This window comes from Microbacterium sp. BH-3-3-3 (assembly GCF_007679045.1).
Taxonomy (GTDB): domain Bacteria; phylum Actinomycetota; class Actinomycetes; order Actinomycetales; family Microbacteriaceae; genus Microbacterium; species Microbacterium algihabitans.
Window position 1 is genome coordinate 1,106,329 of the sequence record NZ_VEFS01000001.1, and the last position, 57,126, is coordinate 1,163,454.

The window sequence follows — 57,126 nt, forward strand, 5'->3', positions numbered from 1 at the left end:
CCCTGGCCGTGCCGAGGTCACCGCGCGTCCCGGTCCCTTCGACAGGCTCAGGGACCTCCCCGTGCGCTCGGGCACCCGTGCGTCTTGGTCCCTTGGACAGGCTTAGGGACCTTTCCGTCCGTGCCGAGGTCACCGCGCGTCCCGGTCCCTTCGACAGGCTCAGGGACCTTTCCCTCCGTGCCGAGGTCACCGCGCGCCCCGGTCCCTTCGACAGGCTCAGGGACCTCCCTGGCCGTGCCGAGGTCACCGCGCGCGCCGGTCCCTTCGACAGGCTCAGGGACCTCCCTGGCCGTGCCGAGGTCACCGCGCGTCCCGGTCCCTTCGACAGGCTCAGGGACCTCCCCGTGCGCTCGGGCACCCGCGCGTCCCGGTCCCTTCGACAGGCTCAGGGACCTCCCCGTGCGCTCGGGCACCCGCGCGTCCCGGTCCCTTCGACAGGCTCAGGGACCTCGCTGTCGGCGACCTCACAGCCCACTCATCCGTGGCGGGGGTTGACGCACTCGCGATATATCGCGATACTCAACTTGACGCGATATATCGCGAGTGAGGAGCATCAACCATGGAGAAGTGGATCGTCCACCCCGGCGAGACCCGCGTCATCGACGTCGGCGCGCTGCGGGAGCTCAAGATCGGACTCGTCGGCGGCCAGGTCGACGTCATCGCCCACGACGAACCCGAGGCGCGCATCGAAGTGCACGGCGTCACGGTGAAAGACCTGCGGATCGAGATGGTCGACGGCCGCCTCGAGATCGACCACCCGCAGCTGCGGTGGGACAACTTCCTCGAGGTGTTCCGCAACTTCGGCGCCGGCGGCCCCAAGGCCGAGGTCAGCGTCGCGGTCCCCCGCAACGTCGCCCTGACCCTCGGCGTGGTCAGCGCGAGCGCACTGGTCTCGGGGCTGCGCACCGACGTGCGCCTGAACACCGTCTCGGGCGACATCATCGTCGACGGCCTCGTCGGCGACGTCGACCTCAACGCCGTCTCCGGCGACGTGCAGGTGCGCGAGCTCGACGGTGCCCTCAGCGCCAACAGCGTCTCGGGTGACGTCGCCGCGACCGGCCGCATCACCAAGGCCTCGATCGACACGGTCTCGGGTGCCATGCTCGTCGACTCGACGGGACCGACGCGGTCCATCTCGCTCAACTCGGTGAGCGGCACCGGCACAATCCGCCTCGACCGCTCGCTGCCCGCCAACTACGTGTCGCGGTCGGTCAGCGGCCGCGTGCAGATCGACGGCCAGGTGCGCTCGGGCAAGGGCCCGACCAACTACACCGGGTCGACCGGCGCCCTCGCGGGTCAGTTCGTCGACGTCCGTGCCAACACCGTCTCGGGCGAGATCACCGTGCTGCGCCGCGGCATCTCCGGTCTTCGCCCCGAGGAACTCGCCGGAGAGGAGGAGTGGTGATGAGCCCCGTCTTCTCGCACGGCGATCTTCGCCTGTACATCCTGAGCCTGCTCGATGAGGCCCCGCGCCACGGCTACGACCTCATGCAGGCGTTGTCCGAGCGCACGGGCGGCACCTACTCCCCCTCGGCCGGCACCATCTACCCCCGCTTGTCGAAGCTGGAGGAAGAGGGCCTGGTCACCAAGTCGGTCGACGGTCGCAAGACCGTGTACGAGATCACGGATGCCGGTCGCGCCGAGGTCGCATCGCGTTCGGGCGATCTCGAGGGCATCCAGGCCGGCCTCGCCGACAGCGTGCGGCTCATCGCCGACGAGGTGCGCGGAAGCGTCCGCGACGCCATGCGCAGCCTGCGCGCCGATCTCGCCGCGGCATCCCGCGAGGAGCGCGAGCAGGCGCAGTCGGTGCCCGCCGACGATCCCCGCTCCCGCAGTCGCGAGCAGCTCTCGCGCGCCGACGCGGCGATCAACGAGTTCCGCGGACGCGTGCGCAGCGAACTGCGCGCCCACGTCGCGCGGGGCGGCGAGCTCGCGGCATCCGGAGTCGACGAGATCGAGTCGGCACTGCGCGACGCGTCCGAGGCCGTGACCCGCGCGATGCGCGGCTGACGCCTCACTCCCAGGGCAGCTCCTCATCGGCGGCGGCCGGTTCTCCGAGCGGAACGACGAGAACCGGCCGGCGCTGGCGATGACTGAGCCGCGCGGCGACCGAACCGGTGAGGAACTCCCGGAACGACTCGCCGATCCCGCGCTTGCGAGTGCCCACCACGAGCAGTCCGGCGTCGACCTCGTCAGCGAGCTGGATGAGGGCGAGGGCGGGGTCGCCGATCACCTGCCGGACGCTCCAGTCGAGGTCGCGGCCGGCCAACGCTTCGCCCGCCGCGCGACGCACCTCGTCGAGCGCGGCCTTGGCGGCGGCGCCCGCGACGTCGACGGTCGAGGAGTGCACGTAGCCGTCGGGGTCTTCGAACGCGACGAAGCGCGTGGTGTCGACGTGCGCCACGATCAGCGGCGCCTTCGACAGTGCGGCGTACCGGGCCGCTTCGCGCACGACCCGCGGCGACTGCCCGGGGACGACACCGGCGATGACCGCGCCGGTCGCGGTCTCGGGGCGGGGCTGATCGGTCATGACGGCTCCTGTCGCGACGGGGCGCTCCCCCGCGAGCCCACGACGGCTCGGCCGGAATGCGCCGTGATATCCTGGCTGTTACTCTTACCGGCTCGGTCCGGAACCGCAATACGCAGGGCTCTCAAGCGGCCCTCGACGTCGATCGTGAGGGGGTCTCGCATGGGGCGTGGCCGTCAGAAGGCGAAGAACACCAAGATCGCCCGTGAGCTGAAGTACGACACCTATTCGGTGAACTACTCGGCTCTCGAGCGCGAACTGGGTGCACCCGCTCCGGGTGAAGACGCGTACGTCGACAAGTGGGCCGACCAGTACAGCGACGAGTACGACAACGAGAAGGCCTGACGCCTTCGCGTTCGTCTTTCCCCTCGCGAGGCCGTATCGGTCCCGAGCGGTGATCGTCGTACCCCGATGAACAGATACGCCGAAGGGCGGTGACGTTTCTCGTCACCGCCCTTCGTTCGTGTGCGTCGAACGGCTCACCACGTGCGGCCGGTGCGGCGCTCCCACGCGTCTTCGACGCTCTCGCTGCGCGCCATGATGATCCCCGCGGGGGCCGCGCACGCGATGACCGCGCCGAGCACGATCAAGCCGGTGGTCCAGCCCCCGGTGATCTCGTGCGTGAGGCCGAGCGCGAGGGGCATGAGGGCCGCGATGGCGTATCCCACGCTCTGCACGAACCCGCTCAGCGCCACGGTCGTCTCGTGCTGGCGCGTCCGCAGGCCGAACAGCACGAGGGTGAGCGGGAAGAGCAGCGGCGGGATGCCGATGAGCACGACCCACAGCACGGTCGCGGCACCGGGGGCGACGAGCAATCCGGTCACTCCGACGACGCCGGTCACCACCGCGACGACGTAGAACGGGGTCGTGCGCCCGAGGCGCGCCACCAACAGGGGGACGAGCAGCGACACGGGCAGACCCATGAACGAGAAGAGCGCGAGCAGTCCGCCGGCCTCCGCGGCCTCCACTCCCGCCACATCGATCAGCAGCGGCGGAAGCCACGCGAACATGCCGTACGCCACCGAGGAGTTGACGGCGAACGTGACCACCAGCGCCCACGTCTGCGGCACGCGCACGAGGCGCGAGAGCACCGCCGTCCGCGGCTCGTCGACGGCGTCGATGCGCGACGCGCGGGCACGCAGGCTCAACGCCACCCACGGCAGCACCGCCGCGACCGCGACCACCGCCCACACCACGAACGACCCGCGCCATCCCACGGCTCCCGCCAGCGGCACCGCGACCAGCGGCGGCGTGAAGGTCGCCACCGCCATCGTCGTGCTGTAGACGGTCGTCATCAGGCCGATGCGCTCGGGGAAGTACTTCTTCACCACGGTGGGGATGAGCACGTTCGCCACCCCGACGGCCGCGAACACCCCGGCCGTCGCCGCCAGCAGCGTCAACGCGTTGCCCGCGGCCGCCCGCGCGGCGAGCATCGCGGCCGCCACGATCGCCGCGATCAGCACCGTGCGCTCGAGCCCGACCCGTCGCTCGATCGCGGGCGTCACCATGCCCGACAGCGCGAACGCGACCGGGGGCGCCATGCCGATCAGACCGACCACCGCCGTGGGCAGCGCGAAGTCGCGACCGATCGCATCGAGCAGAGGAGACAACGACGCCACCGCGATGCGCAGCGTCAACGCCAGCAGCACGATCGCCGTGGCGGCGAGGGCGATGGTTCCCGCGCTGCGGCGGGTCAAGACTCCTGGCTGCCCTCGACCCAGGCGAGGTACTCCTCCGACACGGTCCCCGTCACGTAGCGACCGTCGAAGCAGCTCATGTCGAGGTCGGTGAGGTCGGTGCCCTCCATGATGGCCGCCTTGAGGTCGTCGACCTCCTGGTAGACCAGGTAGTCGCAGCCGAGCTCTTCGGCGATCTCGGGGATCGTCCGGCCGTGGGCGACGAGCTCGTGACGCGAGGGCATGTTGATGCCGTACACATGGGGGTAGCGCACCGGCGGTGCCGCCGAGGCGAACGTCACGCTCTTGGCCCCGGCATCCCGCGCCATCTGAATGATCTCGCGGCTCGTCGTGCCGCGCACGATCGAGTCGTCGACGAGAAGGACGTTCTTGCCCTGGAACTCGGTCGACATGGCGTTGAGCTTCTGGCGCACGCTCTTCTTGCGCACCGCCTGCCCCGGCATGATGAAGGTGCGGCCGACGTAGCGGTTCTTGTAGAAGCCCTCGCGGTACTCGATACCGAGTTTGCGGGCCACCTGCATCGCGGCCGGACGCGCGGAGTCGGGAATCGGCATGACCACGTCGATGGTCCCGGCCGGGGTGTACTTCGCCACCGTGTCGGCCAGGCGCTCGCCCATCCGCAGGCGCGTTTCGTACACCGAGATGCCGTTCATGACCGAGTCGGGGCGGGCGAGGTAGACGTACTCGAACGAGCACGGCGCGAGCGTGGGGTTCTCGGCGCACTGCTGGGAATGCAGCGTCCCGTCGAGGGTGATGAACACCGCCTCGCCGGGCAGCAGGTCGCGCACGACCTCGAAGCCGGCGTTCTCGAGCACCAGCGACTCCGACGCCACGATGTACTCGTCGCGCGGCTCGCCGCCCGGCACCTGGGCTGCGGGACGCTTGCCGAGGATGAGGGGGCGGATGCCGAAGGGGTCGCGGAACGCGAGCAGGCCGTAGCCGGCGATGAGGGCGATCGAGGCGTACGACCCCTCGACCCGCTCGTGCACGCGCGCCACCGCGCGGAACACCTGGGCGGGGTCGAGGTCGGGGCCGGTGATCTCGGACTGCAGTTCGGAGCCGAGGATGTTCACGAGCAGCTCGGTGTCGCTGCTGGTGTTCAGGTGCCGGCGGTCCTTGTGGAACAGCTCGCCCGTGAGCTCGCGCGTGTTCGTCAGGTTGCCGTTGTGCACCAGCACGATGCCGTAGGGCGCGTTGACGTAGAAGGGCTGAGCCTCTTCTTCGTTCGACGCGGTGCCCTTGGTGGCGTAGCGCACGTGTCCGAGACCGATGTCGCCGAGCAGGGCGCGCATGTCGCGGGTGCGGAACGCCTCGCGCACCTGGCCGCGGGCCTTGTGGATGTGGAACACGCCGCTGGACTCGGCCGTGGCCATGCCCGTGGAATCCTGTCCCCGGTGCTGGAGCAGGAGGAGCGCGTCGTAGATCTCCTGGTTGACCGGGCCCTGCCCGGCCATGCCGACGATGCCGCACATGAGGTGTTAGCTGGCTCCGTTCGCCGGCGTGCCGGCATCCGCATACGTTCCGACCAGGCGCACGGCGCCGCCGTCGACGCCCTTGGCGCCCTGTTCGTACTCGCCCTCGGGGCGGGCGCCGTCGCGCACGACGCCGACCTGCCACGTGGCGATGCCCTCGGCCTGCAGTGCCGCGATCGCGGCCTCGGCCACCTCGGGGGCGACGACCGCGAGGAAGCCGATGCCGAGGTTCCAGGTGCCCTCGGTGGCCGTGAGCTCGAGGCCGCCCATGTCGGCGAGCACGCGGAACACCGGCGACGGGCTCCACGTCGAGCGGTCGACGTCGACCCAGCTGTCCTGCGGCAGCACGCGCGCGAGGTTGGCGGCGATGCCGCCGCCCGTGACGTGGCTGAGGGAGTGGATGCCGGTGCCCACCGCGCCGTCGTCGAGCAGGCGCAGCAGCGGCGAGGTGTACAGGCGCGTGGGCTCGAGCAGTGCCTCGCCCCAGGTGCCGCCGAGCTCGGCCGAGGCCGAGCCGTACGCGATGCCCGCGCCCGTGATGATGTGACGCACGAGCGAGTAGCCGTTGGAGTGCAGGCCGCTGGAGGCCAGCGCGAGCACGACGTCACCGCTGCGCACGCGGTCGGCGCCGAGGATGCGGTCGGCCTCGACCACACCGGTCGCCGCTCCCGCGACGTCGTAGTCGTCGATGCCCAGCAGGCCGGGGTGCTCGGCGGTCTCGCCGCCCACCAGCGCGGTGCCGGTCATCGCGCAGCCGCGCGCGATGCCCGCGACGATGTCGGCGATGCGCTGAGGCACGACCTTGCCGCACGCGATGTAGTCGGTCATGAACAGCGGACGCGCACCGACCACGACGATGTCGTCGACGACCATGCCGACGAGGTCTTCGCCGATCGTGTCGTGCTTGTCGATGGCCTGCGCGATCGCGACCTTGGTGCCGACGCCGTCGGTGCTGGTCGCGAGCAGGGGCCGCGCGTAGTCGCGCAGGGCGGAGGCGTCGAAGAGACCGGCGAATCCGCCGACCCCGCCGAGCACCTCGGGCCCGTGCGTGCGGCGCACGGCCGACTTCATCAGTTCGACGGCGAGATCTCCGGCGGCGGTATCGACGCCTGCGGCGGAGTATGGGTTTTCGTGGGGAGCGGAAGCCACCGCAACAGACTACCCGGGCTCGACACGCGCGGGTGTCCGCGCGTCGACGCAAGGCCCGGTCGCACAGGCGGTGCGAATCCCTACAATGACGCCATGACGGGCGGGCAGCCGGAGTGGGTGATCCGCGAAGACGCGGCGCAATCGGTGCTCGTCGCGCTCTATCTGCGTCAGGTCATCGGCATCCGGGCCCCCGAAGAGCTCCCGGCGCTGCGCCGCGTGCCCACGCCTCTCACGGTGTCGAGGTCGGACGACGCGCAGGCCCGGCTCGAACGCGAGTGGCGGGAGTACTGGGCCATGACCGTCGAACCGCAGGCGCACCCCTCCCCCGTCCCCCTCGAGCTCATCGACGGCTTCGACACTCTCGTGACCCTCCCCGAGGGGCGAGCCGAGGCACTGCGGGCGGCGATCGACGACCACGCCGACGACGCCGTCGAGTTCGCGCGCCTGTCGCACGACCGCTACTCCCGCGAGGCGGCGGCGCGCCCCGGGGTGTCGTACCGCGCCTACGCCAGCGCGATCGCGGCGCACGAGCGCATCGTGGGGCGACGCGCGCACTCGTTCGAACTCAACGTGCAGGTGCTCCCGCTCGCCCAGCGGGGCGTGTGGTGGATCGGCTCGCTCACGGTCGCGGTGACCGACGGCCTGCGCGGCGACGTCGCCGCGTTCGACACGGCGATCCACCCGATCATCGCCGAACTGGCGTGACGCGGGTCAGACCTCGTACTGTTCGTGGTCGACCATCACCTGGCGGGTGCGGCCGCCGAGCGTGCGCTCGAAGATGAGGGCGACGATCGCGGCGAGCACGACACCGACGACGACGCAGATCAACGCGGTGAAGCCGAAGACCTGCAGCTCGGAGTACACGACCTGCGTGTAGGGGCTGAGGTTGGAGCCGTCGATCGCGAACGTGAGGATGAGGGCGGCCAGGATGCCGAGGAAGGCACCCGCGGCCAGGAAGACGCCGTACTTCGGCGCGCGGCGGACGGTCACGGTCTCGATGTCGTCGCGGACGTACACCGGTCGTTCGGGGGCGGGCTGCTCGGCCATAGGCCCATTGTCCCACCGCCGGGCGCGCAGCGGGTCGTGGGTTCGCGCGGGGGCGGATGCCGAGGACGCACCCCTTCGCCGAGACCGCATTCGCGCGGCGTCGGCGATTCGGCGGTTCCGCCCGGCGAGGGACGCCGCCGCGGATCAGCGCGCGGCGGAGGGCGGGGCCGTCGAGCCGCGCACGATGAGCTGCGAGGGCAGCACGGTCTCGCCGATCGACGCCGCGCCCGACATCGCCTGCAGCAGCAGGTCGACGGCGAGGGCCCCGGCGCGGGCGATCGGCATCCGCACCGTGGTGAGGCTCGGCGTGACGGCTCCGGCGAGCTCGATGTCGTCGATGCCCACGAGGCTGACGTCGTCGGGGCACACGCGCCCGAGCTCGGCCATGCCGGCTTCGAGCCCGAGGGCGACGAGGTCGTTGTAGGCGATGACCGCGGTGGCGCCGCTGGCGACGGCCGCCGCGGCTCCCGCTCGCCCGCCCTGGATCGAGGCAGCGTGGTTGCTCAGACGGGTGAGGCGGATGCCGAAGCGCTCGCACGCGCGCGCCACGGCGTCGGCACGCTGTTCGTCGGCCCACGATCCGTGCGGGCCGGAGGCGTACGCGACGTGATGGTGGCCGAGGGCGGAGAGGTGCTCGACCGCCTGGGTCGGCCCGCGCTCGGCGTCCATCACGACGCACACGGCGCCGTCGATCACGCGGTTGACGATGACGTGGGGGGTGTCGGCCACGAGCGAGAGCACTTCGCGCTCGGGAAGGCGCGGGGAGCACAGCAGCAGTCCGTCGGTGCGGCATCCGAGCTCGATCGCCTCGCGCTCGCGGCGCAGGTCTTCGTCCGCGTCGAACAGCACGATGCGATGCCGGCCGTGCCACGCCTGCCCCTGGATCGCCTTGAGCAGGGTCGCGTAGACGGGGTTCGCGGCATCCGGCACCACCACCGCGATCGTTCGGGTGCCGACGGCCGCCTGCGGCGTGGCGTAGCCGAGCTCGGCCGCGGCGCGGCGCACTCGCTCGAGGGTCGCGGGGGCGAGGCGGTCGGGCTCGCCGAAGGCGCGCGACGCCGTGGCGATCGACACACCCGCGTGCCGTGCCACCTCGGTCAGGTTCGCCGCCATCACCACCGTCTCTCTGCCGTCGTTCCATCATCGTGCATGCCGACCTGAAAACTGTTGACAAGTTTGTACAAACACTGCACACTGCTTTCATGCCGATCATCGACGATCTCACCCGGTCGAGCCCCGCCGCCCCGGCGGGAGCCCGCGCATGAGCGCGATCCTGCGCCGCGGCGCGAGCCTCCCCACGGCAATCCCCTCCGCCCCCTCGGGCGCCGGCATCCTGCACCTCGGACTCGGCAGCTTCCACCGCGCCCACCAGGCCGTCTACACCGCGGCCGCGATGCGCGCCGAGGGCGGCGACTGGGGCATCGTCGGCGTCGCCTCGCGCTCGCGCCGGGTCGTCGACGCCCTGCACGCGCAGGACCACCTCTACTCCGTCGCGACGGTCTCGCCCGCGGGCACGACCCTCGACATCCCCGGGGTGCACACCGACTCGTACGTCGCCGCCGACGACCCGGCCCGCGTGGTCGCCGACCTCGCCGACCCGCGCATCCGCATCGCGACGCTCACGGTGACCGAGAACGGCTACAGCTACTCCAACGCCACCCAGCGCCTCGACGTCGCCGACCCGATCGTCGCCGCCGACCTGCGCGGGGGCGCCCCCCGCTCGACCATCGGCCAGCTCGCGCGCGGCCTGCAGCGCCGGGCCGCGGCGGGCGGAGAGCAGATCGCGATCCTCAGCTGCGACAACCTGCTGTCGAACGGCTCGCACACCGAGAAGCTCGTGCGGGCCTTCCTGCAGGAGCTTCCGGATGCCGAGTCGGCCGACGCCCTGGCCTACCTGGACCGCGCCGTGACCTTCCCCTCGAGCATGGTCGACCGCATCGTGCCCTCGACCACCCCCGAGCTGACCGACCGCGTGGCCGCTCTCCTCGGCGTGCGCGACGAGGTCCCCGTGCCGGCCGAGCCCTTCACGATGTGGGCGATCGAAGACCGCTTCGCGGGCGGCCGCCCGGCGTGGGAGGCCGGCGGCGCGGTGTTCACCGACGAGGTGGGCGCGTACGAGCTGCTCAAGGTGCGCCTGCTCAACGGCACGCACTCGCTGATCGCCTACCTCGGCGCCCTGCGCGGGGTTCCCACGATCCCGGATGCCATCGCCCTGGCCGACGTCGAAGCCGCCGCCACCGCGATCCTGCGGGGCGAGTACGAGCCCTCGGTCACCGCTCCGCGGGGCGTCGACATCGCGGCGTACGAGCGCGACCTGTTCGCCCGCTGGGGCAACAGCGCGCTCGGACACCGCACGAGCCAGGTCGGCTCCGACGGGTCGGTCAAGCTCGGCCAGCGCATCCCCGGCCCGGTCGCCCAGGCGTTCGAGCGGGGGGAGTTCCCGCACCTGATCGCCCTCACGGTGGCCGCATACCTCGCCTGCATCGCCCCGCCCGCGGGCTTCGACCCCGGCCCCCACGCCGCGGCGATGACCGACCCGGCGCGCGAGCGCCTCACCGCCGTCGCCACCCGCGGCGGCCGCGACCTCGCCGCCCGCGCGATCGTCGATCTCCAGTTGTTCGGCGAAGACCTCGCGCACCGCACCGTTTTCGTCGACCGCGTGGGCGACCTGCTCGACACGATCGTCGAGCGGGGCGTCGACAGTGCGATCGCCGAGAGCCTCTCGGCATCCGGCACCCTCGCCCCCACCGCCCCCTGACCCATCCGCGCCCACCCGGGCGCACAGACTCGAAGGAGACGCGATGAAGCTTCTCGCGATCCACGCCGCGGAAGACATCCGCTGGGAAGACCGCCCCGCCCCCGAACCGGGCGACGGCGAGGTGCGGCTTCGCGTGCGCTACGTCGGCATCTGCGGGTCGGACCTGCACTACTACTTCCACGGCAAGAACGGCGAGTACGCGGTGCGCGAGCCCCTGACCCCCGGTCACGAGCTGTCGGCCGAGGTCGACCTCGACCCCTCGGGTCGGCTGGCGCCGGGCACGCCCGTCACCGTGCACCCCGCGCGCTTCGGCCCTTCGGTGCCGGGCCTCGAGGAGCGCCCGCACCTGCGTGCGGGCGGCGACTACCTCGGTAGCGCCGCGGGCTTCCCGCACCGACAGGGCGGAGCCGCCGAGCTGCTCGTGGTCGAAGAGCACATGATCCGCGTCCTGCCCGAGGGGCTGTCGCTCGAGCGCGCCGCCCTCGCCGAGCCCCTCGCCGTCGCCATCCACGCGGTGAGCCTCGCGGGCGACCTCTCCGGCAAACGCGCGCTCGTCATCGGCTCCGGCCCCATCGGCCTGCTCGTCGCGGCGGCCGCCGTGCACGCGGGAGCCGAGCTGGTCGGCGCGAGCGACGTGCGCCCCGAACCGCTCGAGCGCGCCCGCGCCCTCGGTGCGGGCGAAACCTTCCTCGTGGGCACCGACACGATCGAGAACGAGTCGTTCGACGTGGTCTTCGAGTGCTCCGGCGTCGGAGTGGCCCTCACGCAGGCCGTCCGCGCCGCCCGCCGCGCCGGCACCGTCGTGCAGGTGGGCATGCTCCCGGATGCCGAGCTCGGGGTGAACCTCGCCCCGATGCTCGCGAAGGAGCTGACGCTGCGCGGAGCCTTCCGCTTCTCGAGCGAGATCGACGACGCCATCGCGATGCTCGCCTCGACCGACGCGCTCGACACCGTCGTGTCGCACGTCGTCCCCGCCGCCGACGCGGTCAGCGCGTTCGCCGTTGCGCGGGACTCCTCGGCATCCGCCAAAGTCCTGCTCGCTCTCTGAGCAAGCCCCTCGAACATCCCCCGACACCCCAGCGATTCCGCTACGCATCACCTACGAAGGAGTAATCCGATGAGCAGCTCATCCGCCCCCGGCGTCGACGCCTCGACGTCGCCGCCCGTCGCCACACGGTCCGTCGGCGACCTCGCCCGCGCCGCCGTCTCGGGCTGGCTCGGCACCGCCCTGGAATTCATGGACTTCCAGCTGTACTCGCTCGCCGCAGCCCTCGTCTTCAGCCAGATCTTCTTCGCCGGCGGCGACGCCGCGATGGCGGTCGTTCTCGCGATGGCCACCTACGGCGTGGGCTACGTGGCCCGCCCGGTCGGCGCCTTCTTCTTCGCCCGCATCGGCGACAAGATCGGCCGCAAGCAGGTGCTGTTCTACACGATCCTGCTCATGGGCGCGGCGACCACCCTCATCGGCGTGCTGCCCACCTACGAGCAGGTCGGCATCCTGGCCCCGATCCTCCTCGTGGTGCTCCGCCTCGCCCAGGGCTTCGGCGCCGGCGCCGAGATCTCGGGCGCGGGCGTCATGCTCGCCGAGTACGCCCCCGACAACCGCCGCGGCGTCGTCGCCTCGCTCGTCGCGCTCGGCACCAACTGCGGAACGCTGTTCGCCTCGGGCATCTGGGCGATCCTGCTCGCCGTGATGATGGAGAGCGACGTCATCGCCTGGGGCTGGCGCATCCCCTTCATCGGCAGCGCGATCATCATGCTCTTCGCCCTGTGGGTGCGCTTCAACCTCAAGGAGAGCCCGGTCTTCGAGGAGCGCACCGACGTCGTCGACGGCAAGGCGCTCTCGCGCGCCGAGCTGCACAAGGTCGCCACCGAGACCAACGACATCCGCACGCTCGAGTCGCTGCAGAAGAAGCCGCTCAAGGCCGTTCTCGTGTCGTTCTTCCTGCGCTTCGGCCAGGCCGGCAACTCCGGCATCGTGCAGACGTACCTCATCTCGTTCATCACGATCACCCTCGCGATCTCGAAGGAGGTCGGTCCCGAGATCGTCATCGTCTCGTCGCTGATCGGCTTCCTCACGATCCCGCTCGTCGGCTTCCTCGGCGACAAGTTCGGCCGCCGCCGCATGTACATCGTCATGTCGGCGCTGTCGCTGCTGCTGATCGTGCCGGCGCTGCTGATGATCAACTCCCGCGAGGTGGGCGCGATCTTCGTCGGCTACGCCCTGATCCACAACATCTCGGTGCTGGGCCTGGCGTCGATGGAGAACATCTCGATCCCCGAGATCTTCGGCGCCCGCAACCGCTACACCCTCACCGCCGTCGTCCGCGAGGTCGCCGCGATCATCGCCACCGGTATCGGCCCCGTCGTCGCCGCGGCCTGGGTGGCCGCCGCCACCGGCAGCATCGTCCCGATCATGGTGCTCATGGGCATCTTCACCGCGTCGGCCCTGGTCGCCGCGATCGTGGCCCCCGAGTGGACCGGTCGCGATCTGCGGGATCCCCGCCCCGCGATGTGATCCCGCGGGGTCGCTCTCGGGCGGCCCCGCACCCGGGCGGGTTCGTGACGGCGGACCCGCCCGGCATCGCTCCCCTCCCGCGCGTCCTCCCGGGGCGCCCAGCGTGGCCCCGGGTCCACGTTCGACGCCCCGGGGCCAGCTCTGACGCCCCTGCGGGTGCGTCGCTGCCACATCCAGCGCCCCGGGGCCACGAATCGCGCCCCGCTTCGACCCGCCACCTCCCCTCCGCCAGAAAGTCCGCACATGAGCATCGCCTCCGTCGACGTCATCGTCACCAGCCCCGGCCGCAACTTCGTCACCCTGAAGATCACCACGAGCGACGGTGTCGTCGGATGGGGGGATGCCACCGTCAACGGCCGCGAGCTGTCTGTGGCGTCGTACCTCTCCGACCACCTCGCCTCGATGCTCATCGGCCGCGACGAGGACCGCATCGAAGACACCTGGCAGTACCTCTACCGCGGGGCGTACTGGCGCCGCGGACCGGTGACCATGGCCGCGATCGCCGCGGTCGACATGGCGCTGTGGGACATCAAGGCCAAGAAGGCCGGGATGCCGCTGTACCAGCTGCTCGGAGGCGCGAGCCGCGACGGCGTGCGCGTCTACGCCCACGCCTCGGGCACCGACTTCGAGGCCCTCTCGAACGCGATCACCGGATACCGCGAGCTCGGCTTCACCGCCGTGCGCGTGCAGACCGGCGTCCCCGGCCTCGGGCAGATCTACGGCGTCTCGGCCGCGGGCCCGGGCGTGCGGTACGACTACGAGCCCGCGAAGCGCTCGGGCGACCGCCCCGCCGAAGAGACCTGGGACACCCGCCAGTACCTCAACCACATGCCCGGGGTCTTCTCGAAGATCCGCGAGGAGTTCGGCACCGACCTGCGCATCCTGCACGACGGCCACCACCGCATGTCGCCGATCGAAGCCGCGCGTTTCGCGAAGGACGTCGAGCCCTACGACCTGTTCTGGCTCGAAGACGCCACTCCCGGCGAAGACCAGACGGCGCTGCGGCTCATCCGCCAGCACTCGACCACGCCGCTCGCGATCGGCGAGGTGTTCAACACCGTGTACGACTACCAGACGCTCATCACCGAGCGCCTGATCGACTACGTGCGCTCGGCCGTGACCCACACCGGTGGCATCACCGCGATGAAGAAGCTCCTCGACTTCGCCGCGATCTACGGCATCCGCTCCGGCATCCACGGTCCCACCGACATCTCCCCCGTCGGCATGGCGGCGGCCCTGCACCTCGATCTCGCGATCCACAACTTCGGCATCCAGGAGTACATGCCGCACAACGAGCAGACGCTCGAGGTGTTCCAGACCTCGTTCACCTTCGACAAGGGCTTCCTGCACCCGGGCGACCAGCCCGGCCTCGGCGTCGAGCTCGACGAAGAGGCCGCCGGCGCGTTCGAGTACACGAAGGCGTACCTGCCCGTGAACCGCCTTCTCGATGGGACCGTCCATGACTGGTGAGCTTCCCGCCCGCACCGTTTCGTCGAAGCTCGTCGTGGTCGCCCGGGCATCCGCCGCGTCGGACTACGCGCCCGTGCTGGCCTCGCTCGCCGAGGCGGGGGTGCAGAGCGTCGAGCTGACGCTCACCACGCCCGGCACCTTCGACGCCTTCGCCGACCTGCGTTCGTCGTTCGACGGCGACCTCGGCATCGGCACGGTCGCGAACCTCGACCAGCTCGAGCGCGCGATCGCCGTCGGCGCCGACTACGTCGTCACCCCGATCACCTCGACCGCTCTGGTCGAGCACGCGGTCGCCGCGGGCATGCCGATCATCCCCGGTGGCCTCACCCCCACCGAGCTGTTCGCCTCGTGGTCGGCGGGCGCCTCGGCGGTGAAGGTGTTCCCGGCCGGTCAGGTCGGCCCCGGCTACCTGAAGGATCTGCGCGGACCGTTCCCCGACATCGCCGTCGTCCCCTCGGGAGGGGTGGATGCCGACAGCGCGGCCGCCTGGCTCGCGGCGGGCGCCGTGGCGGTCAGCGTCGGCGGTCCGCTGCTCGGCGACGCGTTCCGCGGCGGCGACCTGGGCGCGCTCCGCGAGCGGGCCGAGCGGTTCGTCGCGGTGTGCGCGGGGTCGGACCTGCTCGCGGGGCGGAGCGCGTGACCCGCGTCGTCACCCTCGGCGAGACGATGGCGCTCGCCCGCACGACCGAGGTCGGCTCGCTCCGGCACGCCGCGGGCCTGGCGCTCGGCATCGGTGGCGCGGAGACCAACGTCGCCGTGGGCCTGCGCCGCTTGGGCGTCGATGCCGCGTGGCTCGGCCGCGTCGGCGACGACCCGCTCGGCGAGCGCATCGCGCGGGAGCTGCGGGGCGAAGGACTCGATGTGCACGCGATCGTCGACGCCGAGGCGCCGACCGGCCTGATGCTCAAGGAGCGCCCGTCCGCGGCATCCACCGCCGTGCACTACTACCGCCGCGGTTCGGCGGGGTCGCGCCTCGCGCCCGACGACGTTCCGGCGGGATGGATCGAAGACGCCGACCTGTTGCACATCACGGGCATCACGCCCCTGCTGTCCGACACCGCTCGCGCCGCCGTGCTCTCGGCCGTCGAGCGCGCCCGCGCGGCCGGCGTCGCGGTCAGCTTCGACGTCAACTACCGCTCCGCCCTGGCGTCCCCCGCGGTCGCGGGACCGATCCTCCGCGAGATCGCGGCGCTGTCGACCCTCGTCTTCGGCGGGGTCGAGGAGTTCGCCCTGATGAGCCCGGATGCCGCGGAGTCGCTCCTCGATTGCGGCGTGCAGCACGTGGTGGTCAAGCGCGGCCCGGGTGGGGCCGCCGCCTTCACGGCGACCGGTGCCACCGAGGCTCCGGGCTTCGTCATCGACCCTCTCGACACCGTGGGCGCGGGCGACGCGTTCGTCGCGGGCTACCTCAGCGCTTACCTCGAGGGCCTCGACGTGGCCGACACGTTGGTCCGCGCCAACGCCTGCGGCGCGATGGCCTGTCTCGTGCCCGGCGACTGGGAAGCCGCGCCCACGCGCCGCGACCTCGAGCGCTTCCTCACCGGCGGCGGCGACCCGGTCCGGCGCTGACGCGGTCGGACCGGCGCTGCCCCGACCACCGCTCGAGATCACGCGATCCTGCGCAGCTCGTTCGGGGAATCTCGAGCGGATCGTGCACCCGGCGGAGAGCCGCGGATGCCGCGACCCGGGCTACGGCCGCAGCGGCAGCAGCGCGCTGATGTCGGCGCGCACGCCCGAGGCGACGATGCGGCCCGCGGTCACGGCATCCGCCCAATGCTCTTGCCCCGTCGCCACGGCGATCCACGTCGCCGCATCGGTCTCGACCACGTTGGGCGGAGTGCCGCGCGTGTGCCGGGGGCCCTCGATCACCTGCACCGCGCCGAAGGGCGGCACGCGCATCTCGACCGAGTTGCCCGGGGCCTTTTCGACGAGCAGCTGCAGCAGGTAGCGCACGGCCGTGGCGGTCGCCGGGCGCGGGGCGTCTCCAGCGGCGACCGCGGCGAGCGCTGCGCGACCGTCTCCGGTCTCGATGCGGCGGGGAGGCATGGCATCCACGGTACCCGCGGAGCAGGGGGGGGTCTGCGTCTCGCGGCGCGCGCGAACCTCGGCGATTCGCACAACCTCAGTCGCATCCCACCGCCGCGGGCTGAGGTTGCGCAGATGACGGAGGGTGTGACGCCTTCCCCACGCCGACACCCGCGCACGAGCTCAGCGATTCGCACAACCTCCGTGGCATCCCACCGCCGCGGGCTGAGGTTACGCAGGTCGCTGAGCGTGCGCGCCTTCCGCATCGCGGCGCGAAGGCACGGACCCGCGCTCGATAGGCTGACCGCGTGAGAATCCTGGTCCTCGGTTCGGGCGCGCGCGAGCACGCCATCATCCTCGCCCTGCGTTCGGAGGAGGCCTCGCACGCCATCTTCGCCGCCCCCGGCAACGCCGGGATCGCCCGAGAGGCTCACCTGGTCGACCTCGACCCGATGAACCCGACGGCCGTGCTCGAGTTCGCCAAGAGCGAGGCGATCGACCTCGTCGTCGTCGGCCCCGAGGCACCTCTCGTCGCCGGTGTCGCCGACCCGCTGCGCGCGCACGGCATCCCCGTGTTCGGCCCGGGCAAGGCGGCCGCCCAGCTCGAGGGGTCGAAGACCTACGCGAAGCGCATCATGGATGCCGCGGGCGTGCCCACCGGAGGAGCCGTGCGCGCGCACGACAGAGACACCGTCGAAGCCGCCCTCGACCGGTTCGGCGCCCCCTACGTCGTCAAGGCCGACGGGCTGGCCGCGGGCAAGGGCGTCATCGTGACCTCCGACCGCGCCGCCGCCCTCGCCCACGCCGAGAGCTACCTGCCGAGCGGCGCCGTGCTGATCGAGGAGTTCCTCTCGGGCCCCGAGGTTTCGCTCTTCTTCCTGAGCGACGGCGACCACGTCGCCCCGCTCAGCCCCGCGCAGGACTTCAAGCGCCTCCGCGACGGCGACGAAGGGCCCAACACGGGCGGCATGGGCGCGTACTCTCCGCTGCCGTGGCTCGACGAGCGCTTCGGTGGCGAAGACGAGTTCGTCGCCCTCGTGACGCGCGAGATCGCCGAGCCCGTGATCCGGCAGATGGATGCCGAGGGCACCCCCTTCATCGGACTCCTCTACGCCGGGCTCATCCTGACCGAGCAGGGCGTGAAGGTCATCGAGTTCAACGCCCGTTTCGGCGACCCCGAGACGCAGGTCGTGCTGCCGCGACTGATCGACCCCCTGTCCCGCCTTCTGCTGGCGGCGGCTTCGGGCACGCTCGAGGATCAGCCGCGCCCCGCCTTCGCCGAAGCGACCGCCGTGACGGTCGTGCTCGCGAGCGAGGGGTACCCCGAGATCCCGCTGACGGGACGGGTGCTGACCGGACTCGACGCGGCCGAAGAGGTCGACGGAGTGCACGTCGCTCACGCGGCCACGGCCCTGCGTGACGGCGAGCTCGTCGCCACCGGCGGGCGCGTGCTGAGCGTGGTCGCGACCGGCACGACCTTCGCCGAGGCGCGTGAGGCGGCCTACGCGGGGCTCGAGCGCATCGGCCTCGAGGGCGGACAGTTCCGCACCGACATCGCAGCGCGGGTCGCCCAGAGCTGAGCGCCCCCGCGGGGGACTCGCATCGCGGCCCTCGAGAGCGCGACCGAGCCCGACGAGCGGTCGACCGCCGACACGACGAAGACCCCCGACCGCAAGGGCCGGGGGTCTCGGTTCAGAGGCTCAGGAGCGACGCGCTCGGCGACGGACGATGAACACGGTGGTCAGGCCGGCCACGAGAAGACCGACCGCGAGCGCCAGCGCGACGGTGGCATCGGTACCGGTCACGGCGAGTCCGCTCGGGCTGCTCGGGGTGTTCGGCTGCGACCAGGTGGGAGGCACCGACGGCGACGCCGAGGGGCTCGCGACGGGCTGAGACGGTGACGGCGAGGGGCTCGCACCCGGGGTGGACGGGGACGGGCTCGCACCCGGCGCAGGGCTCGCACCCGGGTTCGACGGCGACGGCGACGGACCAGCACCCGGGCTCGACGGCGACGGAGACGGGCTCGCACCCGGCGCAGACGGCGAGGGGCTCGCACCCGGGTTCGACGGCGACGGCGACGGACCAGCACCCGGGTTAGACGGCGACGGCGACGGACCGGCACCCGGGCTCGACGGCGACGGCGACGGACCGGCACCCGGGCTCGACGGCGACGGCGAAGGACCAGCACCCGGGCTCGACGGCGACGGCGACGGACCAGCACCCGGGCTCGACGGCGACGGCGAAGGACCAGCACCCGGGCTCGACGGCGACGGCGACGGGCTCGCACCCGGGCTGGAGGGCGACGGCGAAGGGCTCGCACCCGGCTCAGACGGCGACGGGCTCGGCTCGGACGGCGTTCCGGGCGGAGGGCAGTCTTCGGCGGCGGAGATCGTGTTGGTGTCGAGCGTCACAGCCCCGTTCAGCGCGATGACTCGCCCCTCGACCTGAGCCGCGGTGGTCACGGTGACCGACTGGTCGGCGACGACGGTGCCCTGGAAATCGGCCGCGGTTCCGAGGGTGGCCGAGCTGCCCACCTGCCAGAACACGTTGCACGCCGTCGCTCCGCCGGTGATGGCGATGCGACTCGACGATCCGATGATCAGAGTGGATTCGGCTTGAAAGACCCAGACCGAGTCCTCGCCACCCGTGAGTGTCAGGGTGCCGGTGTCGGCCAGCGAGAGCGCCCCGCCCGAGTAGACGCCCGGCGACAGCGACAGGGTGTTGAGCTCGGCGAGCCCGGTGCGGGTCGGTGTGAGCGAAGCGGCGGTGCCGTATGCCGTCAGCGCGTCGCGCTGCGCTTGCACGGCCACGGCGTCGGTCTGGTGCACCGTTCCGTTGACGACACCGTTGGGCAGACCACCGAAGCCGGTGATCGATGTGCCGGGAGCGATCCCGAGGTCGCCGTTGACGACCGTGGGACCGGTGTTGGTGACGGCGCTGGCGCCTAAGACGCCGTAGTCGATCGCCGTACCGAGGTCGATGGGACCGTCGGCGACGGTGGCGGCGGAGGCCTGGGAGATCAACCCGGCCCCCAGGAGTGCAGCGAGGCCCACACCGGTGATGGCCAGGGTGAGAGGGCGGATGTTGCGGGACGTGGCCATAGTGGCCCCTGTCTGATGACGAAGAGGCATAAGCGAACGTCGACGACGCATGATCTCCGGTTCTCGAAGTATGTTGCACTCAGCTGGCTCATAGGATCATTCGGAGCTATTGGCGACCAACTGCCAGGTTCACCGCCCCTGCGTGCATCGTCGGCACGTGCGCCGCTAACGTATGGGCCATGGTCGACAGGGACGCCATGGAACGCGGTCGAGCGATCTTCGACCCGATCGCCGAGCGCGAATGCGCGTCGCCCGGCGTCGACATCGGGCGAATGTTCGGCACTGAAGGACTCCGCATCCGCACGAAGGTCTACGCCTTCGTCGTGCACAACGGCTCGCTGGTCGTGAAGCTGCCCGAGAAGCGGGTCGGCGACCTCGCCGCCGCCGGCGATGCCGAGCCGATGGTCATGCGGGGGCGACCGATGCGCGAATGGGCCGAGGTGACGGTCGAGGCCGGACCCGACCGATGGGCCGCCCTGATCGCCGAGGCCCGCGGCTTCGTCGACGAGATCACGCCGTAGCCTCGACCGATGAGTTCGACCGCATACGACGCCCGGGCCGACGAGTACATCGCCGCCCTCGGGTCGATGGATGCCGTGCACCCCGTCGACCGCGGCATCGTCGACACGTGGGCACGAGCGGTGGAGGGACCGGTCCTCGACGCCGGCTGCGGCCCGGGACACTGGACCGCGCACCTCGCCGGACGCGGCCTCGACGTGCAGGGCGTCGACCTCGCGCCGCGGTTCGTGACGCACGCGCGGGCGGCGCATCCCGGCATCCGGTTCGATCTGGGCAGCATCGACGACCTCGAGATTCCGGATGCCGCCCTGGCCGGCGTCGTGTCGTGGTTCTCGACCATCCACCACGCGCCGGCCGACATCGGCACCCCGCTGCGCGAGTTCGCTCGGGTGCTGCGGCCGGGCGGCACGCTGCTGCTCGGCTTCTTCGTCGGCGCGACTCTCGAGCCGTTCGCCCACGCCGTCGCCCCCGCGTGGCGCTGGCCGGTCGAGGCTCTCGCCGACCGCCTCGATGCCGCCGGGTTCGACGTGACCGAGACGCACACGCGCTCGACCCGCGGCGAGCGCCCCGTCGGTGCGATCACCTGCGAGCGGCGGGCCGCGTGAGCGAGTTCGGGTCGTGGCGATTCGCGCGTGCCACCGCGGCAGACGCCCCAGCCGTCGCCGCATTCCAGACGATGGTGTGGGACCAGACGTACAGCGGGTTGATCGCCGAGGAGATGCTCGCGGCGACTTCGACCGACCGCACGTCACGGTGGACGGAACGAATCTCGACCGGCGAACGCGACGTGACTCTCGCGCGAATCGGGAGCGAGATCGTGGGGGTGGCGAGCACCTCGAAGGGGACGCCTCCGCACTACGGGCTGCCCTCGACGGAGCTGTGTTCTTTTTCCCTCCGCACCGATGTCCGTGGAACGGGTCTTGCGGATCAGCTCCTCCGTGAGGCGATCGGCCGGGAGGACGCACACCTCCTGGTCTTCGACGTCAACGAGCGTGCCAGACGCTTCTATCGGCGCCACGGGTTCGTTTCGTTCGGCGATCCGCAGCTCGATGAAGGCACGGGGCTGATGGAACGGCGAATGGTGCGTTCGCACTTCGGCGCCAGTGAGTTCTCGACCTGACACGCCACCCGAGCGGAGGAGTTTCGGCGAGCGGAGGACCGCCGCCGCGGCATCCGTCCTCCCCTCGCCGAATCCCCTCCGGAGCGCCCCGCGCGATCGGATCACGAACCCGGCGTGACGAAACTGCCCGTCACCCCGTCTTACCCATGTGCCGCTTGTGCGGACTCCGAGACCGCCCGGCCGACGCGCCCCCAATTTCCGCGTCGGCCGGGTGCCGCGACTCGGCACAGCGCTCTGCGGATGCGCGGCTGCGGCGATGCGCGGTCAGGATCGAGGCGAGAGCAGAGCCTCGATATCGTCGACGAGGCCCGCAGCGCCCGGCGCAACGGCAATCGCCTGCCCGATCCGGCGGGCGTTCGCCGCGTAGCGCGGGTCGGCGAGGATCCGCCGAACCGCCGAGCGCATGGCATCCGGGGTCGGGCGACCCGTGCGGAGGTTCACTCCCACACCGGCGTAGTGCACGCGAGCGGAGGTCTCGACCTTGTCTTCGGAGTCCCCGGCGATGACGATCGGCACACCGTGGCGCATGGCGTGATGCAGACCGCCGTATCCGCCGTTGGTCACGAGGACGCTCGTCCGGGCGAGGAGTTCGTCATAGGGGAGGTAGCTCGCGGCGAAGGCGTTCGCGGGCAGGGGAGGAAGAGTGTCGACCGGCCGGCCGCCGGTGGTGACGGCGACCTGAACGGGCAGGTCGGCGAGCGCGGTGAGGGTCGGGAGGATGACCTCGCTGTAGTCGGTGTTGGCGACGGTGCCCTGCGTGACGTGCACGAGCGGGAGGCGTGGATCGAGGTCGTCGAACCAATCCGGCGCCGGGATGGGACGAGCGGACGCCGTGGGCATCGGGCCGTAGAAGCGCAGGTGCGTGGGGGCATCGCTGCGCGGGTATTCGAACTCCTCGACCGTGAAGTGCGCGAGCAGGTCGCTGCGCGAGAGGACGTCCATGAAGAACGCGCCGTTCAAGCGTGGCGCGCCGACATCTGCGAGGAACCGGTCGAGGCTGCGGTGCACGGGGCGCAAGACGGCCTTGGCCGTCACCCCCAAGGCCCGGTTGCGCAGACGATTGAGCAGGGGCTGACGCAACGGCGTGAGGCCGAGCCCGTAAGGCGGCGCGTCACGGCTCGAGAAACCGGCCGCGGTGATGCCGCACATGACGGTGAGCGGCCGTTGCGAGCGCGGCCGGGCGAAAAGCGTCTGCACCCCGAGAAAGGTCATGTCGTGCAGCACGACGTCGGCCGGCTCGTCGCGCAGGATGCGCTCGAGCACCGACGCCGCCGGGGCCGCGGGCTCGACGAAAGCGCGCTCGACCCCGCGGTTGATCGTGGCGAGCCCGCGTTCGCGTTCGTCGCCGTCCATGCCGATGTCGTCGAGCGTGTCCGCTTCGGGCGGGAGGGACAGGAACCGGATGCCGGTGGCCTCGACCACCGCTCGATAGCGGGCGCCCGTGAGCAGGCGCACATCCCACCCGCGTCGCTGGAGTTCGGCGGCGACGACGAGCAGGGGACCGACATGCCCGACGGCGGGCATGCTGCAGATCAGGGCGGAGGAGGTCATGTCTCTGTCTTTCGAGGACGGCCCCGCCGAGGGCTCACGCGAGATTGTCGGCGAGGCGGGTGAGTTGTGCGGTGAGCCACGACCGGTAGGCCGCGACATCCCACCCGCGGGCGACGATGAAGTGCGTCCACGGGTCGGGGCCGGTGATCAGGCCGAGGACGTCGGCGGCGAGAGCGAGCTGGTCGATGCGGATGCGATCGCGCTGCAGGAACCAGCCGGCCGCGATCGTCATGTCACGGTGGCGCCGCATCTCGAGGTCGAGATAGGCGGCACGCACCTCGGGGTCGCCGTCTGCGGCGGCGAGCATCGCCCGCACGATGGCCGCGGAGCGCTTGTTCGCCTCGATGAGGAAGTCGACATACAGCGCGATTGCCGTGTCCGTGTCGGGCTCGCTCATGATGGCGACGAGCTCGGGACGCTCGGTGAGCGGATGCCGCCCCTCGTCGCCGGCGAACGTGCGCTCGAAGGCGGCGATGAGCAGGGCGTGCTTGGGTCCGTTGAGGTGCACCGTCGGGATCGAGACCCCTGCCTCGGCGGCGATCGCCTTGATGGATGTGGCGACGTAGCCGTCGCGCACGAAGAGCCGGGCCGCCGTCTCGATGATGTTCGCGCGCGTGGCGGCGGCGTCGGCCTGCCGCTTGGGGGACTGATAGCTGCGAGGCACGTCCCACACGCTACTTCGCTGCGGTGATGCCTGCCCGGGCGATGAGGAGCCCCGCGATGATCTGCGCGCCGGTGGACACGAAGTACATGGTGTTCGTGAGCGCCTCGACGGAGTTGGCGTTGATCACCGCACCGAGGGCGAAGCCGACGAGCGAGAGCACGAGGATCGCCCACCGCGCCGCGCCCGTGAGCACACGTGCGCGGACGATCATGATGCCCCCGATCGTCAGCAAAAGACCCTGGACGGCACTCATCCCGAACAGGAACGCTGTCGCGCCGTCAACGGGTTCCGAGATCGGCAGCAGGTACCCGGCCAGCAGGTACAGGCTCTGGTTCGCGAGGAAGAACGCCCCGAATCCGAGCAGCGCGAGCTTTCCGGCGACGGACGAGCCGACGGCCCCCCGTCCATCACCGCGCCCGAGGGCGAGCGGGAACATCGCCGCGACGTGCGCGAGGGTACTGGCGAGGAAGAGCACCCAGAAGGCGGTGGCCGGGCCGGGTTCCGTCGAGACGTCGGTTCCGATCTCGAGAGCGGTGGCGACGGTCAACAGCACACCCCCGGTGAGGATCAGGATGCCGGCGGCCCGGGGCCACGAGGGGCGGACGGTGGCGGCGAGCGCGGACGGTCGGACAGCGGGGGCGGGAGCGGTCACGGGTGACTCCTTCAATGAGTGGCAGGGCGTGGAAGCGGGTCGAGGGGTCCGATCGAGAAATGACTATACACACGTATAGGTCAATCTTCGAGAGGGAGAGGAGTAGCGGTCGCCATGCCAACCCGGCGAAAGGTGGGATCGTCGTCGGAACCTGTCCAGAATTCGCCCGCTCCCACCTCGCTCACGCGTTTTCATTACGGCCACACCGTAGCGAAGTGGCAGCGGCGAAACAGCGTCGCTAGCGTCACGGCCATACCCGCACCGGAAGGCATCCCGCCCTCGTGCGTCACCACCCCGATTGCGACGCTGGCGCGATCGAACCACGTGCGTCGAGGCGATCCCGGCGATGTGGAGAACCTGCTCCCGGGACAACGCGTTCAGGACCTTCTTCCCCGGGCGCAGGATCGAGTCCGCGGCATCCGCGAGCATCCCTCCCGATGAACGCGAAACGCCGCCGCCCCCGAACGAGGGGACGACGGCGTTGCCACGGAAGGGTTACTCCCCCGCGGCCGCCGGGGCGGCCTGGGCCGCCTGCTGCGCGGGTGCCGCATCGCGCGGGGCGCCGTGCGGGCGGATCACCGAGGGGCGCTTCATGAACAGCACCGCGACGAGACCGACGGCGATGACGCAGATCGGAAGGATCAGCGACTCACCCATGGCCGTCGAGAAGCCCGCGACCACCTGCGGCGGCAGCGCACCCGAGCCGAAGCTCGCCGACGCGTCGGCGGCACCGGGCAGGTTCGCTTCGAGGCGCGCCTGCATGAACGCGGCGATGGATGCCGAGCCGATCACCGATCCGACGGTGCGGGTGGTGTTGTAGATGCCGGCGCCGGCGCCCGCCTGACGCGGCGGCAGGTTGCGCGTCGCAGTGGTGGCGAGCGGGCCCCACATTCCGGCGTTGCCGACGCCCATGAGGGCCGAGGGGATGAGGAAGGCCCAGATCGGCGCGTCATTGAGGATCAGCGCGAGGTAGAGGCCCAGTGATCCGCCGACCAGCAGCAGGCCCGGCACGAGCAGGAAGCGCGGGTCGGTGCGGTCGAGGAGCTTGCCGGCGAAGGGTGCCAGCACCCCCGAGAGGATCGCGAGAGGGATGAGCAGCAGCGCCGACTCGGTGGGGGTGAGACCCCGCGCGAGCTGCAGGTAGAACATCTGCGGCAGGGCCATGCTCGTCACGGTGAAGCCGACGGTCGCGATCGCGAGGTTGGCGACGGAGAAGTTGCGCTCGCGGAACAGGTCGAGGGGCACGAGGGGCTCGCCCTTGCTGCGCGCCTGCGTCCAGATGAAGACGCCCATCACGACGACACCGGCGGCGACCATGACCCAGATCCACGTCGCCCAGGAGTAGTGCTCGCCCTCCTGCAGGCCGAAGACGATGAGGAAGAGGCCCACGGCGCTGAGGATCACCCCGAGGATGTCGAACTTGTGGGCCGTCTTCGGCAGCTGCGGCACGAGGATCACCGCGGCGATGAAGCCGATGATGCCGACCGGGATGTTGATGAAGAAGATCCACTCCCACCCGAGGCCGTCGACGAGCAGGCCGCCCGCGAGCGGGCCGACGAGGGTCGCGACACCGGCGGTGGCACCCCACAGGCCCATGGCCGCACCGCGGTTCTGCGGCGGGAAGGTGCGCGTGATGACGGCCATGGTCTGCGGCGTCATGAGCGCGGCGCCGAGGCCCTGCACGGCGCGGGCGACGATGAGCATTTCGAGCGAGGGGGCGAGTCCGCACGCGAGCGAGGCGATCGTGAAGATCGCGAGACCCGTCAGGTAGATGTTCTTGGGTCCGAAGCGGTCGCCGAGGCGTCCGGTGATCAGCAGGGGGACCGCATAGGTGAGCAGGTAGGCGCTGGTGACCCACACGACGTTGTCGAGGTTGCTGGTGTTCGGGTCGAGCGCCGCCTTGATGGCGGGGTTCGCCACCGAGACGATCGTGGTGTCGACCAGGATCATGAAGAACCCGATGACCAGGGCCCAGAGGGCCGGCCAGGGGCTGCGTTCGGTGGTCTTGTGCGACCCGGTGCGAGTGGAGGCCGCGGAGGCGGCGCGGGAGTCGGTCATGGGGTGGTCTCCTTTGAGACGCGATGCTTCTTCTTGATGTGTTCGGGGATTTCGGCGATGCCCCAGGCGAGGGAGCGATCGGCGAGGCGCGCACGCAGGGAGTCCTGCCACGCGAGTTCGGCGTCGAGCAGAGCGGATTGCCGCTGCAGCTCGACGAGGAATTGTTCGGGGGTCTCGCGCTCGGCCGCGTTCACGAGGCCGGCGCGGTGCTCGTCGAGAGAGTCGAGGAGCAGGGCGCGGCGGGCGTCCAGCAGGTCGATCACCTCGGCGCGGTCGAGATTGTGGGCCTCCGACAGCGCGACGCGGAAGTCGCTCGGCCGGTCGATCTGGGGCAGCTCGGCGCGCACCCATTCTTCGACGGCCCGATGGCCGGCATCCCGGATCGTGTACGTGGTGCGTTCGGGGCGATTGCCGTCGCGGTCGACGCCCACTTCGGCCAGCAGACCGTCCCGCTCGAGGCGCGCGACGGTGTGGTAGATCGTGCCCTTCTGCAGGGGCACGAGGCGGTCGTCCCGACGCTCCTTGAGCAGCCGGACGAGCTCGTAGGTGTGCATGTCACCTTCGCGCAGCGTCGCGAGGATCATCACGGCGACCGGGGTGAGGCGGCTGGGCTCCGGCATCCGTCCCCCTCCATGGTCCGTGTCGACTAGTCCACGTGGACTATACGCTGTTGCGGCGCTTGAGGCGAACTCGCGCGGGTGAACATCGCGTATCGCACCGCCCTCGCCGCCGCGCACAGTCAACGCCCGGGTGGTCGTCGGCGCGGAGGGCTTGCGCCCGACGCAGAACACGCCGCGCCCGGTGCGGACGTGGCGTGTTCGGGAGGGGTTCCGGATGCCGGGACTCAGGCCGACGGCGAGTCGCCCGAGACCGTCTCGGCCTCCGCTCGCGCCTCCTCGCGTGCCTCGGCCTGCGCCGAAACCGCGCGTCGCTGGCGCCAGCGGGCGGGGATGCCGAAGATCCCGCGCTGGTTGGGCTCCTCGACCTCGAGGCCGTAGTGCTCGCCGATCGAATCGCGCAGCTGCGCCCGCTCGGCCTTGTCGTACGCCTTCATCTCGCGCCGGAACGCCACGACCGTGGCCCAGCAGATCGCGAGCAGCACGACGCTGAAGGGCAGGGCGATGCTGATCGCCGCGGTCTGCAGCGCCGTGAGCCCACCCGCCAGCAGCAGGGCGAAGGCGATGAGCGAGGTGGCGAGCGTGAAGAACACGCGCACCCAGCGCTTGGGCTCCTCTTCGCCACCGGTGGCGATCATCCCCATCACCAGAGCGCCGGAGTCGGCCGAGGTGACGAAGAAGATCCCGATGAGGATCAGGAAGCCCACCGAGATCACCACCGATCCGGGAACGCTCTGCAGCATCTGGAACAGCGCCGTCGAGACGTTCACCGACCCGTCGGCGCCGACCAGTTCGACCGTGCCGGTGAGCTCGCCGTAGATCGCGGTTCCGCCGAGCACGGTGAACCACAGGATGCCGACGAGCGTGGGCACGAGAATGACGCCGACAACGAACTCGCGCACGGTGCGACCGCGCGAGATGCGAGCGATGAAGATGCCGACGAAGGGGGCCCACGAGATCCACCAGCCCCAGTAGAACGCGGTCCAGGTGCCCTGCCAGGCCACGCCCTCGTCACCGGAGTACGCGCTGGTGGTGAAGGACAGGCTCACGAAATTCTGGATGTAGTTGCCGATCGACTGCACGACATCGCGCAGGAGGAACTCGGTGGGGCCGACGAACAGCAGGAACAGCATGAGCAACCCCGCGAGCACGAGATTGATGTTCGACAGCCACTTCATGCCCTTGCCGACGCCCGACAGCACCGAGAACAGCACGAAACCCGTGATGATGCCGACGATGATCGCCTGGCTGATGACCGACGGCGAGACGACGCCCAAGTAGTCGAGACCCGCGCTGATCTGGATGACACCGAGGCCGAGCGAGGTGGCCACGCCGAAAAGGGTGCCGACGAGGGCCGCGACGTCGATCGCGTTGCCCCAGCCGCCCTGCACGAGACGCGCACCCAGGATCGGCTCGAGCGCCCAGCGGATGGTTCGCGGCCGGCGACGGCGGTGGAACGCGTAGGCGAGGGCGAGACCGAGCACGACGTAGATCGACCACGCGTGAACTCCCCAGTGCAGGAAGGTCTGCGACATCGCCTGCTGCGCGAGCTGGTTGGGAGTGCCCTCCACGCCGGGCCGCGGCTCGATGAAATGGCTGAGCGGCTCGCTCACGCCGTAGAAGACGAGGCCGATGCCCATGCCCGCGGCGAACAGCAGCGAGAACCACGACATGGTCGAGAACTCCGGCTCGTCGTCGTCCTGCCCGAGCTTGATGTTGCCGAAGCGACTGAAGCCCATGGTGAGCGCGAAGACGACGAAGAAGGCCGCGATCAGCACGTAGTACCAGTTGAACGCCGAGACGATGAAGGTCTGCACGGCGCCGAACGTCGCTTCGGCGGCAGCCGGGAAGAGCATCGCGAACGCGATGAAGGCGAGGGCGATCGCGGCGGCGGGCCAGAAGACCCACCCGCGGATGGTGGAGTGCTTACTCCCCGCGTGGGGGTCGATGGCTACCGAGGTTCGGGGGGAGTCATCGGTCATTCCTCCGAGGGTAGTCAACGGGTCCGCCGCGCTCGGGGGGCAGGCGTCGCCGGGGGCGTTGTGACAGAATCAGCCTTCCGCGCCGTCGTGGGCGGCGGGTCGCACCCGCGATAATGAGCGGGTGACCACCGCTCCCCCGCTCGAGATCCCCGGCTGGCGCCACGTCTATTCCGGCAAGGTGCGCGACCTCTACGTCCCCGCCGACACCGCCGCAGACGCCACCCCCGCGCACCTCCTCGTCGTGGCGAGCGACCGCGTGAGCGCCTTCGACCACGTGCTCTCCCCCGGCATCCCGGGCAAGGGCGAACTGCTGACCACGCTGAGCCTGTGGTGGTTCGACCAGCTCGCCGGAGCCGACGGCGGTCGGGCGATCCCGAACCATCTGGCGGCCGATCACACGCTGCGGGGCGACGACCCGGTGTCGTTGATCCCGGATGCCGTGAGGGGGCGCGCGATGCTCGTCCGCTCCCTCGACATGCAGCCGATCGAGTGCGTCGTGCGCGGCTACCTCACCGGCTCGGGTTGGGCCGAGTATCAGGCGGAGGGCACGGTGTGCGGCATCCGGCTGCCCGAGGGCCTGAACGACGGTGACCGCCTCCCCGAGCCCCTCTACACGCCCGCCTTCAAGGCGCCGATGGGCGAGCACGACGAGAACATCACCTTCGAGCGCTCGGTCGAGCTCGTCGGTGCCGAGACGGCCGCCGCCCTGCGCGACCTCTCGCTCGAGATCTACCGCCGCGCCGCCGCGACCGCCGAGGCGCACGGCCTGATCCTCGCCGACACCAAGTTCGAGTTCGGCTTCGACGACGCGGGCGTGCTGACCCTCGCCGACGAGGTGCTCACGTCCGACTCCTCGCGCTACTGGGATGCCGAGGCCTGGCGCACCGGCACGACCCCCGCGGAGCGCATGGCGAGCTTCGACAAGCAGATCGTGCGCAACTGGCTGGCCCAGAACTGGGACAAGCAGGGCGAGCCGCCCACCCTTCCCGACGAGATCGTCGAGCGCACGCGCGAGCGCTACGCGACGCTGCTCGGCCTGCTCACCGGCGACTGACCCGCGCCCGCGGAGGCTTCGACAGCCTCACCGCAACCGCAACCGGTCCCTGAGCCGCGACCCGATCCCTGAGCCGCGACCCGATCCCTGAGCCGCGACCCGGTCCCTGAGCCGCCCGCGGTCCCTGAGCCGCCCACGGTCCCTGAGCTTGTCGAAGGGCCCCACCGACCACATCCCCCAAGGAGACACATGTTCCGCTGGAAGCTGCACGGCAACGGCCGCACGGTCGAGCCCGGGGCCGTCGTCGCCCCCGGCGAACGCCTGAACTGGGGCGCGACGGTCGCGATCGGCCTCCAGCACGTCATCGCGATGTTCGGCGCGACCTTCCTCGTGCCGGTGCTGACGAAGTTCCCGGTCTCGACCACGCTGCTGTTCTCCGGCATCGGCACGCTGCTGTTCCTGCTCGTGACGAAGAACCGCCTCCCCAGCTATCTGGGGTCGTCGTTCGCGTTCATCGCGCCGATCACCGCCGCCACGACCATGGCCGGCACGGGCTCGGCGCTCGCGGGCATCGTCGCCGTGGGTGTGCTTCTCGCCGTCATCGGCGTCATCGTGCAGTTCGCCGGCCTCGGCTGGGTCGACAAGGTCATGCCGCCGGTGGTCGCCGGCGCGATCGTCGCCCTGATCGGCTTCAACCTGGCGCCCGTCGCGTGGTCGAACTTCCAGCTGCAGCCCCTGCCGGGCACCATCACGCTCGTCGCGGTCATCCTGTTCAGCGTGCTGTTCCGCGGCTTCCTCGGGCGCATCTCGATCTTCCTCGGCGTGATCGTGGGCTACGTCGCGACCGTGATCATCCAGGCCGTCTCGGGCGAGACGCTCATCGACTTCGACGCCGTCGCCCAGGCGCCCTGGGTGGGCCTGCCGACCTTCCAGTTCGCCGATTTCACGACGCCCGCGACCTGGTCGGTCATCGCGATGTTCCTCCCCGTCGTGCTGGTGCTCGTGGCCGAAAACGTCGGTCACGTGCGGGGTGTGGCGGCGATGACGGATGCCACGGCCAACCGCTCCACCGGTCGCGCCCTCATCGCCGACGGTGTCGCCACGACCCTCGCCGGAACCTTCGGCGGCTCCGGCACCACGACCTACGGCGAGAACATCGGCGTCATGGCGGCGACCCGCGTCTACTCCACCGCGGTGTACTGGGTCGCCGGTCTGACCGCGATCGTGCTGAGCCTCTCGCCCAAGGTCGGCGCGGTGTTCAACACCATCCCGCCGGGCGTTCTCGGCGGCGTGACGACCGCGCTGTACGGCCTGATCGGCATCATCGGCATCAAGATCTGGGTCGACAACCGCGTCGACTTCTCGCGTCCGGTCAACCAGTACACCGGCGCCGTCGCGCTGGTGCTCGCGATCGCCGGGTTCACGATGCAGTGGGGCGACTTCCAGCTCGGCGCGATCGTGCTCGGTTCGGTCGCGGCACTGCTGATCTACCACCTCGGCAACGCGATCGCCCGCGCCCGCAAGACCGGCGCCGACGACGGCGGTCCGATCCCCGCCGTCGGCCCGTTGGGCGGCGACCCGAGCTGACGGCTCGGTCGCACACGGGACATGACATCTCACGGTCGGCGCACCCGCGTCTTCATGACATCCGTCGGCGAGATCGAAGCCGTCGTCGACGGTGACATCGTGCGCGCCGCGGGCGTGCCCTACGCTCACGCGGACCGATTCGAGAAGCCGCGCGCGCTCTCGCACCTCGGCAGCGATCCGTTCCCCGCCTTCGAGGCCTCGCCCGCCTGCCCCCAGGTGCCCACCGAGGCGTTCGAGGTCATCGGCGACCAGACCGGCGGGCTCCCGCAGAGCGAGCATTGCCAGCGGTTGACCGTCACCCTCCCCGCCGATCACGGTGCCACGGACGAGCCCCTGCCCGTCATGGTGTGGATCCACGGCGGGTCGTACGTCAGCGGAGCGGGCGATCTGCCCCTGTACGACCCCCGCGCGCTCGTCCTCCAGGAACGCGTGATCGTCGTCACCGTCACCTACCGACTCGGCGTCCTCGGCTACGTCGGCGACGGCGTGGGACGACCCGCCAATCTCGGGCTGCTGGATCAGCTCGCGGCCTTCCGGTGGGTGCAAGCCAACATCGCCTCCTTCGGGGGCGACCCGGCGCGGGTGACGGCCTTCGGCCAGTCGGCGGGGGCCGATGCCGTGCTGCATCTGATGACGGTCGACGGTGCCGCCTCGCTGTTCTCACGAGCGATCGTGCAGAGCGCTCCCCTGCGCACCATCCGCGGTCGCGCGGGGATCGGCGCGGCGATGAACGCCGCTCTCGACGAGACGCTGGTCGACGGCGACGGCCTCGACCTCGAGGTGGCGCAGGCGGCGGTGGCCCGGGCGGCCCGGAAGAGCCCGGTCGCGTTGATGGCGTTCGGACCCCAGGCGGGTCAGGATCCTCTGCCGGACGAGAACGGGATGCGCGAGCGATGGGCGCACGTCGCGCCGCGCATTCCGCTGCTGATCGGAACGACCGCTCACGAGGCACGCCTCTTCCTTCCCCTCGTTCCCGCTCTGCGCGGAGCGTCGAGGGTCCCCGTGCTCGGTCCTCTGGTGGTCTCCCTCGCCGATCGCGCACTGACCACCTGGGTCTACGGCGGCCCCGCCCGCGCCTTCGCGCGCGCGTACGAGCGTTCCGGCGGCGAGGTCGCGCGCTTCACCTTCCGTTGGCGGGCTCCGCGCAATCACTTCGGCTCCTCGCACGCGATCGAGGTGCCCTTCGTCTTCGGCTCCGAGGACGCGGCATCCGGTCTCGCCCCCTATGCCGGCGCAACCGCGGCGGACCTCGACCGGACCGGCGTGCTGATGCGCACGGCATGGGGGCACTTCGCCTACGGCCGCACCGACGACCTCCGTTCGACGCGCAATGTGGTCACGTTCCGTCGCACCGCCTGAGGCACGAGCGGCGCCACGGTAAACTGGGTCTCGGTGCGTCGGGAAGTCTGGTCGACATTTCGTCGATCGACCCCTCAGGAGGCCTCATGAGCCACGACACCACCCGCGCGCCGAGCTGGCCCGGCTACCGCGAAGTCCACCGCGTCACGACGCTGCTCCGCCGCGAATCCGTCGGCGGCATGCTGCTGGTCGTCGCCGCGATCATCGCGATCATCTGGGCGAACTCCCCCGCATCCGACGCCTACTTCGCGCTGCGCGACTTCCGCATCGGCTACGAGCCGTGGCACCTCGACCTGAGCCTGGGAACGTGGGCGGCCGACGGTCTGCTCGCGGTGTTCTTCTTCATGGTCGGCCTCGAGCTCAAGCGCGAGATCGTGAGCGGCAGCCTGCGCCGCTTCGGCACCGCGATCGTCCCCGTCACGGCGGCGTTCGCGGGCGTCGCGGTTCCGGCGCTCATCTACGTCGCGATCGTGCACACGCAGCCGAGCCTGCTGGCCGGATGGGCGATCCCCACCGCGACCGACATCGCGTTCGCCGTCGCCGTGCTCGCCCTCGTCGGCTCGCACCTGCCCGGGCCGCTCCGCATCTTCCTGCTGACCCTCGCGGTGGTCGACGACCTCATCGCCATCGCGATCATCGCGATCTTCTACACCAGCGACATCTCGCTGCTGCCCCTGGCCGTGTTCGCGGTGCTCGTCGTGATCTACGGCGTGATCGCGCACCGGGCTCGAGCCTGGTTCGCGCGCCACGCGTGGGGCGCGTGGGTCGTCCTGCTGCCGATCGGCTTCGCCGCGTGGGCGTTCCTGCACGCGTCGGGCGTGCACGCCACGATCGCCGGTGTCGCCCTGGCCTTCACCATCCCCGTCGCCGCCTCGCGGCGTCAGCCCGAGCACCACGGCATGGACCTCGCCGAGCAATTCGAGCACCGCTTCCGCCCGCTCTCGAGCGGCATCGCGGTGCCGATCTTCGCGTTCTTCGCCGCGGGTGTCGCCGTCGGCGGGGGCGACGGCATCATGCGCGCGCTCACCGACCCCGTGACCATCGGCGTGGTCGCCGGTCTCGTGTTCGGAAAGCCGATCGGCATCCTGCTCGGCGTGCGCGTGCTCACCCTCGTGACGAAGGTGCGCCTCGACCCGGCGCTGAAGTGGATCGACCTCGCCGGAGTCGGCCTGCTCGCCGGCATCGGGTTCACCGTGTCGCTGCTGATCGCCGAGCTGAGCTTCCACGCGGGTTCTCCGCACACCGACGACGCGAAGATCGCGATCATGGCGGCCTCGCTCCTGGCATCCGTCTTCGCCTCCGCCGTGCTGCTGGTGCGCAACCGCCGCTACAAGCAGCTGGAGCAGGACGAAGAGGTGGATGCCGACGGCGACGACATCCCCGACGTGTACCAGCGGCCGCTGCCCGACGCCCGCTGAGCGGCGTCCGCGCCCGGCGACGTCACGAGAACAGGCTCCGCGCCCGGAACAGGACGATGTCGGCCGGAACCTCCTGTTCTCGTGACATCCCCTGTTCTCGTGACGGACGGCTTGACCCTCACGCGACGTGAGGGCGCAGCCTTGTCGGCATGATGAACGACATGACACGAGACGGGCTGCCGGTCGGCGAGGCCGCTGCGCAGCTCGGGCTGACGGTGCGGACCCTGCACCACTGGGACGAGATCGGGTTGGCCCGTCCGGCCGCGCGTTCGGCCGCCGGCTATCGGTTGTACACGGATGCCGACCTCGAACGCCTGCGCCGCATCGTCGTCTACCGCGAACTGGGCCTGGATCTCGAGGCCATCCGCGCGGTGCTCGACGAGCCCGGCGACGATGTCTCGGCGCAGTTGCGGGTGCAGCGGGCGCAGCTCGCGCAGCGGATCGACCAGCTCCGCGAACTCGACGACGACCTCGGCCGCATGATCGAGGCCCAGGAGCGCGGCGTCCTGCTCTCGCCCGACGAGCAGAGGGCGGTCTTCGGCCCCGATTGGAACACCGACTGGCCGGCCGAGGCGCGCGACGCCCACGGCTCGTCGCCGCAGTGGCAGCAGGCGGCCGAGCGCTCCGCCCCCCGGGGAGCGGAGGACTGGGCGGCGGTCACGTCGACGCTGGCCGGGGTGGAGGCCGAGCTGGGCGCGGCGATGGGCGCCGGCATCCGCCCCGAAGAGGCGACGGCGGCCGCCCTCGTCGAGCGTCACCGCGAGGCCCTGTCGGCGTTCTACCCGGTCTCGCGGCAGATGCACGTGCACCTCGGGCGCATGTACGTGACCGACGAGCGATTCACCGCGCACTACGACCGCGTGCGTCCGGGCCTGGCCACGTGGCTGTGTGAGGCGATCGAGGCGAGCGCCCGCGCGCACGGCATCGACCCCGACACCGCCGAGTGGGCGTGACGGTCACGCCGAGGCGCGCTCGATGATCTCCGTGGGCAGGATCGTGGCGTGCACGGCGGGCCGCCCGGCGAGGATGTCGAGCAGAACGGATGCCATGTGCCGCCCCTGCGTGAGCGAGGGCTGACGCACGGTGGTCAGCGCCGGCGAGACCGCTGTCGACACGGCCGAGTCGTCGAAGCCGATCACGGCGATGTCGCGACCGGGCTCGATGCCCTTCTCGCGCAAGACCTCGTAGGCGCCGCGCGCCATCAGGTCGCTCGCGACGAAGAGGGCGTCCGGCCTCTCGCCCGCCGACAGGACGCGGGTCATCGCACTCGCTCCGCCCGACTCGGTGAAGTCGCCGTTCTCGACGGCCACGGGGGTCACGCCGGCCTCGGTCATCGCGGCATGGAAGCCCTTCAGACGGTCGATGCCCGCGGGCATGTCGGGCGGTCCCGAGATCGTGGCGATGCGCCGGTGTCCGCGCTCGATCAGGTAGGCCGTCGCGAGTCGGCCGCCCTCGACGTTGTCGACGTCGACGTAGTAATCGTCCGAGCGGATGCGCGCGGGGCGTCCCCCGTAAACGACCGGCACGACGTCGGCGACCCGGTCGAGAAAGGTGTCGCTGGTGTGGTGCGAGGCGACGATCGCGCCGTCGACGCTGCCGCTACGCAGGTATCCGAGCGCCTTGGCGCTGGCGTCGTCGCTCGCGATCAGCATATTCATTATGTAGTCGGATTCGCCGATCACCTCGCCGATGCCTGCGACGATCGAGGCGAAGAACGGGTCGCCGAAGAAACGGTCGGTCTGCTCGGGGATCACCAGCGCGATGGCGCGGGTCTGCCTGCTCGCGAGCGAGCGCGCCGCGCGGTTGGGCACGTACTGCAGCTCGTCGATCGCCCGGCGCACGGCCTCGAGCGCCGATGGTGAGACGGCGGTGGAGCCGTTGACGACGCGCGACACGGTCGAGCGCGACACTCCGGCGCGCGCGGCGACCTCTTCGATCGTGGCGGCGCCCCGCGCGGGTGCGAGATCCAACGCTTCCCTCCTTCGGGGGCCGGTGAGACGGCTTCTGCACGGGTGCCGGTGGTGACCGGCCCCGCGATAGTGCGAGCGTACTGCGGGCGAGAGCGCTGCGCGCAGCGACACCCGGGTACGGGAACAGGCCAAACTTACACCGTATGTCTCTGGCCCATGACCACGCGCGAGGCCGGATCACGACGCTGCATCAGCTGGCACCGACAACGAAGGCCCGGCTCCCTGGGTGGGTGGCCGGGCCTTCGCTCATCCGACTCAGCGGACGACGGCCGTCTCCAGCGCGCGCTGCGCGATGACCCGCGCGTAGGCGCGGCCCGAGTCCTTGATCGTGCGCTCCTGCGTGGCGTAGTCGACGTAGACGATGCCGAAGCGCTTGGCGTAGCCCCAGGCCCACTCGAAGTTGTCCATGAGCGACCAGTAGAAGTAGCCGCGCACGTCGACGCCCTTGTCCACGGCATCCAGCACCGCTCCCAGGTGCGCCTCGACGAACTCGACGCGCTCGGCGTCGTGCACGCGGGTCTCGCCCGCCTCGGTGACCGGCTCGTCGTCGTACGAGGCACCGTTCTCGGTGACGTACAGCGCCACACCGGCTTCGGCCGCGTACTCGTCGCTCACGCGCTCGAGCAGGCGGGTGAGCCCCTCGGGCTGCACCTCCCAGCCCATGTTGGTTCGCGAGAGGCCGCGGTCGTGCCAGTACAGGTTCTCGCTCGCGGGGAACGGCTTGCCGATCGGGCGCGGGGTGGGGGCGTCGCCGGCGGGCGGGTCCACCTCGGGGGGCGTGCCGCCCACGAACTCGCCGTGGTAGTAGTTCACGCCGAGCGAGTCGATGGGCGTCGAGATGACGTCGAGGTCGCCGGGCTGCACGGCCTCCTGCCAGCGCGCGACGGCCTCGGCGTCGGTGTCTCGGAAGTCCTTGATGATGTCGGCCGGGTAGGTGCCGCGGAACACCGGGTCGAGGAACCACCGATTGAACTGCCCGTCGATGCGCCGCGCGGCGTCGAGGTCGGCGGGATCGGCCGGGTCGACGGCATCCGCCACCGTGAGGTTCAGCGTGATCCCCAGGTTCAGCGAGGCGTCGCGCGCACGCAGCTCCCGCACGGTCTGACCGTGCCCGAGCAGCAGGTGGTGCGCGGCGAGCATGCCCTCGGCCTGCGAGTAGTGGCCCGGAGCGTGCGCACCGGCGGTGTAGCTGAGGAACGAGGAGCACCACGGCTCGTTGAGCGTCGTCCACACGTCGACGCGGTCGCCCAGGGCGTCGTGCATGTCGAGCGCGTACTCGGTGAAGCGGTCGGCCGTCTCGCGCACGGTCCAGCCGCCGCGATCCTGCAGCGCCTGCGGCAGGTCCCAGTGGTAGAGGGTCAGCCAGGGCAGGATGCCGGCGCCCAGCAGCTCGTCGACGAGACGCTTGTAGAAGTCGACGCCCTTCGGGTTGAGCGCTCCGCCGTCGGGGCGCACGCGCGACCACGACGTCGAGAAGCGGTAGGTCTGCAGGCCGAGCTGCTTCATCAGCTGCACGTCGCCGGCATAGCGGTGGTAGTGGTCGCACGCGACATCGCCGTTGTCGGCGTTGATCACGGCATCCGGAACACGGCTGAAGGCGTCCCAGATCGACGCGGTGCGGCCGTCTTCGAACGCCGCCCCCTCGATCTGGTAGGCCGCCGTGGCGGCACCGAAGAGAAAGCCCTGGGGGAAGGCTCGGGCGTCGGACATGGTTCGGGTTCCTTCCGTGGGCGCAAGGGTCATCCCTTGACCGCCCCTTGCATGATGCCACTGACCAGCTGCTTGCCCGCGAACACGAACAAGACCAGCAGCGGAATCGTCGACAGCAGCACGCCCGCGAGGACCTTCGAGTAGTCGACGAAGTAGTTGGACTGCAGCAGCGACAGGGCCACCGGCAGCGTCGGGTTCTGGCGGTCGAGAACGATGAACGGCCAGAAGAAGTTGTTCCACGCGCTGACGAACGTGAACAGTCCGAGCATCGCGGCCGCGGGGCGCGCCGCCGGCACACCCACGGTGAGGAACGTGCGGAACGAGGTCGCGCCGTCGACGCGAGCGGCCTCGATGAGCTCGTCGGGCACCGCCTGACGCAGGTACTGCGTCATCCAGAACACCCCGAACGCGCTCGTGAGCGCGGGGATGATGATGGCGCCCAGCTGTCCGGTCCACCCGAGCTCGCTGAACAGGATGTACAGCGGCACCACGCCCAGCTGCATCGGAACCGCCATCGTGCCGACGACGAACAGCAGCAGCCAGGGACCGCCGCGGAACTTGAGCTTCGCGAACGCCCAGCCCGCGAGGGTCGAGAAGAAGACGACGGATGCCGCGATGAGGGCGGAACTGATGATGGAGTTCACGAGCGCCGGCCAGAAGTTGACGGCCGGGTCGCCCATGACCGCCGCGGCGTTGGCGAAGAAGTTGCCGCCCGGGATCCACGACATGTTCGGGTCGCGGACCGTGGAGGCGTCGCCCGATCCGATCAGCAGCGACCAGTAGAACGGGAAGATGCTGGCCAACAGGACCGCAGCGAGGCTCGCGTAGACGATCCAGCCGGGGCGGGAGCCGCGCACCGGTCGCGGGCGGCGACGCCCACGTGCGGGCAGGTCGCGGTCGATCACGGGCACGGGGGCCGGGGTGACGGCGGTCATCGACGCGCCTCCTTTCGAGGGGTGGAACGGCGATCGGCGTCGGCCTCGAGACGCTGCTTCGCAGCGCGCGCCTGAGCCCGGCGCTCGCGGCGGGAGCGCTGGTCGCGACCGCCTTCGTCGCGCACGAGCGAACGGGTCACGAACATGTTGATCGCGCCGATGGCCAAGATGATGATGAAGAGGATCCAGGCGAGGGCGGCCGCGCGGCCGAAGTTCCACTCGCCCCATCCGATGTTGTAGAGCCACAACGTCACGGTGAGCCACTGGTTGTCGGCGCCGCCCGTGCCGTACTGGTCGTACATGCGGGGCTCGTCGAAGATCTGCAGACCGCCGATGGTGGAGGTGATGATCACGAAGATGAGCGTCGGCTTGAGGCTCGGCAGGGTGATCGAGAAGAACTGACGCGCCTTGCCTGCGCCGTCGACCGTGGCCGCCTCGTAGAACTCGCGCGGGATCGCCTGCATCGCCGCGAGGAGGATCAGGGTGTTGTAGCCGGTCCAGCGGAAGTTGACCATCGTGGCGATCGCGACGTGACTGGCGAGGGCGTCGGAGTGCCACGGGACGGCGGGAAGACCGAGGTTCTGCAGCGTGGTGTTCACGACGCCGTACTGGTCGCCGAACATGTTGCTGAAGATGAGGGCCACCGCGACCGGAGCCATGACGTACGGGATGAGCACGCTCATGCGCCAGAACGTCTTCGCGCGGATGTTCTGGTCGAGCATCGCCGCGATGAAGATCGCGAGGATGAGCTGCGGGACGCTGGAGAGCAGGAAGATGCTGAAGGTGTTGCGCAGCGCGACCCAGAACTTGGGCTGCGAGAGCACCCACGTGTACTGGTCGAAGCCGATGAAGTGGCCCGAGTTGCGGACGAGATCCCAGTCCATGAACGAGATCACGGCCGTGTAGGCGATGGGGAAGAGGCCCGTGATCGCGAACAGGATGAAGAACGGCGAGATGTAGAGGTACGGCGAGAACTTCAGGTCCCACGCACTGCGCCGCTGGCCGAAGCCGATGCGTCGCGGCTGCCGTGCGCCGGCGGGCGCCGAGGCCGACCGGGTGGGCCGTTCGAGTGTGCTTGTCACGATGGTGTCTCCTCCTCGAGACGAGGGACGGATGCCGAGGGCCGCTGCTGCAGCCCCCGGCATCCGCCCGCGTCGGTCACTTCAGGGCGTCGACCTCGGTCACCCACTGCTGCCACGAGGTCGCGGCATCCTGAGTGCCGTCTTCGACTCGCGTCAGCGCCTTCTGCATGGCGTCGTTGATCTGGAAGTAGAACTTGCCCTTGTACGGCGACACCTTCACGGCCTCGGCGCGATCGGTGAGGATCTGGCCGACCGGCGCGTCGTTGAAGTAGGCGTTCTTGTTGCTCAGCAGCGTCTCGTTCTTGAGCGCCTCGGTCTGGCTCGGGAAGGTGCCCGCGTTCTCGAACGCCTTGATCTGGGTGTCGGGGCTCGTCAGCCAGTCGGCGAGCTCCTGCGCGGCCGCGACGTTCTTGCCGTTCGCGGGAACGGTCAGGTACGAGCCGCCCCAGTTGCCGCCGCCGCCGGGGAAGACGTTGGCGATGTCCCAGCCCTTGACCTCGGGGGCGTTGCCCTCGATGACACCGAGCATCCAGCCCGGGCAGAGCATGGTGGCGAAGGCGCCATTGGAGAGCCCGGCCATCCAGTCGTCGGACCACTGGCCCAGGTGCGCGGACTGCGTGGCGCTCGCCTTGAGCACCTCGTCGTAGATCTTCTTGACCTCGGGGTTCGTGGTGGCGGTGATCTCGCCGTTCGCGGGGTTCTCGTAGGCGTCCTCGACCTGGTTGATGGCGCCCTGGTAGGTGCCGCCGGCGGAGTCGAAGAAGGCCTTGCCGGTGGCGGCGACGTACTTGTCTCCCGCGGCGAAGTAGGTCGACCAGTCGCCCTGCAGCATCTTCGCGACCTCTTCACGGTCGGTCGGCAGGCCCGCGGCGGCGAACAGGTCGGAGCGGTAGCAGACGCCCTCGGGGCCGATGTCGGTTCCGTACCCGATGAGCTTGCCGTCGGTGCTGGTCGCGGCCTTGACCTTGTAGTCGAGCCAGCGGCTCTTCAGGTCGTCGGGCACGGGGGCGAGCAGGTCGGCGTACTCCATGACCTCGGGCAGCCAGTCGACCTCGATCGCCTCGATGTCGGCGAGGCCGGTCTTGCCGAGCTTCTGGAAGTAGTTGGCACGGGCGTCGTTGCTGGTCGCCGCCTTGTTGTGCACGATCTTCACGTTCGGATGCGCGTCCGTGTACTCCTTCAGGAGCGCGTCGGTGTATCCGAAGTCGTTGAAGGTGGCGACGGTGAGGGTCACCTGTCCGTCGCCGCCCGAGGCGGCGCCTCCGCCGGAGCAGCCGGCGAGGACGAGGGCGGAGGTGGAGGCGACGGCGGCGACGAGGGCCACACGACGCAGGGCGCGGTTTTTCACAGATCACTCCTTTGTGGTGGGTGCGGACCGGTGCTGTGGGATGCTCCCGCACAATGTTTGGGAGCGCTCTCACCGATCGAGACTCGACGCTATGGGATCGCTCCCATGAGGTCAAGCGAAAGCATCCGGATCGTTATCGGAATTCACCCACGGGGCTGGAGAGCCTCCGCGCAGTGCGACGGGGACGACCGGGGCCTCCCGTAGACTGGGCGTCACAACGCCACCCGACATCTGGAGCTGAAGTGCCCACCATCGTCGTCGACGTCATGCCCAAGGCCGAGCTTCTCGACCCCCAGGGAAAGGCCGTGGCCGGCGCCCTGTCGCGGCTCGGCGAGACCCGCTTCTCCGACGTGCGCATCGGCAAGCGCTTCGAGCTCACCGTCGAGGGCGAGGTCGACGAGGCCACTCTGGCGCGTGCGCGCGAGCTCGCCGACGAGATGCTGTCGAACGCGGTCATCGAAGACGTCGTGAACATCGAGGTCGTGCAATGACGGCCCGCATCGGGGTCATCACCTTCCCCGGGTCGCTCGACGACCGCGACGCCCAGCGGGCCATCCGCCTCGCCGGCGGCGAGCCCGTCGCGCTGTGGCACGGCGAGCACGACCTCCGGGGCGTCGATGCCCTCGTGCTGCCGGGCGGCTTCAGCTACGGCGACTACCTGCGCGCCGGCGCCATCGCCGCCTTCGCGCCGATCATGGCCGAGGTCAAAGACGCCGCCGCCAAGGGCATGCCCGTGCTCGGTATCTGCAACGGCTTCCAGATGCTCGTCGAGGCCCACCTGCTGCCCGGCGGTCTCATCCGCAACGCGCATCAGCAGTTCATCCGCCGCGACCAGCGCCTGCGCGTCGAGAACGCGTCGACCGCGTGGACGAGCGACTTCACCGAGGGCGACGAGATCGTCATCCCGCTGAAGAACGCCGACGGCGGATACATCGCGGATGCCGAGACCCTGGCCCGCGTCAACGGTGAAGGCCAGGTCGCCTTCCGCTACCTGGGCGTCAACCCCAACGGCTCTCTCGACGACATCGCCGGCCTCACCAACGAACGCGGCAACGTCGTCGGCCTCATGCCTCACCCCGAGCACGCGGTCGAACCGGGCTTCGGCCCCGGCACCTCCGCGGCGATGCGCTCGGGCGTCGACGGACTCGGCTTCTTCACCTCGGCGATCGCGGCCGTGGTGAACGCCTCCGTCTGACCCGCTCACCCCCGCCGACGACGTAATCTCGAAGGGTTCGGGGGAGAACAAGCGGCCCCACGCGCGACGGGGGCGGGATGAGCGAGAACGACGGCGGCGGTACCGCGGCCGTCCGCGCCGCTGCCGTCCATGTGTCACCGCGCCTGGCCCCCGGCAACGGCGTCCCCCTGCTGAGGCACCTCGCGCTGCTGGCCGAGGTCGACCTGGGCCCCGCTCCGCGGGCGTGGACGGAGCCGCAGGCGCGACTGCTCTCGGCGGCCCTGGTCGCGCGCGCCCGCACCGACGCCCTCGGCGAGGGGATCGCGCTCATCGAGCGCTACTTCGACGACGCACGGCTCACCCGGCCCGCGTCACTCCCGGCCTCGGCGCGCGCCGAACTGCTCACGAGCGCCGCCGAGTATCTGAACGCCATCGGCCGCCCCCAGGTGGCGGCCCGCTACGCCGCCGAGGCGCTGCTGTTCGCCGACTCGCCGGGCGACAGGTACCGCGCCCTCGCCACCCACGCCGAGGCCCTGGCGATCAATGGCGAGTTCGGTGAGGCGGGCGGGATCGTCGCCGAAGCACGCGGGCTGTTCCACGGCGAGGGGTGGGATGCGAGCGAGATCTCGCACGGCCTGCTGTTCGCGGAGTCGCTGATCGGGGTGGCACACGCAGACGCAGCTCCCCTGCTCTCGAGCGCCGACGAGCTCGAGCGGGCGCGACCCGACGACCCCTACTGGCGGTTCTCCGCCGGCGTCATGCGGGTGGTCGGCCGGTGGTTGCAGGGCGACATCGCGATCGCCCTGGCGAAGGCACGGCAGTTACTGCACGGCTCGGGCCGCACCCGCAGCTACCGGCTCATGCGTGAACGACTCGTGAGCATGACGAGCGGTCTGCTGACCGTGCAGGGCGAGTACGGCGAGGCCCTCGCGATGATCGCGGATCGGGTCAGTCACCCCGGCCACGCCATCTGCTTCGAATCGCAACGCGCCACCGTGCTGCTGCAGCTCGGGCGCGACCAGGAGCTCATCGACTCCACCGACGCCTGCGTCGCGATGGACGACCACTGCCTCTCCCCGTTGTCGGCGCTGTTGAGCCGGCGCGCGGTCGCCCTGCTGCGCCTGGGCCAGGAGAAGCGGGCCGCTGCGAGCATGGCATCCGCCCTCACCCTCATCGAACGCACCGGCGGCTCGAAGATCTCGTTCCTGCTCATCCTCAGCGGCGAGGCCGAGCGCCTCCTCGACCTCGTCGAGGCGGAACGACCGGCCCTGCGGGTGATGGTCGACTCCGCCCGCGCGGCCCTCCCCCTGCCCACGGCGCCCTCGCAGAAGGAGCGACGCATCGACCTCACCGCCGCCGAGCGCGAGCTCGCCCGGATGCTGCTCTCCGACCTCTCGCTGACGCAGATCTCGCAGCGACGAGGGGTCTCGGTCAACACGGTGAAGTCGCAGGTGCGGTCGATCTACGGCAAGCTCGGCGTCTCGAGCCGGGCCGACGCGTTGGTCGCCCTGCGGTCGCCGTCGCCGTGACCTCGCTCTCGCGCCGATCGGAGAAGATGGGCGTGTGCGCGCACCCGATCAAGATCCCGTCATCGACCGCATCCTGGCGCTCTGGAACACCGATGACCACACGCTGCCGTCGGAGCCGCGCCTGGCGGAGCTGACCGGCGCGAGCCGCGCCTCGGTGCGCGAGGCGCTGATCCGCCTCGAGGAGCGCGGCTACGTCCACCGCACGCAGGGCACCCGCACCACCGCCAACCGGCGCCTGCCCGAGGTGGGACGCCGCATCGACGAGCAGTTCGACCACTCCCTGTCGATCCGCGCGGCGGGGTACGAGCCGCGGTTGCAGGTGGTGTCGGCGGAGCGCCGCACGCTGGCATCCGCCCCCTCCCGCTTCGACGACCTGCCCGACGGGACCGAGGTGCTGCGCACGGTGAAGATGTGGAGCGTCGACGATCGGCCCTACGCCCTCGCCGAAGACCTCATCCCGGTCACCCGAGAGGCGGACCTCGACCCGCACCTGCCGGTGTTCGACCTGGCCGAGGCCGGCAACAGCGTGCAGGTGGCGTGGGAGACGATGTGGGTGGATGCCGTGGCCCTCGACGCCGAGCGCGCCGAGGCCCTGCAGACCCGGCCGGGCCTGCCGGTCATCGAGATGACCTATTGCGGCTACGGCGCGGACGACCGCGTGGGGTACTGGTCGCGCGAGGTGCAGCTGCCCGCCCCCGCGGGGTTGCGCAACGCCCTGATCCGCCGCGTGCACCGGGGCTGAGCGTTTCACGGGTGTAACCGCTCGGTGAACTTGTCCGACAAGCGGTCCCGCAACTTGTCGGACAAGCGTAGTCTCGCAGCATCCACCCGATGCGAAGCGAGGACCCCATGACCGACACCCTCACCACCCACCACCTGTCGGCGGAGCCGCTCACCGCCTCGGCCTTCGAGCCGTACGGCGTGCTGCTGACCCCCATGGAGGACGGCACCCCGTTCACCGCCGAAGAGGCCGTGCTCGACGTCTCGAACGGGATTCCCCGCTTCTACCTCATGCACCTCGACGACAAAGCGCCCGAGTTCGTGCGCGTGACGCGCCACCTCGAGACCACGCAGACGCTCATGGCCGTCGGCGACGTCGAGTGGACCATCGCCGTCGCGGCCCCCGGCATCGAGGAGCCGACGCTCGACGACCTGCGCGCGTTCCGCATCCCGCCGCGCACCGCCATCACGATGCGCAAGGGCACCTGGCACGCGGGCCCCTTCTTCGCCGAGCCGAGCATGGACTTCGTCAACCTCGAGCTCGACGACACCAACGTCAGCGACCACCACAACCACCGCCTCGACGACGCCTACGGTGTGCGCGTCGTGATCGTCGGGGAGTGAGCGTGCTGAGCCCCCTGCCCGACGCCGCGGCGCGCCTCGCCGCCCTCGAACGCGAGGCCGCGCACCAGAGCGCCCTCAGCGCCGGAGACGGACGTTCGTGGGTCGGCGAGCGCGACGGGGTGCACCCCGTGGTGATCGTGGGCGCGGGCCAAGCGGGTCTCGTGCTCGCGCGCGGCCTGCGCCGCCGCGGGATCGACGACGTCGTGGTGATCGACGCCGCCCCCGCAGACGCGACAGGCCCCTGGACCACCTATGCCCGTATGCACACCCTGCGCACGCCGAAGGACATCGCGTGGCCCACGTGGGGCACCCCGGCCGTGAGCCCGCGGGCGTGGTTCGAGGCCGTGTACGGGGTCGAGGCGTGGGAGGCCCTCGAGTACTTCCCCACCACCGCGTGGCACGGATTTCTGCAGTGGTACCGCGAGGTGTCGTCGGTTCTGACGGTGGGCTCGACGCGGGTCACCGCGCTGCGCACGGCCGGCGCCGACGACCCGTTGCAGCTCGATCTCACCGGGCCCGACGGCGACTGGACCCTCACCGCTCGACACGTGGTGCTCGCCACGGGCATCGAGGGCGCCGGCGGCCGCCACCTTCCGCCGCTGCTGCGATCGCTCCCCGCCGACCGCGTTTTCCACACGCACGATGACATCGACTTCGACGCCCTCGCGGGCCTGCGCATCGGCGTCCTGGGGGCGGGGACGGGCGCGTTCGACAACGCCGCGACCGCGCTCGAGCACGGCGCGGCCAGCGTCGAGGTGCACATGCGCCGCCCCGCGATGCCCCAGGTGAGCCCCTACCGGTGGATGGAGTTCGCCGGCCTCATCGAGAACTACGGCTCGTTCACCGACGCGCAGAAGTGGGCGTTCAACGTGCACCTCTCGGCCGTCGACCAGCCCGCCACGCAGAACGCCCTCTGGCGTGCCCATGCGTTCGACTCCTTCCGCTTCGTCACCTCGTCGCCGTGGCAGCACGTCGAGTGGACCGGCAGCGACATCGCGGTGACCACGCCGCACGGCATCCGGAACTACGACGTCGTGTTCGCCGCCACCGGGATCGCCGCCGACCTCGCCCAGCGCCCCGAGCTGGTGGAAGTGGCCCCGGATGCCGCGTTGTGGAGCGACCGCCTCACGCCCGAGGCCGCGGCGCAGAACCCCGGCCTGGCGGCGTTCCCCTACCTCGACGACGACTTCGGCCTCGTCAGCCGCACGTCACCCGAGCGGTCGGCGCTGTCGCGGATCCACATGTTCAACCACGGCGCGCGCATCAGCCAGGGCATGTTGAGCCACCAGATCCCGGGACTCGTGGGTGGGGCGACGAAGCTCGCCGCCGCGCTCTCGCGGCGCCTGTTCGAGCACCGAGCCGATGCCCTGCTCGCCGAGTACCTCGCCTACGACGTGCCGGTGGGAGTGCACATCGGCCGCCAGGCGCAAGCACCGCAGCCCGCCGCGACTTCGGAGGTAGCGTCGCTGTCGTGACCCCCTCGACTGCCCTCCTCGTCTCCGTGCCCACCGACCGCCTCCGCCACGACCTGGGCGCGCTCCCCGACGGCGTCGAGGTCGTCGTGTGGGACATGACCGGGCCCGCCCCGCACGACCGCTTCGACATCGTGGTGCCGCCCTACATGGGCATGGACGCCGTGATCGAGCGCCTGTCCGAGATCGAGGTCGGCCTCGTGCAGGGCCAGTCGATCGGGTACGACAACGTCGAGGGGCGCCTGCCCGAGGGCATCCGGTTCGCCAACGCCTCGAGCGTGCACGAGACCGCGACCGCCGAGCTCGCCGTCGCGCTGACGCTCGCCGCGCAGCGGCGGATCCCCGAGTTCGTGCGCGCGCAGGATCGCAGCGACTGGCTCGGCGGCGGGGCGACCGGCCTCGCCGACCAGCGCGTGACCCTGCTGGGCTTCGGCGGCGTGGGGCGTGCGATCGCGGCGCGGCTGAAGCCGTTCGAGGTGTCTCTCCGCGCCGTCGCCTCGCACGGCCGCCTGCAGGACGAGGTCGAGGTCTTCCCCCTCGGCAAGGTGTACGAGGTGCTCGCCGAGACCGACGTGCTCATCGCCTCGCTCCCCGGCGGAGACGCGACCCGGCACGTCATCGACGACGAAGCCCTGTCGGCGCTGCCCGACGGGGCGCTGGTCGTCAACGTCGGCCGCGGTCCGCTCGTCGACACCGATGCCCTGGTCGACCACGTGCGCCGTGGCCGCATCCGCGCGGCGCTCGACGTCACCGACCCCGAGCCGCTGCCCGCCGACCACCCGCTGTGGAGCCTCGACGGCGTGCTCATCGCCCCGCACGTGGGAGGGGCGACGGATGCCATGCACCCCCGCATGGCGCGCTTGGTGCGCCGCCAGATCGATCACCTGCTGCGCGGCGAGGAGCCCGAGAACGTGGTGCTCGGCGGCTGAGCCGCGCCGCCTCCGGTTGAGTGTCCAGGACGCGCCGTTCCACCCGACCGCACGCGGCGTTTCTCGGACGCTCGACAGGCCTCTGGAAGCGCGGGTCAGCCGCGGAAGCCGGCCGGGTTCGACAGCAGGTCGGCGAAGGCGAGCTCGGCGGGTCCCACCAGCATGAGACGCGAGCGCAGGTGCGCGCGCTCGAGGCGGATCGTGCGACCCTCGGCGCCGAGAGGGTGTACCCGTACCGCGTCGGCCAGGCGCTCGCGGCTCACCGAGAGCAGGGCGCCGAGATAGCCCGAGAGCACGACGGTCTCGGGAGCGAAGGCGTTGACGAAGTTGGTCAGGGCGAGCGAGAGCATCTCGACCTGACGGGTCACCTCAGTCATCACCCGGGGATTGCGGGCGACGCCGAGCTCGACGTCGAGTTCGTCTTCGTCGAGCTTGCGACGGCCCAGCAGGGGTTCGAGCAGGTCGAGGCTCACCTCGGCCTCGAGGCACCCCCGACGACCGCACACGCACGCGCGTCCTCGCGGGTCGACGACGGTGTGCCCCAGCTCGCCGGCGTAGCCCGACGTGCCGCGCAGCAGCGTTCCGTCGATGATCAGGCCGCCGCCGATGCTGTGCATCGCGCCGCCGAGGTAGAGCAGGTTGCCGACCCCCACTCCGACGCCGAAGCGCGACTCGGCGAGGGCGCCGATGCTGGCGTCGTTGCCCGCGGTCACCGGCATGCCGAGCTCGTCGCTCAAGCGGGCCGAGACGGGATCCCGCCTCCAGCCGAGGGTCGGTGAGACGAGCACCGAGCCGTTGGCGTTGACGAGACCCGGCACCGCGAGACCCGCGCCGACCACGCGGTAGTGGCGGTCGATGTCGGCGCGCATCGCCTCGACCGACGACGCGACGATCTGCACGAAGCGCCGGGGCGAGGGGGCGCTCGCGGTGTCGTGGCGCAGGCGCGCGTGCACGACGCCGCCGAGACCGACCAGGGCGACGGTCACCGCGTGCGGCTCGGCGCGGACGCTGAGGGCGGCGACGTGGTCTTCGGGTTCGATGTCGAGCGTCGGGCGCCCGACCTTGCCGGTGCGTTCGCCTCCGGGGGCCTCGCGCACGAGGCCCAGCTCGGTCAGCTCCATCACCAGACCGGTGACGGTCGAGCGATTCAGACCGGTCGTCGCACCCAGTTGAGCGCGCGAGAGAGCACCCCGGGAGTGAAGGAGCGAGAGGACGGACGCGAGGTTCTGCTGACGGATCAGATCATTCGTCGTACGGCCAGTCGGCGGCGCGAGCGGGGTTGCGGGCTCGAACACGGCGGGGGTCATGAGGGTCGCACCTCCCCCATCATCGCATCACGAAGCGGCGAGGCGGAAAGCAGTCGAGCGGATGGGGAGCGGGCCCCGGGGCCGCGCTCCCCATCCGATCACGCACCGCCGTTGCGCCGCTTGTTGAAGATGTCGAACGCGACGGCCAGCAGCAGCACGATTCCCTTGATGGCCATCTGCCAGGCGGCATCGACGCTGAGGATCGACAGACCCATGTTGAGCACGCCCATCACCAGGCCACCGACGACCGCGCCGACCACGGTGCCGATCCCGCCCTGCACCGCCGCGCCTCCGATGAAGACCGCCGCGATGGCATCCAGCTCGTAGTTCTGTCCGGCCGCGGCGACCGCGCTTCCGGCACGGGCGGTGCTGACCACCGCGGCGAGACCGGCGAGGGCACCCATGTTCACGAAAATGAAGAAGTTGACCCACTTCGTCTTCACACCGCTCATGACGGCGGCGAACAGGTTTCCACCCATCGCGTAGATGTGCCGACCGAAGGTCGTGCGGTTGAGCACGAACGTGTACGCCAGCACGAGCACGGCGAGGATGATCAGCACGATCGGGGTGCCGTTGTAGGTCGCGAGCGTGAAGGCTGCGGCCATGATCACGACGACGGCCGCGGCGTTCTTCAGCCAGAACGACCACGCCACCTCGCGCGGCAGCTCGAGTCGGCGCAGGGTCGCACGGGTGCGCAGCTGCTGCACGATGAGCAGCACGCTGGCGAGCGCGCCCAGCAGGAGCGTCAGGGCGTCCCAGTTGCCGAGGTAGCCGAGGAACGGCGGCAGCCAGCCGGCCCCGATCGCCGTGAAGCTGTCGGGGAGACCGCTGATCGTACCGCCGGTGAGCAGCACCAGGGTGAGACCGCGGAACAGCAGCATGCCGGCGAGGGTGACGATGAAGGCGGGTATGCCGACGAACGCGACCCAGAATCCCTGCCACGCGCCGACGATCGCGCCGACGACGAGCGAGAGGACGACCGCGAGGTACCAGGGCAGACCCCACTGGTTCATCGCGATCGCCGCGATCGCGCCGACCATGGCCACGACGGAGCCGACCGAGAGGTCGATGTGCCCGGCGATGATGACCATGACCATGCCGATCGCGAGGATCAGCACGTAGGCGTTCTGCTGGATGAGGTTGTTGACGTTGCCCGGCAGCAGCAGGCGACCGCCGGTAAGCACCTGGAACAGCGCGATGATGATGACGAGTGCGGCGAGGATGCCGAACTGACGGAAGTTGATGCGCGACAGGATGCCGCGACGGCGCGGCCCCGGTTGCGTCGGCGCCTCGACCGTCTGGGTGGATGCGGTGGCCATTGCTCTCAGTTCCTTCCGGCGGTCATGTGCCGCATGAGCGTCTCCTGGGTCGCGTCGTCGCGGCTGACCTCGGCCGTGATGCGTCCCTCGGAGATGGTGTAGATACGGTCGGAGAGGCCGATGACCTCGGGCAGCTCCGACGAGATGACGATGACGGCCTTACCCTGGGCCGCGAGTTCGTTGATGATTCCGTAGATCTCGTACTTCGCACCCACGTCGATGCCGCGGGTCGGCTCGTCGAGGATCAGCACGTCGGGTCCGGTGAACATCCACTTCGACAGCACGACCTTCTGCTGGTTGCCGCCCGAGAGCCGCCCCGTGATCGCCGCGACGCTGGGCGCCTTGATGTTCATCTTGTAGCGGTACGAATCGGCGACCTTGTACTCGCGGTACCGGTCGACGACGCCCAGGCGCGCGAGACGGGCGAGGGCGGATGCCGAGACGTTGACCTGGATGTCGCCGATGAGGTTCAGACCGTACTTCTTGCGGTCTTCGGTGGCGTACGCGATGCCGTGCTTGATCGCGGCGTCGACCGTGCGCACGTCGATGGCCTTGCCGTTCTTGTAGACCTCGCCCGAGATGCCGGTGCCGTACATGCGCCCGAAGATGCTCATCGCGAGCTCGGTGCGGCCGGCGCCCATGAGACCGGCGAAGCCGACGATCTCTCCCGCGCGCACCATGAACGAGGCGTCGTCGATGACCACGCGCTCGGTGTCGACCGGGTGGTGAACGGTCCAGTTCTCGACGCGGAACAGCTCTTCGCCGATGTCGGGCTCGCGCGGCGGGAAGAGGCTGTTCAGGTCGCGACCGACCATGGCGCGGATGATGCGCCCCTCGTCGGTCTCGGGGTCGTCCCGCATCATCGTCTCGATCGTGCGACCGTCGCGGATGATGGTGATGCGGTCCGAGATTCGCAGCACCTCTTTGAGCTTGTGGCTGATGATGATGCAGGTGATGCCCTGCGCGCGCAGCTGGTCGATGAGGTCGAGCAGGTGCGCGGAGTCGTCGTCGTTGAGCGCGGCGGTCGGCTCGTCGAGGATGAGAAGCTTGACCTCTTTGGCCAGCGCCTTGGCGATCTCGACGAGCTGCTGCTTGCCGACGCCGAGCTCGAAGATCTTCGTCGCCGGGTTCTCGCGCAAACCCACGCGCTTGAGCAGTTCGGCGGCGGCGGTATTGGTGGCGTTCCAGTCGATGACGCCGCGGCGCGACTTCTCGTTGCCGAGGAAGATGTTCTCGGCGATCGAGAGGTACGGGCTCAGCGCCAGCTCCTGGTGGATGATGACGATGCCGGCGGCCTCGCTGTCGTTGATCGAGCGGAAGGCCATCTGCTCGCCCTCGAGGGTGATCGTCCCGTCGAAGCTGCCGGTCGGGTAGACGCCGCTCAGCACCTTCATGAGCGTCGACTTGCCCGCGCCGTTCTCGCCGCAGACGGCGTGCACCTCACCCCGGTACACGTCGATCGACACGTCGGCCAGGGCCGGCACGCCGTTGAACGACTTCGAGATCCCCGACATACGCAGGATCGGTTCGGTCATGGTGTGTCCCTCTCCCGCCCCTCCGGGCGGCTGTTCGGCTCCACCGCCCGCAGGCGGCTCTACTGCTCCACCGCCCGAAGGCGGCACGGGGAGCGGCGGGGCGGGCGAACCCGCCCCGCCGCAGAGTGGATCAGAGCCCGACGTCGGAGGCCTTGAGGAAGCCCGAGTCGATGAGCTTGGACTGCACGTCGTCCTTGACGACGACCTCGGGCGTCAGCAGGTACGAGGGCACGACCTTCTTGCCGTTGTCGTAGGTCTTGGTGTCGTTGACCTCGACGGTCTTGCCGTCCTTGATCTCCTGGATCATCGTGAAGACGCGGTCACCCAGCGCGCGGGTGTCCTTCCAGACGGTCATCGACTGCGTGCCGTCGAGGATCGCCTTGACGTTGGCCTTGTCGGCGTCCTGACCCGTGATGATCGGGTAGTCGGCACCGGCGGTGTAGCCGGCCGACTTCAGCGAGGCCTCGATGCCGATGGCCAGGCTGTCGTTGGGCGAGAGCACCACGTTGACCTTCTTGCCGTCGCCGTAGAACGACGACAGACGGTTGTCCATCTCGGCCTGGGCCTTGTCGGACGCCCAGCCCTGGATGCCGATCGACGCCCACGCGTCGTCGTTCGCGGGCGACTTACCGCTGGGGACGACCAGCTTGCCGCTGTCGACGTAGGGCTTGAGCACGTCCCACGCACCGGCGAAGAAGAACTTCGCGTTGTTGTCGTCGGGGCTGCCGGCGAAGGGCTCGAGGTTGAAGGGGCCCTTGCCGTCCTTCAGGCCGAGCTGGTCTTCGATGAACTGGCCCTGCAGGGTGCCGACCTTGTAGTTGTCGAAGGTGGCGTAGTAGTCGACGTTCTCGCTGCCGTTGATGAGACGGTCGTAGGCGATGACGGTGGCGTTCTGCGACTTGGCCTCTTCGAGCACCGGGCCGAGGGTCGAGCCGTCGATCGCGGCGATCACGAGGATCTTCGCGCCGCCCGAGATCTGGTTCTGGATCTGGCTGATCTGCTGGTCGGTCTTGTTGTCGGCGTACTGCAGGTCGACCGTGCAGCCGGCATCCGTCAGCTTCTTCTGCAGCTGCTCGCCGTCGTTGATCCAGCGCTCCAGGCTGCGGGTCGGCATCGCGATGCCGACGTTGCACTCTCCGGTTCCGCCGGAGGCAGCGGCGCCGCCGCCGTCGGCCGGACGGGTGGAGCTGCAGGCTCCGAGACCCACCGCGAGAGCGGCGATGGCCGCTCCGGTCAAGATTTTCTTCAGCATGTGATCTGCGTTCCTCTCTGAACTGCAGGGACCCTCATGGTCGTACCCGCGCCCTCCCCGGCGTCGGATCGGGTACGTCGTCGTCCCGGCTGTGTGACCCGTCGAATTATGACGGCTCCGAAAAAATATCCACCCGGTGGGGTTTTGTCTATAGCCACGTCAAAATTACGCACACCGTGACCTGAGCGTGATTTTCGGCCCGGCGCAGGCATCGGACAGCGGCCTCGACGAGGCCGGTCAGCGCGTGTCGTGGTCGCGCCCGGACCACAGGTCGCCGCACTCCACGAGCTCGGCGTCTTGCGCGATGAGGTACGGCCGCGCCCCGATGTCGCCGCGGACCGACGCCGCCAGCGGCGCCCAGTGCGCTCGGCCGAGCAGCACCGGATGCCCCGGCGCGCCCTCGTAAGTCGCCTGCGCGAGGGCGTCGGGCGCGGCCCGTCGGGCGAGACGCGCCACTGCCGCGGGCGACACCTCCGGAGTGTCGACGGGCAGCACGACGACGGCGGTCGAGGTTCCGGATGCCAGCGCTCCGAGCCCCGCGCGCAGAGACGCCGCCATGCCCGTGGCCCAGTCGTCGACCCGTACGATCCGGGCGCTCGGGGGCACGAGGGGGGCCGCCTCGTCGGCCGCCGCGCCGAGTGCGACGACGACCTCGCGGCATCCACCCTCGACGAGGGCACGCACCGCGAGGGCCAGCCACGGGGCGCCTGCGGAGGTGCGCGCGAGGGCCTTGGGGCCGCCGAAGCGCCGCCCGGCACCGGCCGCCAGCACGAGCCCCGACGTCGGCACGGGAGGGTCGGTGGCCATGGTCACGACAGCGTAGCGTGCGCGAAACACGCCCCGACTACCGTCGCCGACATGCTCGAACTGGCCGCCGATCTGGTGCCGCTGCTGGCGGCCGACGTGCCCGTCGCGGCGGTCACGGTGACCGCTGTCGTGCGCAGCGCACCGCGCGGAGTGGGGGCGACGCTCGCCGTCACCCGCGACGCGCGCGTGATCGGATCGATCTCGGGCGGGTGCGTCGAGAACGACGCGGTCATGCTCGGCCTCGACGCTCTGCGCACCGGCTCGGTGCGTCGCGCGCGCTTCGGTTTCACCGACGACGGCACCGTCACCCCGATCGCGGCCGGGCTCGCATGCGGCGGGGCCGTCGACGTCGTCGCCTACCCGGTCGAGGCGTCCGCCCTGCCCGCCCTCGAGGCCGCACGCGCCGGACGCGAAGCCACCGTGCACCTCACCCTCGACGGAGACCCCCTCGTGCTGCACCGGCCGGCGCTCCCCCGCCTGCTGGTCCTGGGCGCGGGCGAGCACGCCGCGGCGCTCTGCCGGCTGGGTGCCGCGGCGGGCTTCGCCGTGACCGTCTGCGACGACTGGGCGCTGCTGGTGACGGCCGAGCGCTTCCCCGACGCGAGCGAGCTCGTCGTCGCCGCACCCCACGAGTTCCTCGCCGCGCTCGACGACGTCGATGAGCGCACCGCCGTCTGCGTGCTCACCCACGACGAACGCCTCGACGTCCCCGCCCTCGCCACCGCACTGCGCATGCCGGTGGGCTTCGTCGGCGCGATGGGCGCGCGGGCGACCGTCGCGCGACGCGCGGCGCTGCTGCGCGCGGCGGGGGTGACCGACGCGGAGCTCGCCCGGCTGCACTCCCCCCTCGGCCTCGACCTCGGCGGACGCACGCCCGAAGAGACCGCCCTGTCGGTGATCGCCGAGATCGTCGCGAGCCGCAACCAGGCGAGCGCCCGCCCGCTCCGCGAAGGACGCGGGCCGCACCTCCACGCCGTCAGCGACACGGATGCCGAGGCGGTCGCCGCCTCGTGCGCGGTGAGGATCGCGTGAGCGTCGTCGTCGTGACGGGCGCGGTCGCCGTGCTCGAAGGACCCGGTCGCGTGCGCACCGGCGACGTCGTCATCGACGACGGGATCGTGGTCGAGTCCGCGGACACCACCGGAGCGCGCATCATCGACGCCACGGGCTGCGTGGTGACGGCCGGACTCGTCAACGCCCACCACCACCTGCTGCAGACGGCGTTCCGCACGCTGCCGGGCACGCGCGGCCTCCCGATGCGCGAGTGGCTGCCCGCGATGGCCGCGGCCTACGGTGCCGCGGGCGTCGACCCCGAACTGACCGGACTCGCGGCGAGCGCGGGTCTCGCCGAGGCCCTGCTGAGCGGAGTGACCACGGTCGCCGACCACCACCTGACGTGGCCGGAGGGCGCCGACCACGTCGGCATGGCACGCGCCGCGGCCGCCGCCGCAGCCGACCTCGGGGCCCGGCTCGTGTTCGTGCGCGGCGCCGCTCGCGACGACCCCCAAGAGGCCGCCGCCTCGGCCGAAGCGATCGTCGAGGCCCTCGTCGCCGAACGCCCCGACGGGGTCAGCATCGACGGCATGCTGCAGGTCGCCGTGGGCCCGGCCGGCGTGCACAGCGACCCGCGCGAGACCTTCGACCTGCTCGGCGAGGTCGCGCGACGCCACGGACTGCGGCGCCGCACCCAGGCCAACGAGGTCGTCGACGTCGAGGTCGCCCTCGAGCGCTACGGCCGGCGGCCGATCGACCTGCTGCAGGACTGGGGGTGGGTGGATGCCGATGTGACGCTCGCTCACCTGTGCGACGTCACCGCCGACGAGATCTCGCGCCTCGCGGCCGCCGGAGTCACGGCGACGCACGCCCCCGGCTGCGATGTGCCCATGGGCTGGGGCGTCGCCCCTGTCCGACGCCTGCTCGACGCCGGCATCCCGGTGGGCCTCGGCACGAGCGGCGGCGGCAGCAACGACGCCGGGCATCTGCTGGCCGATGCGCGCCTGGCGATGCAGGTCTCGGCCCTGGTGGGCCCGCAGCTGCCGGCATCCGAGGTTCTGACGATGGCGACGGCGGGCTCGGCCGACGGACTCGGCCGACCCGAACTGGGCCGACTCACCCCCGGGTCGGCGGGCGACGTGTGCGTCTGGGACGTGTCGGGAGTCGCCGACGCGGGCGTGGCCGATCCGATCGCCGGACTGCTGTGGGCTGCGCCCGGGCGCCGACCGCGCACGGTGATCGTGGGCGGTCGGGTCGTCGTCGACGAGGCGCGACTGGTCGACGCCGACGAGGCCGAGATCGTCGCCCGGCTGTTCGAGAGGGTGGGACGATGACGACCATGGCCCCCGCGATTTCCGCCGAGACGACGCCCACGAGCGAAGAGCGCCTCGGCGCCCACCTGCGCGGACTCCGCAAGGCGCGCGGCCTCACCCTCACCCAGCTCGCCGAAGCGGCCACCCTGTCGCACCCCTTCCTCAGCCAGCTCGAGCGCGGCCTCGCCCGCCCCAGCATGGCCAGCCTCGAGAGGCTCGCCCGCGCCCTCGGCACGAGCCGCGTCGAACTGATCGCCGCCTCGGAGCCCCCGCGCGCCGACCACGACGCGCAGCCCTCGTTCGTCGCCGCGGGTGAAGGCGTCGTCGGCCCCTACGCCGAGGGCACCGCCCGCCTGCTGGCCGAGGGACCCCGGCGCTTCGAACCGCTGGAGTTCACCGGCTCGAACGATCAGCCCGGCGATCACTACGTTCACGACGAAGACGAGTTCCTCACCGTGCTCGAGGGCTCGGTCGTGATCTCGTTCGGTCCCTTCGGCGAGCGCACGCTGCACGTCGGCGACTCCGTCTACTGCCGGTCGGGCACACCGCACCGCTGGCACTCGCCCGGCGGGCGCACCTACCGCCTTCTCATCGTCAAAGAGGTCGTGCACGGCGACGGCGCCGACGACGCGACCGACGTCTAGCGAACAGGAGTTCTCGTGAGTGCAGGGGTGACCTTCGACGCGGTGGTCCGCGAGAGGCGCGACGCCGCCGACGGCGTGATCGTGCTCGACCTCGAGCGCGCGACCGGCACCCTGCCGCACTGGTCACCCGGGGCGCACATCGACGTCGTGCTGCCGGGCGGCATCGAGCGCCAGTACT

General features: G+C 70.7%; 54 protein-coding genes (1 of these 54 only partly in view). 30 read left to right on the forward strand and 24 right to left on the reverse strand.

Annotated elements, in window-relative coordinates; all coding sequences use genetic code 11:
* Positions 1–559 precede the first annotated feature (559 nt).
* Together FS769_RS05160 and FS769_RS05165 are read left to right on the forward strand one after the other, a co-directional pair.
* Positions 560–1,405 (forward strand): DUF4097 family beta strand repeat-containing protein, encoded by an 846-nt coding sequence (locus tag FS769_RS05160; RefSeq protein ID WP_144830236.1) that lies wholly within the window; start codon positions 560–562, stop codon positions 1,403–1,405.
* Positions 1,405–2,010 (forward strand): PadR family transcriptional regulator, encoded by a 606-nt coding sequence (locus FS769_RS05165; protein ID WP_144830239.1) that lies wholly within the window; start codon positions 1,405–1,407, stop codon positions 2,008–2,010. Before FS769_RS05160 ends, FS769_RS05165 begins: the two co-directional genes overlap by 1 nt.
* 4 nt (positions 2,011–2,014) lie before the next feature.
* Here FS769_RS05165 and FS769_RS05170 read toward each other — a convergent pair whose 3' ends face one another.
* A complete protein-coding gene (locus FS769_RS05170) occupies positions 2,015–2,530 on the reverse strand; it encodes a universal stress protein (protein WP_144830244.1) in 516 nt (171 codons plus the stop codon).
* A gap of 159 nt (positions 2,531–2,689) precedes the next feature.
* Between FS769_RS05170 and FS769_RS05175 the strand changes: the two genes are divergently transcribed.
* Positions 2,690–2,872, forward strand: a complete 183-nt coding sequence (locus tag FS769_RS05175; RefSeq protein WP_056225789.1) for a DUF3073 domain-containing protein — start codon at positions 2,690–2,692, stop codon at positions 2,870–2,872.
* 134 nt (positions 2,873–3,006) lie between these two features.
* Here FS769_RS05175 and FS769_RS05180 read toward each other — a convergent pair whose 3' ends face one another.
* The 3 genes from FS769_RS05180 to purM are packed head-to-tail and all read right to left on the reverse strand — an operon-like array spanning position 3,007 to position 6,845.
* Positions 3,007–4,224, reverse strand: coding sequence for a CynX/NimT family MFS transporter (locus FS769_RS05180; protein WP_144830247.1), 1,218 nt, complete (start codon positions 4,222–4,224; stop codon positions 3,007–3,009).
* Positions 4,221–5,696, reverse strand: coding sequence for an amidophosphoribosyltransferase (purF, locus tag FS769_RS05185; protein ID WP_144830250.1), 1,476 nt, complete (start codon positions 5,694–5,696; stop codon positions 4,221–4,223). The genes FS769_RS05180 and purF overlap by 4 nt, the downstream gene beginning before the upstream one ends.
* A gap of 6 nt (positions 5,697–5,702) precedes the next feature.
* Complete coding sequence (gene purM, locus FS769_RS05190; RefSeq protein ID WP_144830254.1) at positions 5,703–6,845, reverse strand: phosphoribosylformylglycinamidine cyclo-ligase; 1,143 nt, start codon at positions 6,843–6,845, stop codon at positions 5,703–5,705.
* Between the two features lie 93 nt (positions 6,846–6,938).
* Here purM and FS769_RS05195 point away from each other — a divergent pair, with 93 nt between their 5' ends.
* On the forward strand, positions 6,939–7,550 hold the full coding sequence (locus FS769_RS05195) for a zinc-binding alcohol dehydrogenase (RefSeq protein WP_144830257.1): 612 nt from the start codon (positions 6,939–6,941) through the stop codon (positions 7,548–7,550).
* 6 nt (positions 7,551–7,556) lie between these two features.
* On the opposite strand, the gene FS769_RS05200 is transcribed toward FS769_RS05195, so the two are convergent.
* Entirely contained in the window at positions 7,557–7,892 is a 336-nt protein-coding gene (locus FS769_RS05200) for a potassium transporter Trk (protein WP_144830260.1), read from the reverse strand.
* 144 nt (positions 7,893–8,036) lie between these two features.
* Entirely contained in the window at positions 8,037–9,005 is a 969-nt protein-coding gene (locus tag FS769_RS05205; protein ID WP_144830263.1) for a LacI family DNA-binding transcriptional regulator, read from the reverse strand.
* Between the two features lie 148 nt (positions 9,006–9,153).
* Between FS769_RS05205 and FS769_RS05210 the strand changes: the two genes are divergently transcribed.
* The 6 genes from FS769_RS05210 to FS769_RS05235 all read left to right on the forward strand — a co-directional run bounded on the left by FS769_RS05210 (position 9,154) and on the right by FS769_RS05235 (position 16,207).
* Positions 9,154–10,650 (forward strand): mannitol dehydrogenase family protein, encoded by a 1,497-nt coding sequence (locus tag FS769_RS05210; RefSeq protein WP_144830266.1) that lies wholly within the window; start codon positions 9,154–9,156, stop codon positions 10,648–10,650.
* 43 nt (positions 10,651–10,693) lie between these two features.
* Positions 10,694–11,698, forward strand: a complete 1,005-nt coding sequence (locus FS769_RS05215; RefSeq protein WP_144830268.1) for an L-idonate 5-dehydrogenase — start codon at positions 10,694–10,696, stop codon at positions 11,696–11,698.
* Positions 11,699–11,767: 69 nt separating this feature from the next.
* Positions 11,768–13,168: an MFS transporter gene (locus FS769_RS05220; protein WP_144830271.1), complete on the forward strand. Its 1,401-nt coding sequence runs from the start codon at positions 11,768–11,770 to the stop codon at positions 13,166–13,168.
* A gap of 243 nt (positions 13,169–13,411) precedes the next feature.
* Positions 13,412–14,638 carry a D-mannonate dehydratase ManD gene (gene manD / locus FS769_RS05225; RefSeq protein ID WP_144830274.1) on the forward strand — a complete coding sequence of 409 codons (1,227 nt, stop codon included), beginning with the start codon at positions 13,412–13,414 and terminating at the stop codon, positions 14,636–14,638.
* A complete protein-coding gene (locus FS769_RS05230; RefSeq protein WP_144830277.1) occupies positions 14,628–15,278 on the forward strand; it encodes a bifunctional 4-hydroxy-2-oxoglutarate aldolase/2-dehydro-3-deoxy-phosphogluconate aldolase in 651 nt (216 codons plus the stop codon). The genes manD and FS769_RS05230 overlap by 11 nt, the downstream gene beginning before the upstream one ends.
* On the forward strand, positions 15,275–16,207 hold the full coding sequence (locus FS769_RS05235; protein ID WP_144830280.1) for a sugar kinase: 933 nt from the start codon (positions 15,275–15,277) through the stop codon (positions 16,205–16,207). Before FS769_RS05230 ends, FS769_RS05235 begins: the two co-directional genes overlap by 4 nt.
* A gap of 120 nt (positions 16,208–16,327) precedes the next feature.
* Here the strand turns inward: FS769_RS05235 and FS769_RS05240 are convergent, their stop codons facing one another.
* Entirely contained in the window at positions 16,328–16,684 is a 357-nt protein-coding gene (locus FS769_RS05240) for a sterol carrier family protein (protein ID WP_144830284.1), read from the reverse strand.
* Between the two features lie 287 nt (positions 16,685–16,971).
* Between FS769_RS05240 and purD the strand changes: the two genes are divergently transcribed.
* Positions 16,972–18,243 (forward strand): phosphoribosylamine--glycine ligase, encoded by a 1,272-nt coding sequence (gene purD / locus FS769_RS05245; protein ID WP_144830287.1) that lies wholly within the window; start codon positions 16,972–16,974, stop codon positions 18,241–18,243.
* Between the two features lie 120 nt (positions 18,244–18,363).
* On the opposite strand, the gene FS769_RS05250 is transcribed toward purD, so the two are convergent.
* A complete protein-coding gene (locus FS769_RS05250; protein WP_186325428.1) occupies positions 18,364–19,764 on the reverse strand; it encodes an ice-binding family protein in 1,401 nt (466 codons plus the stop codon).
* A gap of 179 nt (positions 19,765–19,943) precedes the next feature.
* Between FS769_RS05250 and FS769_RS05255 the strand changes: the two genes are divergently transcribed.
* The 3 genes from FS769_RS05255 to FS769_RS05265 are packed head-to-tail and all read left to right on the forward strand — an operon-like array spanning position 19,944 to position 21,403.
* Positions 19,944–20,285 (forward strand): hypothetical protein, encoded by a 342-nt coding sequence (locus FS769_RS05255; RefSeq protein ID WP_144830293.1) that lies wholly within the window; start codon positions 19,944–19,946, stop codon positions 20,283–20,285.
* Positions 20,286–20,294: 9 nt separating this feature from the next.
* Positions 20,295–20,888, forward strand: a complete 594-nt coding sequence (locus tag FS769_RS05260; RefSeq protein ID WP_144830296.1) for a class I SAM-dependent methyltransferase — start codon at positions 20,295–20,297, stop codon at positions 20,886–20,888.
* Complete coding sequence (locus FS769_RS05265; protein WP_186325429.1) at positions 20,885–21,403, forward strand: N-acetyltransferase; 519 nt, start codon at positions 20,885–20,887, stop codon at positions 21,401–21,403. The genes FS769_RS05260 and FS769_RS05265 overlap by 4 nt, the downstream gene beginning before the upstream one ends.
* Positions 21,404–21,667: 264 nt before the next feature.
* Here the strand turns inward: FS769_RS05265 and FS769_RS05270 are convergent, their stop codons facing one another.
* From FS769_RS05270 to FS769_RS05295, 6 genes are all read right to left on the reverse strand, one after another.
* A complete protein-coding gene (locus FS769_RS05270; protein ID WP_186325430.1) occupies positions 21,668–22,954 on the reverse strand; it encodes a glycosyltransferase in 1,287 nt (428 codons plus the stop codon).
* 34 nt (positions 22,955–22,988) lie between these two features.
* Entirely contained in the window at positions 22,989–23,618 is a 630-nt protein-coding gene (locus tag FS769_RS05275) for a TetR/AcrR family transcriptional regulator (protein ID WP_186325431.1), read from the reverse strand.
* Positions 23,619–23,628: 10 nt separating this feature from the next.
* Entirely contained in the window at positions 23,629–24,270 is a 642-nt protein-coding gene (locus FS769_RS05280; RefSeq protein ID WP_144830309.1) for a hypothetical protein, read from the reverse strand.
* Between the two features lie 495 nt (positions 24,271–24,765).
* The gene (locus FS769_RS05285) at positions 24,766–26,328 is read right to left on the reverse strand and encodes an MFS transporter (protein ID WP_144830312.1); all 1,563 of its coding nucleotides are present in this window, start codon (positions 26,326–26,328) and stop codon (positions 24,766–24,768) included.
* On the reverse strand, positions 26,325–26,948 hold the full coding sequence (locus tag FS769_RS05290; RefSeq protein WP_144830315.1) for a PadR family transcriptional regulator: 624 nt from the start codon (positions 26,946–26,948) through the stop codon (positions 26,325–26,327). Before FS769_RS05290 ends, FS769_RS05285 begins: the two co-directional genes overlap by 4 nt.
* Before the next feature lie 224 nt (positions 26,949–27,172).
* A complete protein-coding gene (locus FS769_RS05295; protein WP_144830318.1) occupies positions 27,173–28,927 on the reverse strand; it encodes a BCCT family transporter in 1,755 nt (584 codons plus the stop codon).
* Between the two features lie 121 nt (positions 28,928–29,048).
* Here FS769_RS05295 and FS769_RS05300 point away from each other — a divergent pair, with 121 nt between their 5' ends.
* The 5 genes from FS769_RS05300 (at position 29,049) to FS769_RS05325 (ending at position 35,238) form a co-directional block, all read left to right on the forward strand.
* On the forward strand, positions 29,049–29,981 hold the full coding sequence (locus FS769_RS05300; protein ID WP_144830321.1) for a phosphoribosylaminoimidazolesuccinocarboxamide synthase: 933 nt from the start codon (positions 29,049–29,051) through the stop codon (positions 29,979–29,981).
* Positions 29,982–30,170: 189 nt separating this feature from the next.
* The gene (locus FS769_RS05310; RefSeq protein ID WP_144830327.1) at positions 30,171–31,508 is read left to right on the forward strand and encodes a uracil-xanthine permease family protein; all 1,338 of its coding nucleotides are present in this window, start codon (positions 30,171–30,173) and stop codon (positions 31,506–31,508) included.
* A gap of 54 nt (positions 31,509–31,562) precedes the next feature.
* Entirely contained in the window at positions 31,563–32,867 is a 1,305-nt protein-coding gene (locus FS769_RS05315; protein ID WP_144830330.1) for a carboxylesterase family protein, read from the forward strand.
* A gap of 86 nt (positions 32,868–32,953) precedes the next feature.
* Positions 32,954–34,285 (forward strand): Na+/H+ antiporter NhaA, encoded by a 1,332-nt coding sequence (gene nhaA, locus FS769_RS05320; protein WP_144830333.1) that lies wholly within the window; start codon positions 32,954–32,956, stop codon positions 34,283–34,285.
* 149 nt (positions 34,286–34,434) lie between these two features.
* On the forward strand, positions 34,435–35,238 hold the full coding sequence (locus tag FS769_RS05325; RefSeq protein WP_260979698.1) for a MerR family transcriptional regulator: 804 nt from the start codon (positions 34,435–34,437) through the stop codon (positions 35,236–35,238).
* A gap of 3 nt (positions 35,239–35,241) precedes the next feature.
* Here the strand turns inward: FS769_RS05325 and FS769_RS05330 are convergent, their stop codons facing one another.
* From FS769_RS05330 to FS769_RS05350, 5 genes are all read right to left on the reverse strand, one after another.
* On the reverse strand, positions 35,242–36,255 hold the full coding sequence (locus FS769_RS05330; protein WP_144830339.1) for a LacI family DNA-binding transcriptional regulator: 1,014 nt from the start codon (positions 36,253–36,255) through the stop codon (positions 35,242–35,244).
* 255 nt (positions 36,256–36,510) lie between these two features.
* Positions 36,511–37,965, reverse strand: coding sequence for a glycoside hydrolase family 1 protein (locus FS769_RS05335; RefSeq protein ID WP_144830342.1), 1,455 nt, complete (start codon positions 37,963–37,965; stop codon positions 36,511–36,513).
* 29 nt (positions 37,966–37,994) lie between these two features.
* Positions 37,995–38,900: a carbohydrate ABC transporter permease gene (locus FS769_RS05340; RefSeq protein ID WP_144830345.1), complete on the reverse strand. Its 906-nt coding sequence runs from the start codon at positions 38,898–38,900 to the stop codon at positions 37,995–37,997.
* Positions 38,897–39,982: a carbohydrate ABC transporter permease gene (locus FS769_RS05345; RefSeq protein WP_260979699.1), complete on the reverse strand. Its 1,086-nt coding sequence runs from the start codon at positions 39,980–39,982 to the stop codon at positions 38,897–38,899. Before FS769_RS05345 ends, FS769_RS05340 begins: the two co-directional genes overlap by 4 nt.
* 76 nt (positions 39,983–40,058) lie before the next feature.
* Positions 40,059–41,330, reverse strand: a complete 1,272-nt coding sequence (locus FS769_RS05350; protein ID WP_144830351.1) for an ABC transporter substrate-binding protein — start codon at positions 41,328–41,330, stop codon at positions 40,059–40,061.
* Positions 41,331–41,572: 242 nt separating this feature from the next.
* Between FS769_RS05350 and purS the strand changes: the two genes are divergently transcribed.
* The 7 genes from purS to FS769_RS05385 all read left to right on the forward strand — a co-directional run bounded on the left by purS (position 41,573) and on the right by FS769_RS05385 (position 47,778).
* Entirely contained in the window at positions 41,573–41,821 is a 249-nt protein-coding gene (gene purS / locus FS769_RS05355; protein ID WP_144830354.1) for a phosphoribosylformylglycinamidine synthase subunit PurS, read from the forward strand.
* On the forward strand, positions 41,818–42,525 hold the full coding sequence (gene purQ, locus FS769_RS05360; RefSeq protein ID WP_144830357.1) for a phosphoribosylformylglycinamidine synthase subunit PurQ: 708 nt from the start codon (positions 41,818–41,820) through the stop codon (positions 42,523–42,525). Before purS ends, purQ begins: the two co-directional genes overlap by 4 nt.
* A 77-nt stretch (positions 42,526–42,602) precedes the next feature.
* On the forward strand, positions 42,603–44,033 hold the full coding sequence (locus FS769_RS17045; RefSeq protein ID WP_144830360.1) for a LuxR family transcriptional regulator: 1,431 nt from the start codon (positions 42,603–42,605) through the stop codon (positions 44,031–44,033).
* Positions 44,034–44,067: 34 nt separating this feature from the next.
* Positions 44,068–44,775, forward strand: coding sequence for a GntR family transcriptional regulator (locus FS769_RS16965; protein ID WP_222123898.1), 708 nt, complete (start codon positions 44,068–44,070; stop codon positions 44,773–44,775).
* 107 nt (positions 44,776–44,882) lie between these two features.
* Entirely contained in the window at positions 44,883–45,377 is a 495-nt protein-coding gene (locus FS769_RS05375; RefSeq protein ID WP_144830363.1) for an ureidoglycolate lyase, read from the forward strand.
* A complete protein-coding gene (locus FS769_RS05380; RefSeq protein WP_144830366.1) occupies positions 45,374–46,852 on the forward strand; it encodes an FAD-dependent oxidoreductase in 1,479 nt (492 codons plus the stop codon). The genes FS769_RS05375 and FS769_RS05380 overlap by 4 nt, the downstream gene beginning before the upstream one ends.
* The gene (locus FS769_RS05385; RefSeq protein WP_144830369.1) at positions 46,849–47,778 is read left to right on the forward strand and encodes a 2-hydroxyacid dehydrogenase; all 930 of its coding nucleotides are present in this window, start codon (positions 46,849–46,851) and stop codon (positions 47,776–47,778) included. Before FS769_RS05380 ends, FS769_RS05385 begins: the two co-directional genes overlap by 4 nt.
* A gap of 95 nt (positions 47,779–47,873) precedes the next feature.
* Here FS769_RS05385 and FS769_RS05390 read toward each other — a convergent pair whose 3' ends face one another.
* From FS769_RS05390 to FS769_RS05410, 5 genes are all read right to left on the reverse strand, one after another.
* Positions 47,874–49,085, reverse strand: a complete 1,212-nt coding sequence (locus tag FS769_RS05390; RefSeq protein WP_144830372.1) for an ROK family transcriptional regulator — start codon at positions 49,083–49,085, stop codon at positions 47,874–47,876.
* Positions 49,086–49,183: 98 nt separating this feature from the next.
* The gene (mmsB, locus tag FS769_RS05395) at positions 49,184–50,404 is read right to left on the reverse strand and encodes a multiple monosaccharide ABC transporter permease (protein ID WP_144830375.1); all 1,221 of its coding nucleotides are present in this window, start codon (positions 50,402–50,404) and stop codon (positions 49,184–49,186) included.
* Positions 50,405–50,409: 5 nt separating this feature from the next.
* Complete coding sequence (gene mmsA / locus FS769_RS05400; protein ID WP_144830377.1) at positions 50,410–51,939, reverse strand: multiple monosaccharide ABC transporter ATP-binding protein; 1,530 nt, start codon at positions 51,937–51,939, stop codon at positions 50,410–50,412.
* A 130-nt stretch (positions 51,940–52,069) separates the two neighbouring features.
* On the reverse strand, positions 52,070–53,191 hold the full coding sequence (gene chvE / locus FS769_RS05405; RefSeq protein WP_144830380.1) for a multiple monosaccharide ABC transporter substrate-binding protein: 1,122 nt from the start codon (positions 53,189–53,191) through the stop codon (positions 52,070–52,072).
* Positions 53,192–53,428: 237 nt separating this feature from the next.
* A complete protein-coding gene (locus FS769_RS05410) occupies positions 53,429–53,998 on the reverse strand; it encodes an NTP transferase domain-containing protein (protein WP_186325432.1) in 570 nt (189 codons plus the stop codon).
* A gap of 51 nt (positions 53,999–54,049) precedes the next feature.
* Here FS769_RS05410 and FS769_RS05415 point away from each other — a divergent pair, with 51 nt between their 5' ends.
* The 4 genes in view from FS769_RS05415 to FS769_RS05430 are tightly spaced (at most 15 nt apart) and all read left to right on the forward strand, a layout consistent with a single transcriptional unit that may run on beyond the window.
* Positions 54,050–55,030 carry an XdhC family protein gene (locus FS769_RS05415; protein WP_144830383.1) on the forward strand — a complete coding sequence of 327 codons (981 nt, stop codon included), beginning with the start codon at positions 54,050–54,052 and terminating at the stop codon, positions 55,028–55,030.
* On the forward strand, positions 55,027–56,325 hold the full coding sequence (locus tag FS769_RS05420; RefSeq protein WP_186325433.1) for an amidohydrolase family protein: 1,299 nt from the start codon (positions 55,027–55,029) through the stop codon (positions 56,323–56,325). Before FS769_RS05415 ends, FS769_RS05420 begins: the two co-directional genes overlap by 4 nt.
* Positions 56,322–56,948, forward strand: coding sequence for a helix-turn-helix domain-containing protein (locus tag FS769_RS05425; protein ID WP_144830385.1), 627 nt, complete (start codon positions 56,322–56,324; stop codon positions 56,946–56,948). Before FS769_RS05420 ends, FS769_RS05425 begins: the two co-directional genes overlap by 4 nt.
* A gap of 15 nt (positions 56,949–56,963) precedes the next feature.
* On the forward strand, positions 56,964–57,126 hold the start of the coding sequence (locus FS769_RS05430; protein ID WP_144830388.1) for a PDR/VanB family oxidoreductase. Its footprint extends 785 nt past the window's final position; the window shows 163 of its 948 coding nt (coding positions 1–163); its start codon is at positions 56,964–56,966; the stop codon falls past the right edge of the window.

Bases quoted from the DNA above. Each gene is read 5' to 3' on its own strand.
- FS769_RS05295 (WP_144830318.1), bottom strand. From the start codon at position 28,927: ATGACCGATGACTCCCCCCGAACCTCGGTAGCCATCGACCCCCACGCG.
- FS769_RS05375 (WP_144830363.1), top strand. From the start codon at position 44,883: ATGACCGACACCCTCACCACCCACCACCTGTCGGCGGAGCCGCTCACC.
- purQ (WP_144830357.1), top strand. From the start codon at position 41,818: ATGACGGCCCGCATCGGGGTCATCACCTTCCCCGGGTCGCTCGACGAC.
- FS769_RS05285 (WP_144830312.1), bottom strand. From the start codon at position 26,328: ATGACCGACTCCCGCGCCGCCTCCGCGGCCTCCACTCGCACCGGGTCG.
- FS769_RS05315 (WP_144830330.1), top strand. From the start codon at position 31,563: ATGACATCCGTCGGCGAGATCGAAGCCGTCGTCGACGGTGACATCGTG.
- FS769_RS05340 (WP_144830345.1), bottom strand. From the start codon at position 38,900: ATGACCGCCGTCACCCCGGCCCCCGTGCCCGTGATCGACCGCGACCTG.
- FS769_RS05195 (WP_144830257.1), top strand. From the start codon at position 6,939: ATGACGGGCGGGCAGCCGGAGTGGGTGATCCGCGAAGACGCGGCGCAA.
- FS769_RS05165 (WP_144830239.1), top strand. From the start codon at position 1,405: ATGAGCCCCGTCTTCTCGCACGGCGATCTTCGCCTGTACATCCTGAGC.
- FS769_RS05270 (WP_186325430.1), bottom strand. From the start codon at position 22,954: ATGACCTCCTCCGCCCTGATCTGCAGCATGCCCGCCGTCGGGCATGTC.
- FS769_RS05200 (WP_144830260.1), bottom strand. From the start codon at position 7,892: ATGGCCGAGCAGCCCGCCCCCGAACGACCGGTGTACGTCCGCGACGAC.
- FS769_RS05240 (WP_144830284.1), bottom strand. From the start codon at position 16,684: ATGCCTCCCCGCCGCATCGAGACCGGAGACGGTCGCGCAGCGCTCGCC.
- FS769_RS05325 (WP_260979698.1), top strand. From the start codon at position 34,435: ATGATGAACGACATGACACGAGACGGGCTGCCGGTCGGCGAGGCCGCT.
- FS769_RS05335 (WP_144830342.1), bottom strand. From the start codon at position 37,965: ATGTCCGACGCCCGAGCCTTCCCCCAGGGCTTTCTCTTCGGTGCCGCC.
- FS769_RS05215 (WP_144830268.1), top strand. From the start codon at position 10,694: ATGAAGCTTCTCGCGATCCACGCCGCGGAAGACATCCGCTGGGAAGAC.
- FS769_RS05175 (WP_056225789.1), top strand. From the start codon at position 2,690: ATGGGGCGTGGCCGTCAGAAGGCGAAGAACACCAAGATCGCCCGTGAG.
- FS769_RS05290 (WP_144830315.1), bottom strand. From the start codon at position 26,948: ATGCCGGAGCCCAGCCGCCTCACCCCGGTCGCCGTGATGATCCTCGCG.
- manD (WP_144830274.1), top strand. From the start codon at position 13,412: ATGAGCATCGCCTCCGTCGACGTCATCGTCACCAGCCCCGGCCGCAAC.
- FS769_RS05205 (WP_144830263.1), bottom strand. From the start codon at position 9,005: ATGGCGGCGAACCTGACCGAGGTGGCACGGCACGCGGGTGTGTCGATC.
- FS769_RS05160 (WP_144830236.1), top strand. From the start codon at position 560: ATGGAGAAGTGGATCGTCCACCCCGGCGAGACCCGCGTCATCGACGTC.
- chvE (WP_144830380.1), bottom strand. From the start codon at position 53,191: ATGCTGAAGAAAATCTTGACCGGAGCGGCCATCGCCGCTCTCGCGGTG.
- FS769_RS05170 (WP_144830244.1), bottom strand. From the start codon at position 2,530: ATGACCGATCAGCCCCGCCCCGAGACCGCGACCGGCGCGGTCATCGCC.
- FS769_RS05410 (WP_186325432.1), bottom strand. From the start codon at position 53,998: ATGGCCACCGACCCTCCCGTGCCGACGTCGGGGCTCGTGCTGGCGGCC.
- FS769_RS05390 (WP_144830372.1), bottom strand. From the start codon at position 49,085: ATGACCCCCGCCGTGTTCGAGCCCGCAACCCCGCTCGCGCCGCCGACT.
- mmsB (WP_144830375.1), bottom strand. From the start codon at position 50,404: ATGGCCACCGCATCCACCCAGACGGTCGAGGCGCCGACGCAACCGGGG.
- FS769_RS05230 (WP_144830277.1), top strand. From the start codon at position 14,628: ATGACTGGTGAGCTTCCCGCCCGCACCGTTTCGTCGAAGCTCGTCGTG.
- FS769_RS05415 (WP_144830383.1), top strand. From the start codon at position 54,050: ATGCTCGAACTGGCCGCCGATCTGGTGCCGCTGCTGGCGGCCGACGTG.
- FS769_RS05250 (WP_186325428.1), bottom strand. From the start codon at position 19,764: ATGGCCACGTCCCGCAACATCCGCCCTCTCACCCTGGCCATCACCGGT.
- FS769_RS05255 (WP_144830293.1), top strand. From the start codon at position 19,944: ATGGTCGACAGGGACGCCATGGAACGCGGTCGAGCGATCTTCGACCCG.
- FS769_RS05260 (WP_144830296.1), top strand. From the start codon at position 20,295: ATGAGTTCGACCGCATACGACGCCCGGGCCGACGAGTACATCGCCGCC.
- FS769_RS05220 (WP_144830271.1), top strand. From the start codon at position 11,768: ATGAGCAGCTCATCCGCCCCCGGCGTCGACGCCTCGACGTCGCCGCCC.
- purF (WP_144830250.1), bottom strand. From the start codon at position 5,696: ATGTGCGGCATCGTCGGCATGGCCGGGCAGGGCCCGGTCAACCAGGAG.
- mmsA (WP_144830377.1), bottom strand. From the start codon at position 51,939: ATGACCGAACCGATCCTGCGTATGTCGGGGATCTCGAAGTCGTTCAAC.
- FS769_RS05310 (WP_144830327.1), top strand. From the start codon at position 30,171: ATGTTCCGCTGGAAGCTGCACGGCAACGGCCGCACGGTCGAGCCCGGG.
- nhaA (WP_144830333.1), top strand. From the start codon at position 32,954: ATGAGCCACGACACCACCCGCGCGCCGAGCTGGCCCGGCTACCGCGAA.
- FS769_RS05425 (WP_144830385.1), top strand. From the start codon at position 56,322: ATGACGACCATGGCCCCCGCGATTTCCGCCGAGACGACGCCCACGAGC.
- FS769_RS17045 (WP_144830360.1), top strand. From the start codon at position 42,603: ATGAGCGAGAACGACGGCGGCGGTACCGCGGCCGTCCGCGCCGCTGCC.
- FS769_RS05210 (WP_144830266.1), top strand. From the start codon at position 9,154: ATGAGCGCGATCCTGCGCCGCGGCGCGAGCCTCCCCACGGCAATCCCC.